At 64.8% G+C, this 57,333-nt stretch carries 49 protein-coding genes and 1 pseudogene (2 of these 50 cut by a window edge); 31 read left to right on the forward strand and 19 right to left on the reverse strand.

Features of this window, described 5'->3' with window-relative positions:
* Together IVB07_RS13200 and galE are read right to left on the reverse strand one after the other, a co-directional pair.
* A protein-coding gene (locus IVB07_RS13200) for an ABC transporter ATP-binding protein (protein WP_247361686.1) crosses the window boundary here: on the reverse strand, positions 1-1,647 show its 5' portion. The gene continues 156 nt to the left of window position 1, outside the view; only the first 1,647 of its 1,803 coding nucleotides appear in the window; its start codon is at positions 1,645-1,647; its stop codon lies off the left edge, out of view.
* 118 nt (positions 1,648-1,765) lie between these two features.
* Complete coding sequence (gene galE, locus IVB07_RS13205; RefSeq protein ID WP_247406821.1) at positions 1,766-2,779, reverse strand: UDP-glucose 4-epimerase GalE; 1,014 nt, start codon at positions 2,777-2,779, stop codon at positions 1,766-1,768.
* Positions 2,780-2,904: 125 nt separating this feature from the next.
* On the opposite strand from galE, the gene IVB07_RS13210 reads away from it, so the two are divergent.
* Positions 2,905-3,942, forward strand: a complete 1,038-nt coding sequence (locus IVB07_RS13210; RefSeq protein WP_247767718.1) for a glycosyltransferase family 4 protein — start codon at positions 2,905-2,907, stop codon at positions 3,940-3,942.
* Positions 3,943-4,164: 222 nt separating this feature from the next.
* Here the strand turns inward: IVB07_RS13210 and IVB07_RS13215 are convergent, their stop codons facing one another.
* Together IVB07_RS13215 and waaF are read right to left on the reverse strand one after the other, a co-directional pair.
* The gene (locus IVB07_RS13215; protein WP_247338255.1) at positions 4,165-4,695 is read right to left on the reverse strand and encodes an HAD family hydrolase; all 531 of its coding nucleotides are present in this window, start codon (positions 4,693-4,695) and stop codon (positions 4,165-4,167) included.
* Positions 4,688-5,758 (reverse strand): lipopolysaccharide heptosyltransferase II, encoded by a 1,071-nt coding sequence (gene waaF, locus IVB07_RS13220; RefSeq protein ID WP_247361692.1) that lies wholly within the window; start codon positions 5,756-5,758, stop codon positions 4,688-4,690. The genes IVB07_RS13215 and waaF overlap by 8 nt, the downstream gene beginning before the upstream one ends.
* Positions 5,759-5,929: 171 nt before the next feature.
* Here waaF and rfaD point away from each other — a divergent pair, with 171 nt between their 5' ends.
* From rfaD to IVB07_RS13240, 4 genes are all read left to right on the forward strand, one after another.
* A complete protein-coding gene (gene rfaD / locus IVB07_RS13225) occupies positions 5,930-6,910 on the forward strand; it encodes an ADP-glyceromanno-heptose 6-epimerase (RefSeq protein ID WP_247361695.1) in 981 nt (326 codons plus the stop codon).
* A gap of 23 nt (positions 6,911-6,933) precedes the next feature.
* Complete coding sequence (gene rfaE1, locus IVB07_RS13230) at positions 6,934-8,406, forward strand: D-glycero-beta-D-manno-heptose-7-phosphate kinase (protein WP_247364611.1); 1,473 nt, start codon at positions 6,934-6,936, stop codon at positions 8,404-8,406.
* Positions 8,403-9,689, forward strand: a complete 1,287-nt coding sequence (locus IVB07_RS13235; protein ID WP_085383337.1) for an O-antigen ligase family protein — start codon at positions 8,403-8,405, stop codon at positions 9,687-9,689. The genes rfaE1 and IVB07_RS13235 overlap by 4 nt, the downstream gene beginning before the upstream one ends.
* Before the next feature lie 83 nt (positions 9,690-9,772).
* Complete coding sequence (locus IVB07_RS13240) at positions 9,773-11,686, forward strand: SDR family NAD(P)-dependent oxidoreductase (RefSeq protein ID WP_247361697.1); 1,914 nt, start codon at positions 9,773-9,775, stop codon at positions 11,684-11,686.
* Between the two features lie 6 nt (positions 11,687-11,692).
* On the opposite strand, the gene IVB07_RS13245 is transcribed toward IVB07_RS13240, so the two are convergent.
* Positions 11,693-12,712, reverse strand: a complete 1,020-nt coding sequence (locus IVB07_RS13245) for a glycosyltransferase family 4 protein (protein WP_247361699.1) — start codon at positions 12,710-12,712, stop codon at positions 11,693-11,695.
* On the reverse strand, positions 12,709-13,668 hold the full coding sequence (locus tag IVB07_RS13250; protein WP_247297118.1) for a lysylphosphatidylglycerol synthase transmembrane domain-containing protein: 960 nt from the start codon (positions 13,666-13,668) through the stop codon (positions 12,709-12,711). The genes IVB07_RS13245 and IVB07_RS13250 overlap by 4 nt, the downstream gene beginning before the upstream one ends.
* Before the next feature lie 210 nt (positions 13,669-13,878).
* Between IVB07_RS13250 and IVB07_RS13255 the strand changes: the two are divergent.
* The 10 genes and pseudogenes from IVB07_RS13255 to IVB07_RS13300 form a co-directional block, all read left to right on the forward strand.
* Positions 13,879-14,139 (forward strand): annotated as a pseudogene (locus IVB07_RS13255) (UDP-glucuronate 5-epimerase); the annotation flags it as partial.
* A gap of 7 nt (positions 14,140-14,146) precedes the next feature.
* A complete protein-coding gene (locus tag IVB07_RS13260) occupies positions 14,147-15,559 on the forward strand; it encodes a mannose-1-phosphate guanylyltransferase/mannose-6-phosphate isomerase (protein WP_247406831.1) in 1,413 nt (470 codons plus the stop codon).
* Between the two features lie 184 nt (positions 15,560-15,743).
* Positions 15,744-16,748, forward strand: a complete 1,005-nt coding sequence (locus IVB07_RS13265) for a Gfo/Idh/MocA family oxidoreductase (protein WP_026233387.1) — start codon at positions 15,744-15,746, stop codon at positions 16,746-16,748.
* 39 nt (positions 16,749-16,787) lie between these two features.
* Positions 16,788-17,939: a DegT/DnrJ/EryC1/StrS family aminotransferase gene (locus IVB07_RS13270; RefSeq protein WP_247364614.1), complete on the forward strand. Its 1,152-nt coding sequence runs from the start codon at positions 16,788-16,790 to the stop codon at positions 17,937-17,939.
* 43 nt (positions 17,940-17,982) lie between these two features.
* Positions 17,983-19,509, forward strand: a complete 1,527-nt coding sequence (gene murJ / locus IVB07_RS13275) for a murein biosynthesis integral membrane protein MurJ (protein WP_247361704.1) — start codon at positions 17,983-17,985, stop codon at positions 19,507-19,509.
* A 163-nt stretch (positions 19,510-19,672) separates the two neighbouring features.
* Entirely contained in the window at positions 19,673-20,089 is a 417-nt protein-coding gene (locus IVB07_RS13280) for an SRPBCC family protein (RefSeq protein WP_085348818.1), read from the forward strand.
* Positions 20,090-20,375: 286 nt separating this feature from the next.
* Complete coding sequence (locus IVB07_RS13285) at positions 20,376-20,654, forward strand: DUF1127 domain-containing protein (protein ID WP_247338268.1); 279 nt, start codon at positions 20,376-20,378, stop codon at positions 20,652-20,654.
* Positions 20,655-20,932: 278 nt separating this feature from the next.
* Positions 20,933-23,242 carry a xanthine dehydrogenase family protein molybdopterin-binding subunit gene (locus IVB07_RS13290; RefSeq protein ID WP_247361706.1) on the forward strand — a complete coding sequence of 770 codons (2,310 nt, stop codon included), beginning with the start codon at positions 20,933-20,935 and terminating at the stop codon, positions 23,240-23,242.
* A gap of 91 nt (positions 23,243-23,333) precedes the next feature.
* Entirely contained in the window at positions 23,334-23,783 is a 450-nt protein-coding gene (locus IVB07_RS13295) for a cytochrome c (protein WP_247409817.1), read from the forward strand.
* Positions 23,784-24,033: 250 nt separating this feature from the next.
* The gene (locus IVB07_RS13300; protein WP_247361710.1) at positions 24,034-25,329 is read left to right on the forward strand and encodes a cystathionine gamma-synthase family protein; all 1,296 of its coding nucleotides are present in this window, start codon (positions 24,034-24,036) and stop codon (positions 25,327-25,329) included.
* A 77-nt stretch (positions 25,330-25,406) separates the two neighbouring features.
* Here the strand turns inward: IVB07_RS13300 and IVB07_RS13305 are convergent, their stop codons facing one another.
* Positions 25,407-25,823, reverse strand: coding sequence for a CHRD domain-containing protein (locus IVB07_RS13305; RefSeq protein ID WP_007602019.1), 417 nt, complete (start codon positions 25,821-25,823; stop codon positions 25,407-25,409).
* A 155-nt stretch (positions 25,824-25,978) separates the two neighbouring features.
* On the opposite strand from IVB07_RS13305, the gene IVB07_RS13310 reads away from it, so the two are divergent.
* Positions 25,979-26,908 (forward strand): cytochrome c, encoded by a 930-nt coding sequence (locus IVB07_RS13310; protein ID WP_247361712.1) that lies wholly within the window; start codon positions 25,979-25,981, stop codon positions 26,906-26,908.
* A gap of 24 nt (positions 26,909-26,932) precedes the next feature.
* Here the strand turns inward: IVB07_RS13310 and IVB07_RS13315 are convergent, their stop codons facing one another.
* Positions 26,933-27,178, reverse strand: coding sequence for an Lrp/AsnC family transcriptional regulator (locus IVB07_RS13315; RefSeq protein WP_007602021.1), 246 nt, complete (start codon positions 27,176-27,178; stop codon positions 26,933-26,935).
* 129 nt (positions 27,179-27,307) lie between these two features.
* Between IVB07_RS13315 and thiD the strand changes: the two genes are divergently transcribed.
* The 4 genes from thiD to IVB07_RS13335 all read left to right on the forward strand — a co-directional run bounded on the left by thiD (position 27,308) and on the right by IVB07_RS13335 (position 31,229).
* A complete protein-coding gene (gene thiD, locus IVB07_RS13320; RefSeq protein WP_247361715.1) occupies positions 27,308-28,108 on the forward strand; it encodes a bifunctional hydroxymethylpyrimidine kinase/phosphomethylpyrimidine kinase in 801 nt (266 codons plus the stop codon).
* Between the two features lie 206 nt (positions 28,109-28,314).
* Positions 28,315-29,127: a UDP-2,3-diacylglucosamine diphosphatase gene (locus IVB07_RS13325; RefSeq protein ID WP_247361719.1), complete on the forward strand. Its 813-nt coding sequence runs from the start codon at positions 28,315-28,317 to the stop codon at positions 29,125-29,127.
* An 11-nt stretch (positions 29,128-29,138) separates the two neighbouring features.
* On the forward strand, positions 29,139-30,182 hold the full coding sequence (locus IVB07_RS13330) for a glycosyltransferase family 1 protein (protein ID WP_247364618.1): 1,044 nt from the start codon (positions 29,139-29,141) through the stop codon (positions 30,180-30,182).
* A 63-nt stretch (positions 30,183-30,245) separates the two neighbouring features.
* The gene (locus IVB07_RS13335) at positions 30,246-31,229 is read left to right on the forward strand and encodes a threonine/serine dehydratase (protein ID WP_247361722.1); all 984 of its coding nucleotides are present in this window, start codon (positions 30,246-30,248) and stop codon (positions 31,227-31,229) included.
* Between the two features lie 73 nt (positions 31,230-31,302).
* On the opposite strand, the gene IVB07_RS13340 is transcribed toward IVB07_RS13335, so the two are convergent.
* A complete protein-coding gene (locus IVB07_RS13340) occupies positions 31,303-33,120 on the reverse strand; it encodes a caspase family protein (RefSeq protein ID WP_247767719.1) in 1,818 nt (605 codons plus the stop codon).
* Between the two features lie 164 nt (positions 33,121-33,284).
* Here IVB07_RS13340 and IVB07_RS13345 point away from each other — a divergent pair, with 164 nt between their 5' ends.
* Positions 33,285-33,728 carry an RbsD/FucU domain-containing protein gene (locus tag IVB07_RS13345; protein ID WP_018457525.1) on the forward strand — a complete coding sequence of 148 codons (444 nt, stop codon included), beginning with the start codon at positions 33,285-33,287 and terminating at the stop codon, positions 33,726-33,728.
* Between the two features lie 30 nt (positions 33,729-33,758).
* Here the strand turns inward: IVB07_RS13345 and IVB07_RS13350 are convergent, their stop codons facing one another.
* On the reverse strand, positions 33,759-34,076 hold the full coding sequence (locus IVB07_RS13350; RefSeq protein ID WP_247361730.1) for an antibiotic biosynthesis monooxygenase: 318 nt from the start codon (positions 34,074-34,076) through the stop codon (positions 33,759-33,761).
* 123 nt (positions 34,077-34,199) lie between these two features.
* Between IVB07_RS13350 and IVB07_RS13355 the strand changes: the two genes are divergently transcribed.
* Positions 34,200-34,559 (forward strand): hypothetical protein, encoded by a 360-nt coding sequence (locus IVB07_RS13355; protein WP_247368281.1) that lies wholly within the window; start codon positions 34,200-34,202, stop codon positions 34,557-34,559.
* Between the two features lie 263 nt (positions 34,560-34,822).
* Here IVB07_RS13355 and IVB07_RS13360 read toward each other — a convergent pair whose 3' ends face one another.
* A complete protein-coding gene (locus IVB07_RS13360) occupies positions 34,823-36,220 on the reverse strand; it encodes a hypothetical protein (RefSeq protein WP_247767720.1) in 1,398 nt (465 codons plus the stop codon).
* A 75-nt stretch (positions 36,221-36,295) separates the two neighbouring features.
* On the opposite strand from IVB07_RS13360, the gene IVB07_RS13365 reads away from it, so the two are divergent.
* Positions 36,296-37,492 (forward strand): major facilitator superfamily domain-containing protein 6, encoded by a 1,197-nt coding sequence (locus IVB07_RS13365; RefSeq protein WP_247361739.1) that lies wholly within the window; start codon positions 36,296-36,298, stop codon positions 37,490-37,492.
* Here the strand turns inward: IVB07_RS13365 and dgcA are convergent.
* Positions 37,462-38,457, reverse strand: coding sequence for an N-acetyl-D-Glu racemase DgcA (gene dgcA / locus IVB07_RS13370; protein ID WP_247361742.1), 996 nt, complete (start codon positions 38,455-38,457; stop codon positions 37,462-37,464). The two genes, IVB07_RS13365 and dgcA, sit on opposite strands and share 31 nt — an antisense overlap.
* A gap of 143 nt (positions 38,458-38,600) precedes the next feature.
* Between dgcA and IVB07_RS13375 the strand changes: the two genes are divergently transcribed.
* From IVB07_RS13375 to IVB07_RS13385, 3 genes are read left to right on the forward strand one after another with little or no spacing between them, the layout of a single operon-like run.
* Complete coding sequence (locus tag IVB07_RS13375) at positions 38,601-39,734, forward strand: ABC transporter permease (RefSeq protein WP_085394489.1); 1,134 nt, start codon at positions 38,601-38,603, stop codon at positions 39,732-39,734.
* A 2-nt stretch (positions 39,735-39,736) separates the two neighbouring features.
* Positions 39,737-40,507 carry an ABC transporter ATP-binding protein gene (locus IVB07_RS13380; RefSeq protein WP_247361744.1) on the forward strand — a complete coding sequence of 257 codons (771 nt, stop codon included), beginning with the start codon at positions 39,737-39,739 and terminating at the stop codon, positions 40,505-40,507.
* Between the two features lie 16 nt (positions 40,508-40,523).
* Positions 40,524-41,408, forward strand: coding sequence for an MlaD family protein (locus tag IVB07_RS13385; protein WP_247361746.1), 885 nt, complete (start codon positions 40,524-40,526; stop codon positions 41,406-41,408).
* A gap of 203 nt (positions 41,409-41,611) precedes the next feature.
* Here IVB07_RS13385 and IVB07_RS13390 read toward each other — a convergent pair whose 3' ends face one another.
* The gene (locus IVB07_RS13390) at positions 41,612-47,584 is read right to left on the reverse strand and encodes a negative regulator of septation ring formation (RefSeq protein ID WP_247767721.1); all 5,973 of its coding nucleotides are present in this window, start codon (positions 47,582-47,584) and stop codon (positions 41,612-41,614) included.
* Between the two features lie 396 nt (positions 47,585-47,980).
* Between IVB07_RS13390 and IVB07_RS13395 the strand changes: the two genes are divergently transcribed.
* Entirely contained in the window at positions 47,981-48,355 is a 375-nt protein-coding gene (locus IVB07_RS13395) for an Hpt domain-containing protein (RefSeq protein ID WP_247767722.1), read from the forward strand.
* 166 nt (positions 48,356-48,521) lie between these two features.
* The gene (locus IVB07_RS13400) at positions 48,522-48,842 is read left to right on the forward strand and encodes a 2Fe-2S iron-sulfur cluster-binding protein (protein ID WP_247361755.1); all 321 of its coding nucleotides are present in this window, start codon (positions 48,522-48,524) and stop codon (positions 48,840-48,842) included.
* Positions 48,843-48,854: 12 nt separating this feature from the next.
* Here IVB07_RS13400 and IVB07_RS13405 read toward each other — a convergent pair whose 3' ends face one another.
* The gene (locus tag IVB07_RS13405; protein ID WP_247297155.1) at positions 48,855-49,322 is read right to left on the reverse strand and encodes a thioesterase family protein; all 468 of its coding nucleotides are present in this window, start codon (positions 49,320-49,322) and stop codon (positions 48,855-48,857) included.
* Positions 49,323-49,501: 179 nt separating this feature from the next.
* Here IVB07_RS13405 and IVB07_RS13410 point away from each other — a divergent pair, with 179 nt between their 5' ends.
* The 3 genes from IVB07_RS13410 to IVB07_RS13420 all read left to right on the forward strand — a co-directional run bounded on the left by IVB07_RS13410 (position 49,502) and on the right by IVB07_RS13420 (position 51,977).
* Positions 49,502-50,530: an NAD(P)/FAD-dependent oxidoreductase gene (locus tag IVB07_RS13410; RefSeq protein WP_018457536.1), complete on the forward strand. Its 1,029-nt coding sequence runs from the start codon at positions 49,502-49,504 to the stop codon at positions 50,528-50,530.
* A gap of 115 nt (positions 50,531-50,645) precedes the next feature.
* Positions 50,646-51,248, forward strand: a complete 603-nt coding sequence (locus IVB07_RS13415) for a DUF2147 domain-containing protein (RefSeq protein WP_026233392.1) — start codon at positions 50,646-50,648, stop codon at positions 51,246-51,248.
* A gap of 372 nt (positions 51,249-51,620) precedes the next feature.
* A complete protein-coding gene (locus IVB07_RS13420; RefSeq protein WP_026233393.1) occupies positions 51,621-51,977 on the forward strand; it encodes a hypothetical protein in 357 nt (118 codons plus the stop codon).
* Positions 51,978-52,032: 55 nt separating this feature from the next.
* Here the strand turns inward: IVB07_RS13420 and IVB07_RS13425 are convergent, their stop codons facing one another.
* From IVB07_RS13425 to kdgD, 5 genes are all read right to left on the reverse strand, one after another.
* Positions 52,033-52,215 carry a hypothetical protein gene (locus IVB07_RS13425; RefSeq protein WP_247361757.1) on the reverse strand — a complete coding sequence of 61 codons (183 nt, stop codon included), beginning with the start codon at positions 52,213-52,215 and terminating at the stop codon, positions 52,033-52,035.
* A gap of 345 nt (positions 52,216-52,560) precedes the next feature.
* Positions 52,561-54,102, reverse strand: coding sequence for a galactarate dehydratase (gene garD / locus IVB07_RS13430; protein ID WP_247361759.1), 1,542 nt, complete (start codon positions 54,100-54,102; stop codon positions 52,561-52,563).
* 129 nt (positions 54,103-54,231) lie between these two features.
* Complete coding sequence (locus tag IVB07_RS13435; protein ID WP_247361762.1) at positions 54,232-55,680, reverse strand: aldehyde dehydrogenase family protein; 1,449 nt, start codon at positions 55,678-55,680, stop codon at positions 54,232-54,234.
* A 17-nt stretch (positions 55,681-55,697) separates the two neighbouring features.
* Positions 55,698-57,041 carry a glucarate dehydratase gene (gudD, locus tag IVB07_RS13440; protein ID WP_247361765.1) on the reverse strand — a complete coding sequence of 448 codons (1,344 nt, stop codon included), beginning with the start codon at positions 57,039-57,041 and terminating at the stop codon, positions 55,698-55,700.
* Between the two features lie 24 nt (positions 57,042-57,065).
* Positions 57,066-57,333 carry the final stretch of a 5-dehydro-4-deoxyglucarate dehydratase gene (kdgD, locus tag IVB07_RS13445; protein WP_247361767.1) on the reverse strand. Its footprint extends 677 nt past the window's final position, so the window shows 268 of its 945 coding nt (coding positions 678-945); the start codon falls outside the window, past its right edge; it ends in the stop codon at positions 57,066-57,068.

Consider the following 57,333-nt stretch of genomic DNA (forward strand, 5'->3'; position numbering starts at 1 on the left):
GATGGTGTGCAGGCGGTGCGCGATCACGATGGTGGTGCGGTTCTGGCAGAGATGCTCGATCGCCTCCTGCACCTGCCGCTCGGACTCCGAATCGAGCGCGGCGGTGGCTTCGTCGAGCAGGATGATCGGCGCGTTCTTGATCAGCGCGCGCGCAACCGCGATGCGCTGGCGCTGGCCGCCGGACAGCTGGGTGCCGTGCTCGCCGACGGGCGTGTCGTAGCCGAGCGGGAAGCCCATGATGAAATCATGCGCGCAGGCTGCTTTCGCAGCATCGATGATCTGGTCTTCAGTCGCGCCCGCGCGGCCGAACGCGATGTTGCTGCGGATGGTGTCGCGGAACAGATAGACGTCCTGACCGACATAGGCGGTCTGGGCCCGCAGCGATTTTCGCGAGACGGCGCCGATCGACTGGCCGTCGATCACGATGTGGCCTTGCGTCACCTCGTAGAAGCGCAGTAGCAATCCCAGCACGGTCGATTTGCCGCCGCCGGACGGGCCGACCAGCGCAGTGACCTTGCCGGGTTCGGCAACAAAGCTCATGCGGTTGAGGACGGTCTCACCGTTGCGATAGGAGAAGCTGACGTCGCGCAGCTCGATGCGGGCAGTCGACAGTTTCAGCGCCGGCTTGTCGTCGTCGGAATGCTCGCTCGCGGGGCTGTCGACGACTTCGAGCAGCATGCGGGCGCCGACGAGCTGGCTGTTGAGGTCGATGTTGAGCCGTGCCAGCCGCTTGGCCGGCTCGGTCGCCATCAGGAACGCGGTCATGAAGGAAAAGAACGCGCCGGGCGTGGCGTTGAGGGCGACTACGCTATAGCCGCCGTAAAGCAAACAGCCGGCGACCGCGAAGCCGCCGAGCATCTCCATCAGCGGATTGGAGCGGTTGGCGACGCGGGCCATCTTGTTGGCGTTGCGTTCGACGATCGCGATGTTCTCGTCGATGCGGGTCTGCATGGTGTCTTCGAGCGTGAACGCTTTCACCGTGCGGATGCCCTGCAGCGATTCCTGCATCGTCTCCAGGATGTCGGCGGTGCCGGTGAACTGGTTGTAGGCGAGGCCCTTGATGCGCTTCACCAGCTTGCGCAGCACCAGCATCGCCGGCGGCACGGCGACGAGGCCGATGAACGACATCACCGGGTCCTGCCACACCATCACGCCGATCATGGCGAGCAGCATCATGAGGTCGCGCCCGACCGCATTGACCAGCATATTGAGGACGTCGGTGATGGACTTTGCGCCGGCCGTCAGCCGCGCCAGAAATTCCGACGAATGCCGCTCGGAGAAGAATCCGACGCTCTCGCGCATCAGCTTGGCGAACAGCTGGCGCTGGTTGGTGGCGAGGATGGCGTTGGAGATCTTGGTCAGGATCACCATATGACCGTACGTCGCCACGCCCTTGATGAAGAGCAGGACCACGGTGATGCCCGAGAACATCGCGATGCCCGGGATGTTCTTGTCGACATAGGCCTGGTTGATGACCTGGCCGAGCACGTAGGTCGCGCCCGCGGTCGATCCGGCGGCAAGCGCCATCAGCGCGAAGGCGACGAGGTAGCGTCGCCAGTAGAGGATCCCCTGTTCCGTGACCAGGCGGCGAATCAGCACCGCTGCCGCATAGGGATCGTCGGTGATTTTCTTTGGAAACTGAGCCATCCGTAGTCCATTGACGGCACAGGAAAAAGCCTGCCCGCGCGTCAGGGATCGAACGGCCTCTGTGCCCGCTAAGCCAGCGCTTTTCAAGCCCAATTAAGGGCTTGCGCTGGAATGGAATCTAGGCCGAGGCGGCGTGGCGGAGCTCGCCGTGACGCTCGCGGAACAGTTTGTCCTCCCAGGCCAGCGCATGGGCTGCGATGGTCTCGAGGTCGTCGTATTGCGGCTTCCAGTCGAGCAGGCTGCGGATCCGGCTGGTGTCGGCGACCATGGTCATGATGTCGCCGGGCCGGCGCGGCGCGTATTGCACAGCGAAGCTGCGGCCCGAGACACGGCGCACCGCGTCGATGGTCTCCAGCACCGAATAGCCGCGGCCATAGCCGCAATTGAGCGTCGTCGAGGCACCGCCGTTGCGCAAATAAGCGAGGGCCGAGCGATGCGCCTGCGACAGGTCCGTGACGTGGATGAAGTCGCGAATGCAGCTGCCGTCCTGGGTCGGATAGTCGGTGCCGAACACGTCGATCTTGGCACGCTGGCCGGTGGCGGCTTCCACCGCGATCTTGAGCAAATGCGTGGCGCCGGCGGTGGCAAGGCCGATGCGGGCCTGCGGATCGGCACCCGCAACGTTGAAATAGCGCAGGGTCACGTATTGCATGCCGTAGGCGACGGCGACGTCGTGCAGCATGATCTCGGTCATCAGCTTCGACGAACCGTAGGGCGACAGCGGCCGTGTCGGCGCATGCTCGGGCACCGGCACCTGGTCCGGATCGCCATAGACCGCCGCGGTCGAGGAGAAGATGAAGCGGTCGATGCCGCGCTTGACCGCGACATTGAGCAGGTTGCGCGCGGTCGTGAAATTGTTGCGGTAATAGCCGAGCGGATCGCGCATCGAATCCGGCACGACCACCGAGCCCGCGAAATGGATGATGCTCTCGATGTTGTGCTGGGCGATCACGCCCTCGAGCAGGTTCTCGTCGCCGGCATCGCCAATGAACAGCGGCACGCCTTCGGGCAGATAGGCGGAGAAACCGGTGGAGAGATCGTCGATCACGACGACGTCCTCGCCGGCTTCCGCCAGCGCCAGAACCGTGTGGCTTCCGATATAGCCGGCACCGCCGGTGACAAGCACAGTCATGATCTCACCCGTCTTCGATCAACGCTCCAAGCTAACGTTTACGTGGTGAAGAGTGGGTATCGGCGCGGCTGAACTGGTCACTATGCTTAATGTTGCGTATAGGGACTTTCGAAACGGAGCGTGACGTGGCGAATTCCCCAGGCGATCTCGAAGTGATCGTGCCAAATCTGCACAGGCGCTATTCCGGGGTCACCGCGACCAACCGGATGGTGGCGCCGCGGCTGGCAAGGCTGTTTCGCGCCGCGTGGTTCGGCTCCGACGCGCCGGAGGGGGTCGCGCGCCTGAGCGGTGCCGATCTCCTGAGATTGTGGCGCCGCAAGGCGCCGGTGATCTGGCACGCGCGCCGCAACAACGAGATGATCGCGGGCGTGCTGTTGCGCGCGCTCGGCTGGCCGCTCAAGCTCGTCTTCACCTCGGCGGCACAGCGCCATCACAGCTGGATCACGCGCTGGCTGATTCGGCGCATGGACGCGATCATCGCGACATCAGATCTTTCGGGCTCGTTCCTGAAAGTGAAGGCGACCGTGATTCCGCACGGCGTCGACACCGGCGTCTATGCGCCGCCGCTCGACCGCACTGCCGCCTTCGCGGAAACTTCGCTGCCCGGCCGCTACGCGATCGGCTGCTTCGGCCGGGTGCGCGCGCAGAAGGGCACCGATGTGTTCGTCGATGCGATGTGCCGCTTGCTGCCGCGCTATCTGGATTTCACCGCAATCATCGTCGGCCAGGTCACACCCGAGCAAACCGCTTTTGCAAACGACCTGAAGAAGCGGATCGAGGCCGCCGGTCTGCAATCGCGCATCGTCATCACCGGCGAGCTGCCGATCGAAGAGGTGCAACGCTGGTATCAGCGGCTGACGATCTACGCCTTCACCTCGCGCAACGAAGGCTTTGGCCTGACGCTGATCGAGGCGATGGCGGCCGGGGCCGCGCTGGTCGCCGCGAGCGCCGGCGCGGCCGAACTCGTGGTCGAGGATGGCGTGACCGGCGTCCTGATCCCGACCGGTGATGCGGACGCGCTGGCTGCTGCGGTCGAACCGCTGATGCGTGACGTGGCCGCCGCGATCGCGATGGGCGAGCGCGGGCGGGCACGGGTGCTCGAACGATTCAGCCTCGATGCCGAGGCAGCCCGGATCGGTGAGGTTTATCGGCCACTGCTCTGAGCGAGCGGAGAAAATATATCCCCATGCACTAGCCGGGCAACGGAATCAATGGTTTGGCGGCCTGCGCAATGCAAATGCGGATTTACGAACTTGTTTTGAGCCGTCAGACGAGACACTGCAAGTAGACGGCATTGCAGATTATGCGCGACTCCAGGGATACACTCCGGCACGACACCCGTTGACGTCCTTTCTCGACTCGATGTCCCGCCGGATCGCCGCGGTCTACGGTCGTTTGGTCCGGGCGAGCACCTCGGTCACGAACGCGTCGAGGTCGCCGCCTGGAAAGAGAAAGCCCGGCAGTCCGAGCGCCTTGCCGGCCTCGATGTCCCGAGCCTGATCTCCGATTACGAAGCTGCCGTCGAATTGCACCGGCCAGTGCTGGACGAGATCGCGCAACATACCTGGTGCGGGCTTGCGCCAATCATGCTCTCCGATATAGCCGGCGACCGTTCCTTGCGGATGGTATGGACAGAAGCGGATGTCATCGATCCGCGCGCTGTCACGGGCGAGCTCGGCGCACATCCAGCCGTGCAGCCGGTTCACGTCGGCGTCAGTGAAGAGGCCGCGCGCGACGCCGGACTGGTTTGTGAAGACGAATACCCAATAGCCGGCCTCGTTGAGGCGGCGAATGGCCCTGGCAACGTTGGGCATCCAGCGGATGCGGTCTTGCGTGCCGATATAGCCATCGTCACGGTTGATGACGCCGTCGCGATCGAGGAATGCGGCGGGCTTCGCCGCGCGGCCATCAGACATTTCCAAGTCCCTGCGTCCTCGCCAGCACGTCTCTCGCGATCTCGACCACGTCCTGCGCCGCGATATCTCGCATGCAGCGGTGGTCGTTCATCTTGCAGATCGTGCTCTGGCAAGGTTGGCAGGAGAGCACGCTCTTGTCCTGCACCACGGTCGCGGCGAGGCCGTTGAGGGGGGCCCAGAGATAGGGGCTGGTCGGGCCGAAGATGCCCATGGTCGGCGTGCCCAGGGCGGCTGCGATGTGCATCAGGCCGGAATCGTTGGAGATCGCGACGCCGGCTGCAGCCATGGCCAGCACGCCGTTGCGCAGATCATTGCCGGTGAGGTCCCGGACCCCCGGGCCGCCGGCCGCGACGATCTCCTGGGCCAGGCCCTTTTCCCCGGGGCCGCCGACAACCCAGACCTCAAGGCCGCGCTCGGTGAGCAAGCGGGCGGCCTCGGGATAGTAGGTCCAACGTTTTGAGACGCCGACCGAGCCGGGGGCCAGGGCCACCGCGGCGCCTGTGCTGAGGCCATTGGCCTGCCGCCAGCGGACGATGTCCTCGGTCGGAACCCGCAATTGCGGCACCGGCCATTCCGCCGGCAACGAAGCGCCATAAGGCTGGGCGAGGGCGGCGTTCTTGTCGATGAAACGGGGCAGCTTGTTTTCGCCCCAGCGCCAGCGATTGAGCAGGCCGAACCGGAACTCGCCGACGAAGCCGACCCTTTCCGGAATCCCCGCCAAAGCGGGCGCAATGGCGGCCTTCCAGGTCCGGGGCAGCACCAGGGCGGTGCCGTAGTTCCGCTCGCGCAGGAGCTTCGCCAAGCCGAACTGGCGGCTCACGGCGAGCCGGCTGCGCGGTAGGTCCCACACAATCCCTTCGCGCACGCCGGGCATGTAATCGACCAAGGGGGCGCACAGGGACGTCGTGAGCAGATCGACCGGCCGGTTAGGCCAGCGCTCATTGAGGACCCGCACCACGGTGTGATTCCGGACGAAATCGCCGATCCACATGTAGGGGACGATCAGGATCGGGCGCGTGTCGCCCCGATCTGTCTCACCGCTAAGTTGCGAATCTTGGTTCATTCGTTAATAAGGCCGGTGCGCTTATGTGGCGGTTCGGTTAGCCGCTCCGGGCCGGCAGGTAAAGCCGGCTCAGCGGCCATCCCAAAACCGCTTACACTTTGGCGGATCATGCGCTAGGGCAGAACCGGGCCGCAAAACTTCGGGCAGGCAAAATCTGGCAGGGAAGTTGGAATGTTGCTGGTGACCGGCGGGGCCGGTTTTATCGGATCGAATGTCGTCGCCGCGCTGAACGAGGCTGGTCGCAGCGACGTCGTCGTCTGCGATTTCCTTGGCAACGAGGGCAAATGGCGCAACCTCGCCAAGCGGCAGCTTGTGGATATCGTGCCGCCGGCTGAGCTGCCGGACTGGCTGAAGGGCCGCAAGCTCGATGCGGTGATCCATCTCGGGGCGATTTCCGCGACCACCGCGACCGACGGCGACCTGGTGTTCGAGACCAACTTCCGCCTGTCGGTGCGCCTCCTGGACTGGTGCACGGCGAATGCGGTGCCGTTGATCTACGCCTCCTCGGCGGCGACCTATGGCGACGGCGAGGCAGGATTTGACGACGAGACCTCGGTCCCTGCGCTGAAGAAATTGCGGCCGATGAACCTCTACGGCTGGAGCAAGCACCTGTTCGATCTCGCGGTCGCCGAGCGCGCAGCGAACGGCGAGAAGCTGCCGCCGCAATGGGCCGGGCTGAAATTCTTCAACGTGTTCGGGCCCAACGAATACCACAAAGGCTCGATGATGAGCGTGCTGGCGCGCCGCTTCGACGACGTCAAGGGGGGCCGCGTCGTGCAATTGTTTAAGTCGCATCGCGAGGGCATCGCCGACGGCGATCAGCGCCGCGATTTCATCTATGTCGACGACGTCGTGCGCGTTGTCATGTGGCTGCTGGCGACGCCGTCGGTGTCCGGGCTGTTCAATGTCGGCACCGGCAAGGCGCGTAGCTTCAGGGATCTGATGCTGGCGGTTTATGCCGCGCTCGGCGCCAGCCCCAACATCGAATACATCGACATGCCCGAGCAGATCCGCGGCAGCTACCAGTACTTCACCCAGAGCGAGGTCGATCGCCTCCAGCGCGCCGGCTATAATGGCGGCTTCACGACGCTCGAGGACGCGGTGAAAGCCTATGTCGGGGATTATCTCGACCGGCCCGACCGCTTCCGCTGAGGCCCATCACCATGCCGGCGCCCATTCTCGATTTCGATGCTCTCGCGCAAGCCATCTCGGGCCGCACGGTACTGTGCATCGGCGACATCATGCTGGACGAGTTCGTCTATGGCGAGGTGTCGCGGATCTCGCCGGAAGCGCCGGCCCCGGTCATCGCGGCACAGCGCAGCGAGATCCATATCGGCGGTGCCGGCAATGTCGCGCGCAACGTCGCCGCGCTCGGCGCGCGCTGCATCTTCGTCGGCCTCGTTGGCGAGGACGAGGCGGGCAGGCAGCTGGCCTCGACGCTCGCGGAGCAGGGCGCAATCGAAAGCGTGCTGGTGTGCGATCCCTCGCGTCCGACCACGCGAAAAGTCCGTTTCGTCTCCGAGCATTTTTCCACGCACATGCTGCGTGCGGATTGGGAGCAGGCAAAGCCTGCTTGCGATACGATCGAGACCAAGCTCATCGAAGCCATCCTGCCGCAGATCGCGCGCGCCGACATCGTGCTGTTGTCCGACTACGCCAAGGGCGTGCTCACCGCCCGCGTCATCCGCCACACCATCGACGCCGCGCGAAAACTCGGCAAACCCGTGATCGTCGATCCCAAAAGCCTGAACTGGGCGATCTATCGCGGTGCGACACTGCTCACGCCCAACCGCAAGGAATTTTCGGAAGCGACGCGTAGCCGCGCCGACACGCCGCAGAGCATCGTCGATGCCAGCGAGGACCTGATGCGGCTCGCCGATTGCGAAGCGATCCTGGTCACCCAAGGCGAGCACGGCATGACGCTGGTGCCGCGCAGTGGCGCGGCCGTTCACGTTCCGGCGTTTCCAATCAAGGTGCGCGACGTCTCCGGCGCCGGCGATACCGTTGCGGCGGCGCTTGCGGTGTCGCTCGCCACGGGAGCGGACTGGGACACGGCGCTGCGCATGGCCAGCGCCGCCGCCGCCGTCGCCGTCGGCAAGCAAGGCACCGCCAGCGTCAGTGCGGCCGAGCTGCGCCGCAAGATCTTGCCGCATGCCAGTCTCGCCGCCGAAGAGAAGATCGTGCTCGAGCCGGCCGCACTCGACGCGCAGCTCGCCGAATGGAAGAGGCAGGGCCAGCGCGTCGGCTTCACCAATGGCTGCTTCGACATCCTACATCCCGGCCACGTCAAGGTGCTGACCGCGGCGCGTGCCGCCTGCGACCGCCTGATCGTGGGGCTCAACAGCGACGCCTCGGTGCGGCGGCTGAAGGGCGCCGATCGTCCCGTTCAGGACGAGCGCGCGCGTGCCGAGGTGCTGGCGGCGCTCGAAGCCGTTGATCTCGTCGTTATTTTCGATGAGGATACGCCGATCGACCTGATCACTCGCATCAAGCCGAGCGCGCTGATCAAAGGGGGCGAGTACACCCGCGAGCAGGTGATCGGCCATGAGGTCGTCGAGGCCGCGGGCGGAACGGTCGTGCTGGTCGACATCCTCCAGGGCTTCAGTACGACCGCGTTGGTGCATCGCGCGCGGGGAGGGGACAAGTGACGGCGCTCGCACGCGAGACGACGGGCGAGATTGTGCTTCGCCGGCTGCGCAGCCCCATCGCCTGGCGCGAGACCGTCGATATATTTGCGGTCCTGACCGCGGCTTCCCTGCCCTGGTCGACCTCGCTTGCGGGGATCTTCAACGCGCTGATGCTACTGTGCATGGTGCCGTTCCTCGACGTCCGCGCGTTCCTGCAATCGCTGAAGCGGCCGATCTGCATCGCGCCGATCGCGCTGGTGCTGCTCGCGCTGGTCGGGACGCTCTGGTCGGATGCGACCTGGGGCGCGCGATTCTATGCGGTCAATCCGACCATCAAGCTGCTGGTGCTGCCCGTCCTGCTCTACCATTTCGAGCGCTCGCCACGCGGGCACTGGATTTTCATCGCCTTCTTGGCATCCTGCGCCTTGTTGTCGATGATGTCTTGGCTGGTGGCGTTCTACCCGGACCTCGCGCTTAAGACCGATGCGCCCGAACGCGGCATCTTCGTCAAGAACTACATCGACCAGAGCCAGGAATTCACTCTCTGCGCGGTCGCGCTCGCCTATCCGATCGTGAGGCTGCTTCGCGAAAAGCGATACTGGTTAGCCGGGCTGCTCACGGCGGTTGCGCTGAGCTTCTTGGTCAATATGATCTTCGTGGTGGTGTCGCGCACCGCACTCGTCACCATTCCGATCATGTTCGGCGTGTTCTCGCTGGTTCATCTCAAATGGCGCAGCATTGCGATCGTCGCCGCTGCGCTGCTCGCCGGCGCCTTTTTAGCCTGGCAGGCTTCGCCGCATTTGCGCCAGACGGCTGAGAGGTTTACGGACGACTACACGCGCTATGTGGAAAGGGGCGAGCCCACCTCGCTGGGCCTGCGGCTCGAATTCTGGCGGAAGTCGCTCGGCTTCTTCGCGGAGGCGCCGATCAAAGGACACGGCACGGGCTCGACGCGCGGATTGTTCGAGCGGGTCGCAACGCCCAAAGGCCAGTACTTGGCATCCGCCGAGGTGATCGGGAATCCGCATAATCAGACGCTGAGCGTTGCCGTGCAATGGGGCGTCATCGGGATCGTCGTCCTCTACGCTATCTGGATCCTGCATCTGCGGCTGTTTCGCGGCAGCGGACTTGCCAACTGGATCGGATTGCTAGTCGTAGTGCAGAACGTCTTCACCTCGTTGTTCAACTCCCACCTGTTCGACTTCCACGAGGGCTGGATGTACGTCATTGGCGTCGGCGTAGCCGGCGGCATGGTGATCCGGGCACATCAGGTCGAGTCGAAAATGAGGGAGGCCGGTTCCTGAGCGTCGCGCGGCTGGCAAGTCTGGTCCAGATGGGCTATCAGCGCGCCAGATTGCAATCTAACTGGGTTTTCATTGGTCGGCGGATGACGCATCTTTCGCATCTCACCTCGCGCAATTTCCTGATCGCGCTCCACGACTTGCTAGCTACCGCGGCGGCGCTCTTTGCCGCCTTCTATCTGCGCTTCGAAGGTGGCGACGGCTTCTTCGAACGCTTGCCGCTATTGTTCCAGATGCTGCCCTACTTCCTCGCCTTCAGCGTGGTTGTGTTCTTCATCTTAAACCTGACCACGACGAAATGGCGCTTCATCTCGCTGCCGGATGCGCTGAACATCATCCGCGCCGCGACCGTGCTGACGGTCGCCCTGCTCGTGCTGGACTACGTCTTCGTTGCACCAAATGTCCGTGGCAGCTTCTTTGTCGGCAAGGTGACCATCGTCCTCTACTGGTTTCTGGAGATCGCCTTCCTCAGCGCGCTGCGGATGACCTACCGCTACTTCCGATACGCGCGGGTGCGGCGACACGCCCGCATCGATGACACCGCGCCGACGCTGCTGATCGGTCGGACCGCGGATGCCGAGGTTCTGCTCCGCGGCATCGAGAGCGGAGCGATCAAGCGGATCTGGCCGGTCGGCATATTGTCGCCGTCGCGTGCCGATCTGGGCCAGCTCATCCGCAACGTGCCGGTGCTGGGCAGCATCGATGACGTCGAAGACGTTATTAGTGATTTTGCCAAGCGCAATAAGGCGATCGCCCGTGTCGTGATGACGCCTTCGGCCTTCGAACCGGAAGCCCATCCGGAATCGATCCTGATGCGGGCACGCAAGCTAGGCGTGATCGTGAGCCGCATGCCATCGCTCGAAAGCGGCGAGGCGCCGCGGCTCACCGCCGTCGCGGTTGAGGACCTCCTGCTGCGGCCGAGCGAGGCGATCGACTATGCACGCCTTGAAGCGCTGATCAACGGAAAAGCAGTGATCGTCACCGGGGGCGGGGGTTCGATTGGTTCAGAGATCTGCGAGCGAGTCGTCGCGTTTGGCGCCGCGCGGCTCCTAATCGTGGAAAACTCGGAGCCGGCGCTGTACGCGATCACGGAAGCGCTTGCTGCGCAGGGTGCGGCAGCTGAGATCGAAGGCCGGATCGCCGACATTCGCGACCGCGAGCGCATCATGCGCCTCATGACGGAGTTCAAGCCGGACATGGTGTTCCACGCGGCGGCGCTCAAGCACGTTCCCATTCTCGAGCGCGATTGGAGCGAAGGCGTGAAGACCAACATCTTCGGCACGATCAACGTTGCGGATGCCGCCGTGGCGGCCGGTGCTGAGGAGATGGTGATGATCTCGACCGACAAGGCGATCGAACCGGTGTCAATGCTCGGCCTGACCAAGCGTTTTGCGGAAATGTACTGCCAGGCGCTCGATCACGACCTTGCCGCAGCCAGCGGCAGCGCCAAGCCGCCGATGCGGCTGATCTCGGTCCGGTTCGGCAATGTCCTGGCCTCGAACGGTTCAGTGGTTCCGAAGTTCAAGGCCCAGATTGAGGCAGGCGGCCCGGTGACTGTGACGCATCCCGACATGGTCCGCTACTTCATGACCATCCGGGAGGCCTGCGATCTCGTGATCACCGCGGCCACGCACGCGCTTGACGCGCAGCGTCCCGACGTTGCGGTCTACGTGCTCAACATGGGGCAGCCGGTGAAGATCGTCGATCTCGCCGAGCGCATGATCCGTCTGTCGGGCCTACAGCCCGGCTATGACATCGAGATCGTGTTCACGGGCATGCGACCGGGCGAGCGCCTTCACGAGATACTGTTCGCCTCCGAAGAACCGACTCGCGAGATCGGAGTTGCTGGGATCATGGCGGCGCAGCCGAACGAGCCGCCGATGCTGACGCTGCGCAAATGGATTGCCACGCTTGAACAAGCGATCGCGCGCGACGATCGTGCCACCATCCGAACCATCCTGAAGGATGCAGTTCCGGAATTTGGCTCGACCGCCGCTTGACGTCCTTCAAGACGCCGGACAGCGCGAGAAGCGTCGCAGCACGACGCCGGTCGCAATCATTCCCGCCACAAGCGCGAGCGCGGTGACGGCCATCGAAGCGGCCCGGACGGTTACAATGGCAAGCAATGCCAGCACGAGATTGAGCGCAAATGCCTCGCTGACCACCGTCTTGACCGTGAACCCGTTGCCGGTAGCTCGCTGATAGAAGTGGGTGCGGTGCGCCGACCAGAACGGTTCGCATCGAACCATGCGCCGAAACAGCGTGATGGTGGAATCCGCAAGGTAATAGGCCGGCAGCAACAGCGCCGCGGCGGGCTGCCCGCGCCAGGCGAGCTCGAGCAGGCACCAGCCGAGCAGAAGGCCAATCGGCAGGCTGCCGACATCGCCCAGGAAGACTTTTGCGACCGGCTTGTTGAACGGCGCAAAGCCAAGCATGGCGCCGCACAGCGCCGCGGCGATCAGCGCGGCCGGCCATGACAAATCGCCGAGCAGTCCCAGCAGCAGCAGCGCCGCGGTGACGGGCACCACTTCCGCCACCGTCATCAGGTCGAGCCCGTCCATGAAATTGACGAGGTTCACGAACCACACGCCCGCCAGCAGGATGAGTCCGCGCTCCAGTGCGAGCGGCAGCGCCGGCACGATGCGCGCGGTCTCGGGCGTGGTGAACACGACGGCGCCGACGGCTGCGGCCTGCAGCACGAGCCGTACCAGCACCGGCAGCGACTTGATGTCGTCGGCAAATCCGACCAGTGCGATCAGGACCGTCGCAGCGATCAGCGCCGGCGGAATCGCGATGTTCGCCCAGACTGCCCAGGCTGATGCGACCAGCAGCGTCGCTGATATCACGGCGATGCCCGCCCCCTGCGGGGTCGGGATACGGTGCGAGGACCGCGCGTTGGGCCGCGCCAATGCGTAACGCTGGAGCAGGGGGCGGCTGCTCCAGGTGATGACACCCGACACCAGCGCGGCAATCGCAACGGCAAGCAGCGAGGGTACGGCGCCGAGCGCATCGACGGCCGCGTTCACTGCGGCACCCCGAGCGGCGCCGATCCCTGCGCGGCTTTCTCGGCGCTGAGGATCCAGACCAGGCCGCCGATCGCGCCGACGATGAAGTACACGGCGCCGAACAGCAGCGAGACGTTGACCCCCTCGTTTGCGGCCAGCCCTGCGAAGCCGAACGCGAGGCCCATGGTGGCTTCCCGCACGCCCCAGCCGGCGATCGAGATCGGCATCATCGTGATCAGCATCACCGGCGGCACGAGCATAAAGACGTCGCTGAATCCGACCGGCGCGGCAATCGACTGCACGACGCACCAGGCGACCACGACGGCCAGCACATGCACGGCGAGCGACAGGATCACGACGGCCGGTCCGCGCGAGCGGCTGAAGATCACGCGGTTGGCGATCACGGCACAGGCGTGGATGTGATGCGTGGCCCACCAGGTTTTCAGCCAGTGCCATTTCAGCGCGCCGAAGACCAGAAAGCCGAGGCCACCCGCGAGCGCCGCGAGGTCGACGAGCAGCAGCGCCGAGCGCCCGTGCGGATCAGCGATGAGGCCGTAGCTCCAGGGCAGGCTCGCGACGATCATGATCGCGAGCGCGATCAAACCGATCGCGCGGTCGACGAAGATCGAGTAGGTCGCTGCACGCCAGCCAGCGCCGGCGCGCGCGACGAGCCACAGCCGGACCGCATCGCCGCCGATCGCCGAGGGCAGGGTCTGGTTGAAGAACGATCCGATCACGTTGTAGCGCATGGCCCGGCCGAGCTCGAGCGGAGCGCCGCATGCGGCGCTGATCTCGCGCCAACGCAACACGCCGACGAAGATTTGCAGGAACGTGACGGCGATCGCCAAGCCGATCCAGAACAGGCTGGTCACGGTGAAACGCGAAAACAGTTCGGACAGATCGACCTTGCGCAGCGCCAGGTACAGCAGCGCTCCGGAAATCAGGATCTTGGCCGTCGACAGCAGGATTCGGCGCATTTCGCCCGCATGAACAAGGGTTTTGAAGCAACCCGACGCAAGGCGCCGAATTCGGCCGCTTTGGTATGGTTTTGGCGCCGATCTTGCAATAGCGGTGATCAGGAGCCCGCATGCAGGGCGGCCGGCTATTGCGGCCCCGTCGATGCGGAGGCTAAAGAGGCGCAGCGGGCGAAAGATCGGGCGAAGCGGTCCTTGGGAACAGGATGAGGGATCACCGCAGATCGTCCGGCTGCCGCAAATGCGCCGTCTAAGGTCTACAATGTCGGCAACCACCCGGAAGAGCTGATGCACGTCATCGGAGTTCTGGAGCTGGGTCGGACGGCGATCAAAGAATTGCTGCCGAGAGACCTTTTGGAAACGTCCGCGGATGTCGAGGATCTGATGCGCGATACCGGCTTTGCACCGTCAACGCCGATCGCGCACGGAATTCGTAATTTTGTCACCTGGTATCGGAACGACCTCAAGGTTTGAAATGACGATGGACAAACGCATTATCCCCCTGATCATGTGCGGCGGTGCCGGAACGCGGCTGTGGCCGGCTTCGCGCGAGGTGCGCCCCAAGCAGTTCCTGCCGCTGTTCGGCACGCGCTCGACCTTCCAGGACACGCTGTTGCGCGTCTCCGAGGCCTCGCTGTTCGATCGCCCGATCGTCATCACTAATGCCTCCTACCGCTTCATGGTGCTGGAGCAGCTCGCGGAAATCGGCATTGAGGCCGACGTGATCCTCGAGCCGATGCGGCGCGATTCCGGGCCTGCGATCGCAGCTGGCGCGGTGTTCGCACAGAACCGCGCCAGTGAGGCGATCGTGCTCGCGCTCGCCGCCGACCATGTGGTGCAGGACAATGCGGCCTTCGTCGCGGCGTGTCGCCAGGGCCTCACCGCCGCGAGCGCCGGGCGCATCGTCACGTTCGGCGTCAAGCCGGAGCGGCCGGCGACCGAATACGGCTATATCAGCCCGGGCGAGATCATCTCAGGCGAGGTGCACGCGGTCGCGCGCTTTGTCGAGAAGCCGGATGCCGTGAAGGCGGCCGACTATGTCAGTTCCGGCTACCTCTGGAACAGCGGCAATTTCATGTTTCCGGCCAGCGTATTGCTGGACGAATACCGCAAGGTCGATGCGGCGAGCGTGGAGACCATCTCCAATGCCGTGACCAATGCCGGCCGCGATCTCGGCTTCGTGACGCTGGAGCCCGAGGCGTTCGGCGCGGCCAAGGCGATCTCGATCGACTATGCGGTGATGGAGAAGACCGCGCGCGCCGCGGTCGTGCCGGTGTCCTGCGGCTGGTCCGACGTCGGCTCCTGGCACGCGGTGTGGGAATTGTCGGACAAGGACGCGCAAGGCAATGCGTCGCATGGCGCCGCGGTGTTCGAGGATAGCCGCAACTGCAACGTCACCACCGACTCCGCGCTGGTCGCGCTCGAAGGTGTCGACGATCTCATCGTGGTCGCGACTGCGGATGCGGTTCTCGTCTCGCGCCAGAAGGATGCCAACGGGCTCAAGCGGCTGGTCACGAAACTCAAGGCGGTCGCGCCGAAGGTCACCGAGGAGCACCTCAAGGTGCATCGGCCCTGGGGCAGTTACCAGTCGGTCGACAATGGCGAGCGCCACCAGGTCAAGCGCATCGTGGTGAAGCCGGGCGGACGTCTGTCGCTGCAGAAGCACCATCATCGCGCCGAGCACTGGATCGTGGTCCGCGGCACCGCCCGCGTCACCGTCAACGAGACCGTCAAAAGCGTGCACGAGAACGAGTCGATCTACATCCCGATGGGCGCGGTGCACCGGATGGAGAACCCCGGTAAAATCATGCTGGAGCTGATCGAGGTCCAGACGGGAAGCTATCTCGGGGAAGACGACATCATCCGGATTGAAGACGACTATCAAAGGTCGTAACCAGCACCCTCCGAATCACGCGACCCGGGCCAAAAGAGTGGTCTCTTCCAGAGGCTTAAGGCCCGGGGAACGTGTAACTTTTTGAATCAAATCGTGTCCGGACCGCTAGCTCCGCATTCGCCACAAATGTGGCGTCCGTGCTAGAAGCGCCCCGGGGATTTGCGTTGAATCGGGGTTTGCTCAAATGAGTTCCACAGGATCTGCACCGGCAAAGGCCGGCTTGCGCGTCGGCGTCATTGGCGCCGGCGTGATGGGCAGCAACCACGCGCGCGTGCTCGCGGGTCTTCCCGGCGTCAGCCTCGTCGGCGTCGTCGATCCTTCGCCGGCACATCGCACGCGGGCGATGGAGCTTGCCAATTGCGCGAGCTTTGAGACGCTCGACCAGCTGCTGGCCGAAGGCGTCGATGCCGTCACCATTGCGGCGCCGACCCATCTGCATCATGAGGTCTCGCTCGCCTGCATCGCCAAGAACATCCACGTGATGGTCGAGAAGCCGATTGCGTCCACGGTCGCGGAAGGCCGCGAGATCGTCACGGCTGCGCAAAAGGCCGGCGTGACGCTGATGGTCGGCCATGTCGAGCGCTTCAATCCAGCCGTTGCCGCCGTCAAGCAGGCGATCGCGGGCGAGGATATTCTGTCGATCGCGATCACGCGCGTCGGCCCATTCCCGCCGCGCATGTCCAATGTCGGCGTCGTCATCGATCTTGCCGTGCACGACATCGATCTGATCCGCTGGTTCACCGAATCCGACATCGTCGAGGTGCAGCCGCAATTGTCGAGTGCGGTCGCCGAGCGCGAGGACATCGCGCTCTTGCAGTTCCGCACCGCCAACGGCGTGCTCGCGCACATCAACACCAACTGGCTGACGCCGTTCAAGGCGCGCAGCGTCACGGTCGCGACCCGCGGCAAATACGTGATGGGCGATCTCCTGACGCGCCAGGTCACCGAATGTTTCGGCTTCAAGCCTGACGGCAGCTATTCGATGCGGCATCTTCCGGTCGGCCATGACGAGCCGCTCCGCGCCGAACTGATCGCGTTCCTCAAGGCCGTGCGCAACGGCGAGACGCCGGCGGTCACCGGCGACGAGGGCGTCGCCAGCCTCGAGATCGCGACGCAGTGCCTGGAAACGCCGTCGCGGCCCGCCGCCAAGTCGTCCGCCCTCAAGGGCCCGCGCCGCGTCGCCGGCTGATCCCATTCCATGTTGACCGATCAAAACCCGCAAGGCGCCATGAACCAGCATCTGCGTTCGGAACCCATTCCCTTCATCGACGTCGCCTCGCAGCGCCGCCGGCTCGGCGACTCGCTCGATGCCGCCGTGAAGCGCGTTCTCGATCATTGTCAGTTCGTCAACGGCCCTGAAGTCGCCGAGCTCGAGAAGCAGCTTGCGGCCTATTGCGGCGCCAAACACGTCATCGGCTGCGCCAGCGGCACCGACGCGATCCTGATGGTGATGATGGCGAAGAATGTCGGGCCTGGCGACGCCGTGCTGTGTCCGTCCTTCACCTTCATCGCGACCGCTTCGCCGGTGGCGCGGACCGGCGCGACGCCGGTTTATGTCGATGTTGACGAAGCGACCTTCAACATGAGTCCGGAATCGCTCAAGCGCGGCATCGCGACCGCCCGCAAAGCCGGCCTCAAGCCGGTCGCGGTGATTCCGGTCGATTTGTTCGGCCAGCCCGCCGATCACGATGCCATCGCGGAGATCGCCAAGGCCGAAGGCCTGTTCGTGCTCGATGACGCAGCCCAAGGCTTTGGCGCGAGCTACAAGGGCCGCAAGCTCGGCACGTTGGCACTCGCCACCGCGACCAGCTTCTTCCCGGCAAAGCCGCTCGGCTGCTTCGGTGACGGCGGCGCGATCTTCACCGATGACGACGAGCTCGCGGCGACGCTGCGCAGCATCCGTGTGCACGGGCAGGGCGTCGACAAATACGACAACGTCCGCCTCGGCCTGACCGGCCGACTCGACACCATGCAGGCCGCGATCCTGATCGAGAAGCTGAAGATCTTCGACGACGAGATCGCCGCCCGCAACAAGGTCGCCGAGCGCTACGCGCGCGGTCTCGGTAATGTGGTCACCGTGCCGCGCGTGGCGCCCGGCAATACGTCGGTCTGGGCGCAGTACACGATCCGCCTTCCTGAGGGCACCGACCGCGACGGCTTTGCCGCCGCGCTGAAGGCCCAGGGCGTGCCGACGGCGATCTATTATGGCAAGTCCATGCATCAGCAGACGGCCTACAAGCAGTACCCGGTGGCAGAGGGCGGCCTGCCGGGCTGCGAGAGCCTGTCGCAGGACGTCATCAGCCTGCCGATGCATGCCTATTTGACCGAAGCCGATCAGGAGCGAATCATCGCGGCCGTGCGCGGCGCGCTTTCAACCTGAATTCGCCGTTTTGCTGCGCGAGCTCTTCCTTTAGAAGGGAACGATGCTCGGACGTATCTTCACGGTTGGTGGTTACACGCTGCTCTCGCGGCTGACGGGGTTTGCCCGCGACATCATGCTTGCGGCGATTCTCGGCGCCGGCCCCGTGGCCGACGCCTTTTTCGTGGCGCTGCGGCTGCCCAACCATTTCCGTGCCATTTTTGCCGAGGGCGCCTTCAACGCCGCCTGGGTGCCGGCCTATGCGCACGTGCACGGTGAGCGCGGGGAGGGGGCGGCAAGATTGTTCGCCGACCGCATCTTCACGCTGCTGCTGGCCTCGCAGGTGGTGCTGCTGATGGTCGCCTGGGTGTTCATGCCGCAGGCCATGAGCATTTTGGCGCCCGGCTTTTCCGAGGACGCCGAGCAGCGCAAGCTCGCGATCGAGCTGACCCGGATCACCTTTCCCTATCTACTGCTGATCACGCTGGTGACGCTCTATGGCGGCATGCTCAACGTGATGCAGCGCTTTGCGAGCGCCGCAGCCGCGTCGATCTTCCTCAACATCTCGATGATGATGACGCTGGCGCTCGCCGCATGGTTTCCCGGCGCGGGCCACGCTGCCGCCTGGGGTGTCCTGATCTCGGGTTTTTTGCAGTATTTCCTGCTCGCCGGCGATCTCGCCCGCCATGGCGGCCTGCCGCGCTTTGCGCCGCTCAAGCTCGACGAAGACGTCCGCGCATTCTTTAGGGCACTCGGACCGGCGACGCTGGGCTCGATGGGCACGCAGCTCGCGCTGTTTGCCGACACCATCATCGCGACTTTCCTGCCGGCGGGCGCGCTGTCGGCGCTGTATTACGCCGACCGTCTCAACCAGCTCCCGATCGGCGTGATCGGCATTGCCATCGGCACGGTGCTGCTGCCGGAGATGTCGCGGCGGATCACGGCCAACGACCATGACGGTGCGATGAAGGCGCAGCGCCGCGCGTTCGATTTCACGCTGCTGTTCTCGGTGCCGTTCGTCGCCGCCTTCCTCACCGTGCCCGACGCGATCATGCGCGCGCTGTTCGCCCGTGGTGCGTTCTCGAAAGCCGATGCCGCCGCTGCCGGCGCCACGCTCGCGGCCTATGCCATCGGCCTGATCCCCTTCGTACTGATCCGCAGCGCGGTCGCGACCTTCTACGCGCGCAAGGACACGGCGACGCCGGTGCGGGCGTCGCTGACCGGCATCGCGGTCAACGTCGCCTTGAAAATTGCCTTGATGGGATCGCTGGCCCAGATCGGGCTTGCGCTGGCCACTGCCGTCGGCGTCTGGACCAACCTGCTACTGGTGCTGTTCTTCGCGGTGCGGCGAGGCTTTCTCGTGCCGGACCGCGCCTGGCTGTTGTCGCTCGCCAAATTCCTGCTGACCGGGCTCATCCTGGCCGCCGCCTTCTGGCTCATCGCGCGCTTCAGCAGTCCTTCGTTGGGCTCGATGCACTTCCGGGACGAATTGACGCTGCTTCTGCTGGCCGTCGGAGGTACGATCGTCTATGCGCTCGCCATCCTTGCGCTGTTCGGGCGCCGCTGGCTGGTCTCACTGGTGCGGGGTTAACTTTTTCATATTTTCAACGCATTGACGGCTCGAGCTTGTCGGCACGGGCCAGTCTCGATCGTCCTTGGATGGACACATCTCGGAAGTGCGGCGGATGGACCCTGCACAATTGACGTGATGCCATCACCTCGAGCCGGCAAAATTCGAACCAGGAGCACTGTTTATGAGGATCACCGTCGAAACCAACGTAGCAGCCCCCATCGATCAGGTCTGGCGCGCTTATACGACGCCTGCCGACATCATGAAGTGGAACGCCGCGTCCGACGACTGGCATACGACCAAGGCGACCGTCGACCTGCGAGAAGGCGGAGTCTTCTCATCGCGCATGGAGGCCAAGGACGGCAGCATGGGCTTTGACTTCGCCGGTACCTACACGAAAATCGTCGAGCACAAGCGTATCGAATACGCGTTCGGCGAGCGAAATGCCGAAGTCGAGTTTGTGCCCGGCCCGAAGGGCATTCTGGTTCGCGTGGTCTTCGATGGCGAATCGACGCACTCGGTCGAGCAGCAGCAAGGCGGTTGGCAGGCAATCCTCGACAACTTCGCACGATACGTGGAAGCGAAGCAGACGAAGTCCTGAGGCGTGTGTAGAGGCAAGAAAGCGCCAGAATAAGGGGCTCGCTTCCAGGGTGCAACCGACCTCCACACATCTCTTGATTTTGCGCGATTGCTATGGTAATCGCAGCGCATGATCAAATCAGTGCGCAAACTCAACCGCAACCACATGACCCGCTTCGGCCGGGCCGTGGAAGGAGTCGCGCGCTAGAAATTCGACGACGACATCTTTTCACCAGGCCCCGCCGGCATCGGATGGGGCCTTTTGTTTTGGCCACGCTTCCCTGCCGGCACAACAGCAGGAGCGTCCGATGCCACCCCAACAGACGATCATGACATCCGAGACGGAGAGGCTCCCCCTCGAGCTTGCCTCGACGTGGAGCATCCCAGGCTTGCTCGCGCGATACTGGCGTGCGCTCCAGGACTGGCGCTGGCGGCACGGCCCACAAATCGCCTTGCGGGACCTGAGTGACCGGGAGCTGATGGATATCGGCCTGACGCGCGGCGAGATCGACTACTTTACGCCGGAACGGGCTATCGATGCGCTGAGAGATCGCGCGTCGCAGCCGTGGGGCCGTGGTGTGATGTAAATGATGAGCCATCCGAAGCGGACATGCGCTTTGTGAGCAAGCAGCCGTCAGCACGGCTGCTTGTTCTCAGGCGTGCACTGCGGGCGGGTTCGGCAACTATCATGCCATCAAGCGGACCGTTCCTCACGGCCAAATGACCGAGTTGCGGCGCTCCCGTTCCATCCTGCTCTGGCAGGTGAGGGCGCTGGACGGTTTTCGCATGCCTAAACCCGTTTGCCTTGCCAGTTTTTCCACGGCAATATGCCGGCAAAACAACCATGAGAAACGGGACGAGAAAAATGGCGGCTCCCATCAAGTTTGGCGTTGGCCAAAGCGTGTTGCGCAAGGAGGATGACGCGCTCATCCGCGGCAAGGGCCGCTATACCGACGATTATGCGCCGCAGGCCGTGCTTCACGCCCTGATGCTGCGCTCGCCGCATGCGCATGCCAAATACACCATCGATGCGAGCCGCGCCCGCACCCTTCCCGGCGTCGCGCTGATCCTGACCGCCGATGACGTTGGGGATCTCGGCAATCTGCCCTGCCTGTTCAATCTCGAGACCGATCCCTTCACCGGGCCGCCTTACCCGATCCTCGCCAAGGACGAAGTGCGCCATGTCGGCGATTCCATCGCCTTCGTGGTCGCCGAGACCATCGACCAGGCCCGCGACGCGATCGAGGCGATCGAGGTCAAATGGAGCCCGCTGCCGGCGGTGACCGGTGTCGTCAATGCCGTGAAGAAGGGCGCGCCGCAGGTCTGGCCGGACAAGCCCGGCAACGTGCTGTTCGACGTCTCGATCGGTGACAAGAAAGCGACCGAAGCTGCCTTTGCCAAAGCGCATGCGGTGGCCGAGATCTCGATCGTCAATCCGCGCGTGGTCGCGAACTTCATGGAGACGCGCGCGGCGGTGTGCGAATACGACGCCAAGCGCGACCATCTGACGCTGACGGTCGGCAGCCAGGGCAGCCATCGCCTGCGCGATATCCTCTGCCAGAACGTGCTCAACATTCCGACCGACAAGATGCGGGTGATCTGCCCCGACGTCGGCGGCGGCTTCGGCACCAAGCTGTTTCCCTATCGGGAATACGCCCTGTTGGCAGTCGCCGCGCGAAAGCTGAAGAAGGCGGTGAAATGGGCGGCCGACCGCACCGAGCATTTCATGGGCGACGCGCAGGGCCGCGACAACGTCACCACCGCGAAGATGGCGTTGGCCGAGGACGGCAAGTTCCTCGCGATGGATTGCGACCTGATGGGCGACATGGGCGCGTATCTGTCGACCTTCGGGCCCTATATCCCGCATGGCGGCGCCGGCATGCTGCCGGGCCTCTACGACATCCAGGCGTTCCACTGCCGGGTGCGCACCATCTTCACCAACAGCGTGCCGGTCGATGCCTATCGCGGCGCCGGGCGGCCTGAGGCTGCTTACGTCATCGAACGCCTCGTGGACGCCTGCGCGCGAAAACTCGACATGACGGTGGATGCCGTCCGCCGCAAGAATTTCATCCAGCCGAAGGCGCTGCCCTACAAGACCGCGACCGGCAAGGTCTACGATTCCGGCGACTTTGCCGCGCATCTGAAGCGCGCGATGGAGATCGCCGAGTGGAAGGATTTTGGCAAGCGTGCCAAGGCGGCCAAGAAGAACGGCCTGATCCGCGGCATCGGACTTGCGAGCTATGTCGAGGTCTGCGGCACCATGGGCGAGGAGACCGCCAATGTGCGGATGGACCCCAATGGCGATATCACGGTCCTGATCGGCACCCAGTCGAGCGGGCAGGGCCATCAGACGGCCTATGCGCAGATCGTTGCCGAGCAGTTCGGCGTGGCGCCCGAGCGCCTGCACGTCCACCAGGGCGACACCGAGATGATCGCCACGGGCCTCGGCACCGGCGGCTCGGCTTCGATCCCGTCGGGCGGTGTCAGCGTCGAGCGCGCGACCCGCGAGCTCGGGCAGAAGCTGAAGGAAATCGCGGCCCAGGCGCTGGAAGCCAGCGCCGGCGACCTCGAGATCACCGACGGCATTGTGCGCATCGCCGGCACCGACCGCTCGATCTCGTTCGCCGATCTCGCCAAGCGACCCGGCGCGGATCCCTCGAAGCTGAACGCGAGCGCGACCTTCGCCAGCGCCGACGGCACCTATCCCAACGGCACCCATGTCGCGGAGGTCGAGATCGATCCGGCCACCGGCATCATCAAAATCGTCAACTACGTGATCGTCGACGATTTCGGCATGACGCTCAATCCGCTGCTGCTGGCCGGCCAGGTCCATGGCGGCGCCATGCAGGGCATCGGCCAGGCGCTGATGGAGCAGGTGGTCTATGGCGCGGGCGACGGCCAGCTCGTCACCGCGACCTTCATGGACTACGCGCTGCCGCGCGCGGCGGACGGGCCGGCCTTCGTGTTCGAGACCGCCAACGTTCCCTGCAAGACCAATCCGCTGGGGGTGAAGGGGGCGGGCGAGGCCGGCGCGATCGGATCCTGCCCGGCCGTCGTCAACGCCATCGTCGACGGGCTCTGGCGCGAATACAAAATCGACCACATCGACATGCCGGCGACTCCGGAACGGGTGTGGATCGCCATCAACGAGCACCATCGCCGTCACAGCCTCTAAGCTGCGACCTCCCACGGCGGGAATAAACGCCCGTCGCCGGGTTCTATCCATGATGGCGCACCCCAAACTCTACGAGCGGAGAAACAAACCGATGAAACGGATGATGATTGTTGTGGGCATCCTCTCGCTGGGTGCGGGCGCCGTGATGGCGCAGCAGGAGATTGCCGTGCAGCAGGACAATCTCATGCGCTCGATCGCCAAGAACCAGTATGGCATCATCCAGAAGATGACGAAGGGCGATATCCCCTACGATCAGAAGGCCGTCGATCAGGCCATTGCCAGCATCGAGGCCGACGTCGCCAAGATCGCAAAGACCTTCGAGGTCAATCCCAAGCAGGACGTGGTGAACGCCACCTACGGTGCTTCAGCAAAAGTCTGGCAGAACAAGGCCGATTTCGACTCCAAGATTCCGCCGGTGCAGAAGGCGATCGCCGACGTCAAGGGCAAGATCAGCGATGTGGCGAGCCTGAAGGCCGCCTACACGGCTATCAACGAGCGCTGCAACGACTGCCATGAGACTTATCGGGTCAAGTTGAAGTAGCGGTCGGATTGCGCTTCGCTCCATCCGCGCTACTGTTGAGTCGAGAAAGGGCGGTTGCGAAAGCAGCCGCCTTTTCGGGAAATTCTATCCGCAAGGCCTGACGGATCGCTGCCGGAGCAGCTATCTTTGCTCCAGCCGCCGCGGCATTGGCGTGAGCTTTGACGCTGACGCATCTCGCTCCTGACTGCGTCACGACATCAGGAGTTCCAACCCACGGCGAGTGCCTCATTCAGCAACAGCGAGACAAGCCATGGTAAAACCGTTCCCGTCGAAGACGCACATCGGCAACCATATGCTGCATCCGGAAACGCTGATGCTGACCTATGGCTACGATCCGCAATTGTCGGAAGGCGCCGTCAAGCCGCCGGTGTTCCTGACCTCGACCTTCGTGTTCAAGACGGCCGAGGACGGACAGGACTTTTTCGATTTCGTCTCCGGCCGGCGCGAGCCGCCGGAAGGGATGGGCGCGGGCCTGGTCTATTCACGCTTCAATCACCCCAACAGCGAAATCGTCGAGGACAGGCTCGCGATCTATGAGCGCACCGAGAGCTGTGCGCTGTTCTCATCCGGCATGGCGGCCATCGCGACCACGATCCTGGCGTTCGTCCGCCCCGGCGACGTCATTCTGCACTCCCAGCCGCTCTACGGCGGCACGGAAACGCTGCTGACGAATACGCTTGCGCGTCTGTCGATCGGCGCCGTCGGCTTCGCCGATGGCGTCGATGAAGCCGTGGTCAGCCAGGCCGCGGAGGAGGCCATGCGCAAGGGCCGGGTTTCGATGATCCTGATCGAGACCCCGGCCAACCCGACCAACGGGCTGGTCGACATCGCGATGATGCGGCGTGTCGCTGAGAGCATCGGAAAGACTCAAGGACACGTTCCGATCATCGCCTGCGACAATACGCTGCTCGGACCGGTGTTTCAGCGACCGATCGAGCACGGCGCCGATATTTCCCTGTACTCGCTCACGAAATATGTCGGCGGTCATTCAGATCTGATCGCGGGCGCCGCGCTCGGCGCGAAGGCGGTGGTGAAAGGGATCAAGGCGCTGCGGGGCGCCATCGGCACCCAGCTCGATCCGCATTCCTGCTGGATGATCAACCGCTCGCTCGAGACGCTGAGCCTGCGCATGGAAAAGGCGGATGCGAATGCGCGCCTCGTGGCGGACTATCTGCGCGATCATCCCAAAGTGGCCAAGGTGCACTATCTCGGTCATCACGACGCGGCGTCGCCGGATGGACTTGTATTTGCGCGGCAATGCTCGGGGGCAGGGTCCACGTTCTCGTTCGACATCGTCGGCGGCAAGGCCGCGGCGATGAAGTTCCTCAACGCGCTGCAGATCCTCAAGCTGGCGGTGAGCCTTGGTGGAACGGAGTCGCTTGCGAGCCTGCCTGCCACCATGACTCATTCCGGCGTTCCCGCCGACATCCGCCGGAAGATCGGCGTGCTCGATTCCACGATCCGGCTGTCGATCGGCATCGAACACCCGTCGGATTTGATCGCCGACCTCGCGCAGGCGCTGAACGCAGCCGAACCTGAGGTGTGACGCCTGCGCCAGCGCTACGCGGAATCGAAAAGGGTGGCTGCGATGGCAGCCGCCCTTTTTGTTGGTCTGTGCGAAGCTTACTTCGTCACCTGACCGCGGATCTCGCCGCCCGGATTGGCCGCGGTGTGGATGTTGACGTAGAGCTTGCCGCCGAGCAGATCGGCGGCCTGCGCGTCGGTCAGTGTCGCCGAGCCCTCGGCCGGGCTGGTGGCAGCGCCTGGGATCGGGATCGCAACGCCGGCGTTCTTGCCGGGCTCGGCAGGTCCATGGAAATGGGCGGCGGTGGCGGGGCCGGACAGGCCGGAATAAGTGACCTTCCAGGACAGCTTCTTGCTGGCGGCGTCGTAATCCAGATCGGCCGTTCCGGTGCCGCTGCTGGTCGTTGCGGGGACCTCGGATTTGGCGTCGAGCGTTGCTTTCAGCTTTTCCGCGCTGGCCGAACCCGCAAAAGCAACGGCGCCAAGCACTGACATGGCGATGACGATCTTGTTCATGATTTTTCTCCCTGCTGAACCCGTTTGGGCTGCCAAACTTCCAACAGCCGGCATTGCAGTTTATTCCCGTTTCAAGCCGCGGTGGGCTAAATTCTTCGTGGCTGGAGCCGCGAGGACATCGGTCATAAGCTTCGCCGCGACGACGAAAGGACCGCATGTTGCGACGAACAATCCCCGTGGCGCTGCTCGCCGCACTCGCCGCGGCCGGCGTCTATTGGTGGCTCAGCGCGCCGGTGGGGGCGGCCGCCGGCACCGCGCCTGCCCGCGTCCCTGATCTTGCCAATGGCCAGGTGATGTTCAACGCCGGCGGCTGCGCCTCATGCCATGCCGTCCCCGACCAGCCCGATCGTCTCAGGCTTGGCGGCGGCGTCGCGATCAAGTCGCCGTTCGGAACGTTCTATGCGCCGAACATCTCGTCCGATCCGACCGATGGCATCGGCAAATGGAGCGAGGCCGAATTCGTCAACGCGGTGATGCACGGAGTCTCGCCCGACGGACAGCATTATTTTCCGGCCTTTCCTTACACGTCCTATCAGCACGCCAGGCGCGAGGACGTGCTCGATCTCTTTGCGTACCTGAAAACGCTGCCGGCCGTCGCAGGCAAGGTGCGCGACCACGACGTGCCCTTTCCGTTCAACATCCGGCGCAACGTCGGCATCTGGAAATTCTTATTTCTGGACGACAAGCCCTTCGTCCCCGACAGCGCGAAGTCACCGCAGTGGAATCGCGGCGCCTATCTCGTCGACAGTTTTGGCCATTGCGCGGAATGCCACAGCCCGCGCAACGCGCTTGGCGGCATCACCGCCGCACAACGCTTCGCTGGAGGCCCCAATCCGGAAGGCGAGGGATGGGTGCCCAACATCACCCAGAAGGGCCTTGGCGAGTGGAGCGCGAAGGATATTGCCTATTTCCTGAAGACCGGCGAATTGCCCGACGGCGACAGCGTCGGCGGCGCGATGACGCGGGTGATCAAGAACACCTCGCAACTGCCGGACGACGATCTCGCGGCGATGGCGGACTATCTCAAATCGCTGCCGCCGGTGGACGGTCCGCCGCGTCCCAAGCGCAAGGAGGGCGGCACCTGATCGGGCCTGCCCTTTTTCGGACGGTCAACTCGCGCCAAACGCCTTGAAGGTGATGATGGTGAGGGTGTCCTGGATGCCGGGCAGCACCTGCACCTTCTCGTTGACGAAGTGGCCGATATCGGTGTCGTTGTCGACGTAAAACTTCACCAGCAGGTCGTATTGCCCGGCCGTGGAATAGATCTCGGAGGCGATCTCGGCTTCGGCAAGCGCATTGGCGACCACATAGGATTGGCCGAGCTTGCATTTGATCTGGACGAAAAAGGGAACCATCGCGGTCACTCCGAAAGCATATCTGACGGCTAATAGGCCAAACCCGGCCGGATTTAGCAAGCGAACTTGCTGGGCTGGGAGAGGCGCGCTAGGACGGGCCATGGCTTCGAAAACGCTGAAGAGCGCCCCATGACGACACCCGTAGCGCTGACCATTGCCGGCTCCGATTCGAGCGGAGGCGCCGGCATCCAGGCCGACCTGAAGACCTTTGCCGCGCTCGGCGTTTTTGGCGCTTCCGCCATCACGGCGCTGACGGCGCAGAACACCCGCGGCGTCACCGGCATTCACGCCGTGCCCGCCGAATTCGTCACCGCGCAGATCGACGCGGTGTTTTCCGATCTCGAGGTCGGCGCGGTCAAGATCGGCATGGTGGCGCAAGCCGCCAGCATCGATGCGATCGCGGCCGCGCTGTCGCGCTGGGCGCCCGGGCATATCGTGCTCGATCCCGTGATGGTGGCGACGTCGGGCGATCGCCTGCTCGCGTCCGATGCCGTCGATGCCCTGCGCATCAAGCTGATGCCGCTGGCCTCGGTGATCACACCCAATCTGCCCGAGGCCGCGGCTCTGCTCGACGAGCCGGTCGCGGCCAGCGAGGCCGAGATCGAAAGCCAGGGGCGCCGGCTGCTGGCGCTCGGCAGTCGTGCGGTCCTGATCAAGGGCGGCCACGGCGAGGGCGCCGAGAGTATCGATTATCTCGTCGATGCCAGCACCACGATCGCGCTCGCCGCGCCGCGCGTTGCCACAAGCAACACCCATGGCACCGGCTGCTCGCTGTCCTCGGCGGTCGCCGCAGGGCTCGCCAGAGGCGAAGATCTCGAGCGCGCCGTGCGCAACGCCAAGACCTGGATCAGCGCGGCGATCGCCGCCGCCGACCGCTTCAGCGTCGGCCACGGACACGGCCCGATCCATCATTTCCATAAATTTTACTGAACGCCGGTCGCGAGCGCGCCACCGCTAGTCCCTCCCGCCATGCAGCTCCGGGTTCTTGCGGAGGCTGCCGCGACGCCATGTCGCCTGATTGTCGCATGCGACTGATATTCGCGGGGTGGGCGAGGCAAGCGCGATTCGTATCTGAGGGTGCCTCAAAGGTTCGATTGGTCATCCCCCTGTCACGGGACATTGTTACAGGCTGGCGCATGGGAAGTTACGATGTGAGTGACGAGAGCCCGGAGCGGCGCTTTCGCACGTTGTTCATCTCCGACGTTCATCTCGGAGCCCGCGGTTCTCAAGCCGATCTTCTGCTCGATTTCCTGCGTTTCCATGATGCCGACACGATCTATCTCGTCGGCGATATCGTCGACGGCTGGGCGCTGAAATCGAGCTGGCATTGGCCGCAATCGCATAACGACCTCGTCCAGAAGCTTTTGCGCAAGGCGCGCAAGGGCGCCAAGGTCATCTACATCCCCGGCAATCACGACGAGTTCCTGCGCAACTATTACGGCACGCATTTCGGCGGCATCGACGTGGTCGAGAACACCGTCCACACCGGCGCGGACGGCAAGCGGTATCTCGTCATCCATGGCGACATCTTCGACCTCGTGGTGCAGAACGCACGCTGGCTCGCCCATCTCGGCGACAAGGCCTACGATTTCGCGATTCAGCTCAATCGCTTCGTCAACTTCTTCCGGCGCATGTTCAAGGTGCCGTATTGGTCGCTGTCGCAATGGGCCAAGCAGAAGGTCAAGAACGCCGTCAACTATATTGGCGCGTTCGAGCAGGCGCTCGCCGCCGAGGCGCGACGCCACGATGCCGACGGGGTGATCTGCGGCCACATCCATTACGCGGTGATCCGCGACGAGGGCGGCATCCGCTACATGAATTGCGGCGACTGGGTCGAGAGCTGCACGGCGCTGGTCGAGCACGACGAGGGCCATTTCGAGATCATCACCTGGGCGGACCAGGCCGAGAAGCCGGCACAGGTCCCGCAGGTCGCAGCCAGAGCTGCATGAAAGGCAGCCTGATGCGCATCCTGGTCGCGACCGACGCCTGGCACCCGCAAGTCAACGGTGTGGTTCGGACGCTGACCAAGCTTGCCGACGCCGCGAAAAGTCTCGACGTCGAATTCTCGTTCCTGACGCCGCAATCGTTCCGCACCTTTGCGATGCCGAGCTATCGGGACGTGCGGGTGGCCATGCCGCGCCCGGGCAGAATCGCGAAGCTGATCGAAGAGGCGCGCCCGGACAGCATCCACATCGCGACGGAGGGGCCGATCGGCCTGATGGTCCGCCGCTATTGCCGGCAGCGCAAGCTGCCCTTCACGACCAGCTTCCACACCCGCTTTCCCGAATATGTCCGCGCCCGCGTGCCGGTGCCGGGCTCGCTGATCTGGCGGGCGCTGCGCCGATTCCATAGCCCCAGCCGCGCCGTGATGGCGGCGACGCCGGCGCTCGCCAGTGAGCTGACCGAGCGCGGCTTCGACAATGTCGTGCTGTGGCCGCGCGGCGTCGACCCCCATCTGTTCCATCCCCGCGCGATCGATCTCTGCCTGCCGGCGCCGGTGTTCCTCTCGGTCGGTCGGGTCGCGGTGGAGAAGAATCTCGAGGCGTTCCTCGACCTCGAGCTGCCCGGCACCAAGGTGATCGTCGGTGACGGCCCGGCGCGTGTCGCGCTGGAGGAGGCCTATCCGGACGCGATCTTCCTCGGCGAAAAGCATGGCGAGGAGCTGGCGGACATCTACGCGGCCGCCGATGTCTTCGTGTTTCCGAGCAAGACCGACACGTTCGGCCTCGTTCTGCTCGAAGCCTTGGCGAGCGGCCTGCCTGTCGCGGCGTTTCCGGTGAAGGGGCCCCGCGACGTGATCGGCGATGCGCCGGTCGGCGCGCTCGATCACGATCTGCGCAGCGCCTGCTTCGCCGCGCTGGATATCTGCCGGCAGGACTGCGTGGAATTCGCCGCCAACTACACCTGGGAGGCCTCGGCCCGGGCTTTTGTCGACAGCATTTTGGCCGTCGGCGCCGTGATGCCCGGCCGGAACGGGGCAGAACCGGCGCGATTCGTCGCCTGAGGGGAAGAAGCCCTCGCGCGGAGATGCCTTGCCCGCGCCTCATCCGGCGCGATAACATCAGGCATGACAGAACAGCTTCTCCCGATCGGCCCTGCCGATATCGACGCCGCAGCACGCGTGATCGCACCCTTCGCCGTCCGCACCCCGCTGTTGTCCTTTCCCGTGCTCAACGAGCGTGTCGGTGCAAAGGTCTATCTCAAGCCGGAGATGCTCCAGCGCACCGGGTCGTTCAAGTTTCGCGGTGCCTTCAACAAGGTCGCCTCGATCCCGCAGGACAAGCGCGCCGGCGGCGTGGTTGCGTTCTCCTCCGGCAACCATGCCCAGGGCGTGGCGGCGGCGGCAAAGATCCTCGACATGCAGGCGACCATCGTGATGCCCGCGGATGCGCCGTTGTCGAAGCGCGAGCGCACCAAATCCTACGGTGCCGAGGTCGTGCTGTACGACCGCGACCGCGACGACCGCGAGGCGATCTCGCGCGGCATCGCGGAGAAGCGCGGCGCGACGCTGGTCAGGCCCTATGACGATCCCTTCGTGATCGCCGGCCAAGGCACCGCCGGCCGCGAAATCGCCGAGGACATGGCGGCGCTCGGCCTCAGCCCCGACATCGTGGTGGCGCCAGCCTCCGGTGGCGGCCTGATCGCCGGCGTTGCAACGGCTGTGAAGGCGCGTTTTCCGCTGGCCGAGATCGTGGTGGCCGAGCCCGACGCGTTCGACGATCACGGCCTGTCGCTGACCGCGGGCCACCGCGAGCCGCACGCACCCGCCGGCCGCACCATATGCGATGCGCTGATGGCCCTGATCCCCGGCGAGATGACGTTTGCGATCAACAGCAAGCTGCTCGCGCGCGGCGTGACCGCCTCGGACAAGGAAGTCGGCGCGGCCGTCGCGTTTGCCTATCGCGAGCTGAAGCTCGTGGTCGAACCGGGCGGAGCGGTCGGCCTGGCCGCGCTGCTTGCGGGACGACTTGATGTTGCCGGCAAGAACGTCATCATCGTGCTCTCCGGCGGCAATGTCGACGCTGATCTGTTTGCCGAGCTGGTGGCCTGATATTCTAATCTTCTGACATCAAGAAGGGCAGAGCGTCTCCGCTCTGCCCTTTGTCGTGTGTGGCCGACCGCGATCAGTGCATGAAGCCGCGGTGGTTGTTGCCGCCATTGCCACCCTGGCTCAGGTTCATCGACTGCCGGAAGTTGTTGCTGCCACTGTTGACGTTCCGGTTGGTCTCATTGAACTGCGGGTGATTGTTGTTCTGCACCTGCACCTTGTTCACGGGGTTGTTGCTGATCTTCGCCCCGTTGTTGATGCGGATCGGGTTGTTCTGCGTCTGAACATTGACGGGCTTCGTATCGATGGTCGTGCCGCCCTTGCCGACATTGACCGGCATGCTCACGATCTTGCCGGGAGTGCCGTTGCTTGTGCCGTTGGCAGTGCCGGCATTGCTGCCGCCGTTCGGCGTCTTGTTGGTCGCAGGCAGCGTCACGATCTTGCCGATGCCGCCATTGTTGTTGGTGGTGTTGGTTGGCGCAGGCAGGGTCACGATCTTGCCCGGGGTCTGCGACGGCGTGCCGTTCTGCTGGTTGGGCTGGTTGTTGCCCGCGGGCAGGTTGACGATCTGGCCGCCATTGCCGAGCTTGCCGATGCCGTTATTGTCGCCCGACTTCTGCACGATCGGCAAATTGCTGTTCACTTGCGCACCGCCATTGCCCTGCTGCAGCGGCATGTATTTGGGCTGGCCGAGATTGCCGATCTTGAAGGTCGGGGCGATATTCTGCGGCGCCAGGAACTTGGTCGCCTGCATCAAGGGGATCTGCTTCGGCTGCATCTGGAGCTTCAGCGCGACCTGCGCATAGGGCGTGTTGCCGTAGCTGTCATAGAAGTTCTTGTAGCCGAGCGGCGAGTTCGCGAGCACCGCCTTGTGCCAGGCCTGCGTGAGCAGCAGATTGTTGAGCAGCCAGCGGACGTGATCGCACAGCGGATCGTGCGGATACATTGTGATGAATTCCTGATAGTACTCCGGCCGAGCCTCGGACACCACGTAGTCATAGGCCTGGCGGGTCGAGCGGCTCGGCAGATTGGAGGCCATCTGCACCACAGGCGTATTCACCGGCGTGCGGCTGGCGGCAACGGCGGTGTCGCCGAAGAAAGTGAAGTCAGACGTCAGCGACGAGCTCTCCCACGGGATCTGCGCGCCGCTGGTGGTCTGGTTCACCTCGAGGCGCACGCGCTTGAACAGCTGCTCGATTGGCACGTTGGGCTCGCGCGCGACGTTCAGGAAGGCCTGCGTGTAGGGGCTGTGGCCGCCGGTGCCGTCCTGCGCTTCGGCGCCCGGCGCGGTCGAGTAGCCGACGATCGAGCCGTTCGGGGCATCGACGATGGCCAGGCCGCGGCCGGCATCGTTCACGTTCGGGAACGGGTTATTGCGGCAGGCATCGAGGATGACGATGCGCATACGGCTCGGGATCGTCTCCAGCGTCGACATCACGTCGACCAGGCGGACGGAGTTGTTGACGAGTTCGGTCTGGCTCGAGACCTTGGCGTCGACAGGAACGAGGTAGTTCTCGCCGGCGAGCTGCACGCCGTGACCGGCATAGTAGACCATCGCCACCGTGTTCGGACCACGCGCCGACACTTTGGCGGAGAAGTCCTGGACGACGCGGAGCATGTCGTTCTGGGTCAGGTCGGTCGCGGCGACCACTTCGAACCCGGCGGAGTTCAGGAACTTCGCCATGGACTCCGCGTCGTTGTCCGGATTGGCGAGCTGCGGCGCGTTCTGATAGTTCGAATTGCCGATCACCAGCGCGACACGCTGTTCCGGGCCTTGCAGCGCGGTCGGGGCCGGCTCGACCGGGGCGACTTGCGCGGAAACTGGGCCGCAGGCAAAGCCGAACAGGCTCCCCAGCAGGCTAGCCGTCATCAGGAAAGGTTTTAGGCGGAACATGGCGTGCTCCCTTGGCACTGATCTCGATACGGTATTGGTTGCCGGCAAACTTGGCCGCGTTCGAGTTTGATGTCCGTGATCCCCATCACCATGGTAGGCTGCGTGATCTGAATCACGCTTGGAACCTGCCAAGGTGGGCGCCCAATGGGAGGACAGTCCGTCACATGCTGAAATCGATCGATCCGATCCTCACGCCCGACCTGCTTTGGCTACTGGCTTCCATGGGCCACGGCGACGATCTTGCTTTCGTCGATGCCAATCACCCCTCGGCGCGCATCGCGCAGAGCACGCATTCGCAGCGCCTGATCCAGTTGCCGGGCATGAGCATGGAGACCGCGATTCGCGCCATCATGTCGGTCTATCCGCTCGACGATTTCGATCCCGATCCGGTCCGCGTGATGATGCCGGTCGACGATCCCGACCGCGTCCCCGACGTGCAGCGCGCGGTGCTCGCGGAGATCGAGCGTGCCGCCGGCCGGCCCGTCACGCCCGGAAAACTCTCGCGGCCGGATTTTTATCGCGCGGCGGCGGCGAGCTTTGGCGTCGTACAGGTCGGCGACAGCAGCAGTTACGGATGCTTCCTGATCAGGAAGGGTGTGATCAGCTAGCAGCGCACGATCGAACGATGCGGGTCCGCGTCACGCGTGCTCGAATGGTCCGACCTCGCGGATCACCTTGCAGATCTGCAGGAAGCCGCTGGCGTAGAATTCGGCATGTCCCCGCTTCATCGTCTCGACATGTTCGGGATGGGTGCGCCAGGCTTCGAGCGCTTCCTCCGAGGCAAAGCGGAACACGGTGAGCTCCTCGCCGCCGTCGGCCTTGAACGACTTGACCGACACAAAGCCGGGAAGGCGGCTGACGATGTCGTACATGCGCGCGCCGAGCCGGTCGTGTTCGTCGACAGAGGCGCCGTTACGCAATTGCAGATCGCCAATGACAATCACTTCGCCAATCATATTTCTACACCTTAATCGATAGGATTCCTGCCGCTCGATCTGCTATTCGGTTTCGTGAGGGCTTTGTTACTTGGCACTCGAATTTGAATGGTCATTCCGCAAGCGGCCGTCTATCGTGCATCCATGTCACGCCTTTTATGTCTATCTGTCGCTATCGTCCTATCGCTGCTGCCGGCAGTCGCGCCGGCTGCTCCGATCCAAAAGCGTCCCAAGCAAGCCTGGCATGGTTACGGCTTCCTGCCGGGCTATCGCCAGCCGCTGAGCAACAGCATTCCCCTCTACAAGCAGAAGGAAGCGATGCGGCGGATATCGCCTAGCGACCGGCGCCATTGGTACATCGATCCAGTTCCCCAATATTACGGCTGGGATGGTGAGTGGCGCTATTTCGGCCGGCCCGGCTTCGGCGGCGGCCGCTACAATGGCGGCAGTTTTGGGCCGTGCTGGACGCGGACGCCGATCGGTGCGGTGTGGAATTGCGGGTGATCGCTGATCATCCGTCATTGCGAGCGTAGCGAACCAATCCAGAGTCTTTCCGCGGTGACAATCCGGATTGCTTCGCTGCGCTCGCAATGACGTTGAGGAGAGAGCGTTTTCCTCACGCGGCTCTCGTGCCCCCGACGTAGCGCAGCCTCTCTTCGATGGTGCGCTGCAGAGCCGGGGCCATGTGGCGACGGAAGCTGTGGCTCCTGGATCCCGGATCTGTGCTTCGCTTGTCCGGGACACGAGACGGAGCAGGCCGCATCCCCTTACGAGAAGAACGCGATCTTCTCGGCCTGGGTCATGCGGCGGATTGGCGCCATGGGATCGTTGGCGGCGGCGCGGGGCTTTTGCAGGTTGCCGCTGGCGAGGATGGTGGCGCCAAGCGAAGCTTCCGGAACCGGCGACGTCATCGGGAGCGTCGTGGCCTGCGCCGCGCCGAATGTCGCGGATGCTGCCATGACGGGCGCCGGCTGCTCCATCACTTCGGCGGCGGCTTCCGCAATGGCGTTGGTGAGGCGCGCCAGCGATTCCATCGCGATCGGCGCTTCCTCTACGGGCTCCTCCACGACCGCTGCGGCGGCGACTGGCTCGGCTGCGGCCGGCTCAGGTGTGATCGGCTCCGGTATCTCGGCTGCTATGGGCGCTGCGGCCTCCGCAACCACCGGCTCCGGAACCGTCGCTTCCATCTCGACCGGTTCGATGATCTCGTCGAATTCGGGGTCGGGCGCGGCCATCTCCAGCGCGATGGCCTCGAGGATGGCTTCGTCCTCGGCTTCGGCGGCGGCATCGAGCGAAAATTCGTCCGTCACCTCCGCGAAAGCCTCAGTGGCCGGCTCTTCAAAAGCGATGTCTTCAGGCGCGATCCGGCTCTCGGCGATGGTCTCCGGCTCGAGCGCGGCGTCCGTCGCCTGCTCGGCAACGGAGAAGGCCTCGGAGACGATTCCGGCCGCGTCCGTGGCGGCTTCGGGCTCGATCGCCTCTGCGATGTCCTGCGGCGCCTCCGTAAAAGCCACGGGTGCTTCGCTGGCCATCGCCGCAGGCGCGGCCTCCGCCAGCGGAGCTTCCGCAGCGGACGACGGTGTCTCCTGCACCGGAGCCGGCGAGGGGCGCGCGGCCTGCGGTGTTGCGTCAGCGTCGGTTTGGTCGATCCGGTCCTTGAGCAGATCGAATGCGGCCTTGAGGTCGGAGCGAGGGTCGATGGTCGAAACCTGCGCGCAGGCCGCCTCGATCGAGGCGAGCTGCGAATCAATCAGGTCGCAGATTCGGCCGTCGGCACCGATCTCGCGCCAGCGCCAGGAGATCTCCTTGATGATGCGCAGGCCGCGCGGGATCGGTGCGAGGCTCGCCTCGATCGCAGCAGGATCGAACGCCGCGATTGCGATCGTCTCGGCTTCACGAATCGCGTGCCGGATGGCGACCAAGGCTTCGGGGAGGCGGTCCTCGACGACGGGTTGGCGCTGTGCCGCAAGGGCTTCTTCGATTTTCGCGACCGCGTCGAGCACCATGCGGGTATCGGCATTGCGGTTGCGCTTGGCGTATTCGCCGAGGAACCAGCGGCCGCGCGCGGTCTCCATGAAGGCTTCGCGGATCGCGTCGTAATCCTGCTCGTTCGGCTCGGCCGCACGGGCAGACATAGGCGAGAGGGCGAATGCTTCGTTGGCCATGTCAATCTCGTCGCGCAAATCACCGCGCGTTACAGTAACGATCATCACGATATCGACCGAATCGCAATTGGTTTGATGGCAGGCGAATCACAAATCCCCATCGCAGCATCTCAGAAGCGGCGATTCGCCGTGAGCCTCGCGCTGTTCTACTCGGCCGTGTTCGCGGTGTCGGGAACGCATCTGCCGTTCTTTCCGGTCTGGCTGAAGGCGATCGGCATCGACGCGGCCTGGATCGGCCTCATCAACGCGCTGCCGGCGATCACACGCTTCACCACGCTGCCGCAGATCACCGCCTTTGCTGAAAAGAGACATGCGATTCGCGCCGGCATGATGATCTCCGTGCTGGCGACGGCGATCGGGTTCACGGCGGTCGGCTTGCAGCAGCAGCCGCTGGCGCTGTTCCTGATCTATGCGCTGACCTGCATGATGTGGACGCCGACCATGCCGCTGACCGACGCCTATGCGCTGCGTGGCGTCGCCCGCTACCGGCTCGATTACGGGCCGGTGCGACTGTGGGGTTCGGCAGCCTTCGCGGCCGGCTCGCTCGCCTGCGGCTATCTCGTAGACCACATCGCGGCGCGCGATCTGATCTGGGTCATCGTCGCCTGGGCCGTGGTTGCGGTCGCCGCCGGCATGCTGCTGCAGCCGCTTGACGATGTCAGGCGACGGACGACGGCGGTGCACGCCAGCAAGGCGCTGCTGCGCGATGCCGGCTTCAGGGCCATCATCGTTTCGGCCGCGCTGATCCAGGGCAGTCACGTCGCGTACTATACGTTCTCGGCCATCAACTGGCAGGCCCACGGTCTCGGCGGGCTGACGATCGCGGGCCTCTGGACGTTAGGGGTGATCGCGGAGATCGTCGTGTTCGCGCTGTCGCCGCGCTTCTCGCTGCACCCGTCTTCGCTCATGGCGATCGGGGGCGCGAGCGCGGTCGTGCGCTGGGTCGTCACCGCGTACGACCCGCCGCTCGCGCTGCTCGCGGTCGTGCAGCTCGGCCACGGCCTCACCTTCGGGATGACCATTCTCGGCACGATGAGTCTGCTGGTGCAGCGCGTGCCGTCGCATCAAATCGCGCGGGGGCAGGGCTATTACGCCGCGTGCAACGGGCTGCTGGGTGCGACCACCTCGATCGCGTCGGGCGCGATCTACGCCCGCATCGGCGACGGCCTGTATTACGTCATGGCCGCGATGGCCGGTGTGGGTGCGCTTGTGATCTGGTCGGCGCGGCACCGGCTGAAAGCTCATCCCCAGAGCGACGAGTCCGGCGGGTAGACCAGGCTGTCATCATAACGCAGGCCATGATCGCGGTCGCGCGTCAGCAGCAGCGGGCCGTCGAGATCGACGAAGCGCGCCTGCGGCGTCACCAGCATCGCAGGCGCCATCGACAGCGAGGTCGCGACCATGCAGCCGATCATGATCTCGAAGCCGAGCGCTTGCGCGGCGTCCGCCATGGCCAGCGCCTCGGTCAGGCCGCCGGTCTTGTCGAGCTTGATGTTCACGGCGTCGTAGCGCTCTCGGAGTGACGCCAGCGAAGTGCGGTCGTGCACGCTCTCGTCGGCGCAAACCACCAGCGGCCGCTTGATCCGCGCCAGCGCGTCGTCTTGGCCCGCGGGCAGCGGCTGCTCGACCAAGGTGACGCCGACGGCCTCGCAGGCCGCAAGATTCTGCTCCAGATTGGCTTCGGTCCAGGCTTCGTTGGCATCCACGATCAGCTCGGATTCGGGCGCCGCCTCGCGCACCGCCGTGATCCGCTCCGGATCGCCGTCGCCGCCGAGCTTGATCTTGAGCAGCGGCCGGTGCGCCGCCTTGGCGGTCGCCGCCGCCATGGCCTCGGGCGTGTCCAGCGAGATCGTGTAGGCCGTGGTGCGCTCGCCCGGCGCCGGGCGGTCGAGCAGGCTCCAGGCCCGCAATCCGGCCGCCTTGGCTTCCAGATCGATCAGGGCACAATCCAGGGCATTGCGGGCCGCCCCGGGCGGCATGGCGGCTTGCAGGGCCTGACGGGTGAGACCGCGGGCCACGGCGTCCTGCATGGCCTGGATGGCGGCAAGGGTCGCCTCCGGCGTCTCGCCATAGCGGGGATAGGGCACGCATTCGCCGCGGCCGGTCAGGCCCTTCCGGCGGACCTCGGCCACAACGGTGACGGCCTCGGTCTTGGCGCCCCGGCTGATGGTGAAACTGCCTGCGATGGGAAAGCGCTCGATTCGCGCGGCGAGGGCAGGAACTTTGCTGGAAGTCATTTTGAACTCTGGCGAAATCTGAACCTGCTGGTTACCTCTAGCAACTAAGGTTAACCAGTTGGGGATACCTTCTCCGGGTAAGGGCGCGTGCGCAACCATCTGATTTCAACCGTTTCTCGCGCCCCGGCACGGGAGCGGACATCTTGAACGGCGATCCGAAGCTGGAACGGATTGCGAAGGGCAATGCGCTGGCACTCTGCGCCACCGGAACCTGGACCGCGAGCTTCGCGCCGGTCCTGGAGCGGATGGTGGCTGACGCCGAGAAGCTCGCCGGCGGCCCACAAAGCATCTTCATCGACGTGTCCGAGGTCTCCAAGCTCGACACCTTTGGTGCCTGGCTGATCGAGCGGCTGCGCCGCAGCCTGACGCAGGGCGCCGTCGAGGCGCAGATCGCCGGCCTCTCCGCCAATTATTCGAGCCTCGTGGACGAGGTGCGGCGGGTCAGGGCAACGCCCGTCATCGACACCAGCACGATCACCATCACCGGCATGCTGGAGCAGATCGGCCAGACCGTGGCCGGCGTTGCCGGCACCGTGGCAGGCCTGATCGACATGCTCGGCGCGGTGCTCGCAGCGGGCGCGCGTACCCTGATTCATCCGCGCTCGTTCCGCCTGACCTCGACCGTGCATCATCTGGAGCAGGTCTGCTGGCGCGCGGTGCCGATCGTGGTGCTGATCACCTTCCTGATCGGCTGCATCATTGCCCAGCAGGGCATCTTCCATTTCCGCAGGTTCGGCGCCGACATCTTCGTCGTCGACATGCTCGGCGTGCTGGTGTTGCGCGAAATCGGCGTGCTGCTGGTCGCGATCATGGTCGCCGGCCGCTCGGGCAGCGCCTATACGGCCGAGCTCGGCTCGATGAAGATGCGCGAGGAGATCGACGCGCTGCGCACCATGGGCTTCGATCCGATCGAGGTGCTGGTGCTGCCGCGCATGCTGGCGCTGGTGCTGGCGCTGCCGATCCTGGCCTTCCTCGGCGCGATGGCCGCACTCTATGGCGGTGGTCTTGTCGCCTGGCTCTACGGCGGCGTCGATCCCGAAGCCTTCCTGCTGCGCCTGCGCGACGCCATCTCGATCGACCATTTCATCGTCGGCATCGTCAAGGCGCCGGTGATGGCTGCGGTGATCGGCATCGTTGCCTGCGTCGAGGGCCTCGCCGTGCAGGGCAGTGCGGAATCGCTCGGCCAGCACACGACCGCGTCGGTGGTGAAGGGCATCTTCTTCGTCATCGTCATGGACGGCGTGTTCGCCATCTTCTTCGCCTCGATCGGGATGTGAGGATGGCAGGCGAGATCCAGAACCCCATCATCCGCGTCCGCGACATCACCGTGCAGTTCGGCGCGACGCGCGTGCTCGACGGCCTCGACCTCGACGTCAAGCGCGGCGAGATTTTGGGCTTCGTTGGCCCTTCCGGCGCGGGCAAGTCCGTGCTGACACGCACGATCATCGGCCTCGTGCCGAAGCTCGCAGGGAGCATCGAGGTGTTCGGAGTCGATCTGGATGCCTCCAATACGTCGCAGCGTCGCAACGTGGAGCGGCGCTGGGGCGTGCTGTTCCAGCAGGGCGCGCTGTTCTCCTCGCTCACGGTGCGGCAGAACATCCAGTTTCCGATGCGCGAATATCTGCGGGTGTCGCAACGGCTGATGGACGAGATCACCATCGCCAAGCTCACCATGGTGGGTCTCAAGCCTGAAGTCGTCGATCGCTTTCCCTCGGAACTGTCGGGCGGCATGATCAAGCGCGTGGCGCTGGCGCGCGCGCTGTCGCTCGACCCGGATCTCGTCTTCCTGGACGAGCCGACCTCGGGCCTGGACCCGATCGGCGCCGGCGACTTCGACGAGCTGGTCAGGACCTTGCAGCGGACTTTGGGGCTGACCGTTTTCATGGTAACCCACGACCTCGATAGCCTTTACACAGCATGTGACCGCATCGCCGTTTTAGGCAACGGTAAGATCATTGCGGCAGGGTCGATCGCCGACATGCAGGCCTCGCAGCATCCCTGGCTGAGGCAATATTTCCATGGCAAGCGCGCTCGCGCGGTGATGGGCTGAGATGCCGGAGTAGCTGATGGAAACGCGCGCAAATTACGTGCTGATCGGGTCGTTCACGCTGGCGGTCATCGCCGCTGCGATCGGCTTCGTGCTGTGGTTTCAGTCGCTGCACACCACTAAGCAGCGCAGCCCTCTGCGCGTCGTGTTCGAGGGCCCGGCCGCGGGCCTGCGCAACGGTGGCAGCGTCAATTTCAACGGTATCCGGGTGGGCGAGGTGGTCTCGGTGAAGCTCGACAACCCGCGGCGGGTTGTCGCACTTGCCATGGTCGAGAACAACGCCCCGATCCGCAAGGACACCCTGGTCGGCCTCGAATTCCAGGGCCTGACCGGCGTCGCGGCGATTTCGCTCAAGGGCGGCGAGGAGGCGGCGCCTGCGCCGCCGCTCGACGAGGACGGCATTCCGACGCTGACGGCCGATCCCAACAAGCTCCAGGACGTCACCGAGGCGATCCGCGGCACGCTGCAGAACATCAACAAGATCGTCGCCGACAATCAGGAGTCGGTGAAGAACTCGCTGAAGAATCTCGAGACCTTCACCAACTCGCTCGCCCGCAACGCCGAGAAGATCGACGGCGTGATGGCCAAGGTCGACGGCGTCATGCTCAAGGCCGACAGCCTCATGCTCGGCCTCAACACGCTCGCCGGCGGCAAGGACGGCGGCGAGCTGTTTCTGGCGGTGAAGTCGATCCGTGAACTGGCCGACGATTTCGACAAGCGCTCCGGCGCATTGATGACCGACGGCCGCCGCACGCTCGGCGACATCAGCCGCGCCGTCAACAATTTCGACCGCAACCCGACCCGCGTCCTGTTCGGCGCCAGCAACAACGCACCGCCAGCCGCGCCGCCACCGCCGCCAGAGCCGCCGAAGCCAGCCGCGGCGCCCGAGCGCAGGCGGCAGTAGCGACGTTGCACGCGTCTCTCACCTCGTCATTGCGAGCGAAGCGAAGCAATCCAGACCGTCTCCGCATAAGCAGTCTGGATTGCGTCGTCGCAAGAGCTCCTCGCAATGACGAGTTTGTGGAGGCGCACAACAACCTCCCCAAAACAAAACGGAGGCCGTGAGGCCTCCGTTTTCATTCGTCATGCGTCTTGGCGATTGACCGCTTATCCCAGCCGGCCCGCTGCGTGAGCGAGCAGCGTGTACACCAGGCCCGTCTCCGAGGTCAGGTGGTTGCGCAGCTCCTGCGGGCCGCGGCCGTCGCGGGCGACTTCGTCGAGCAGGCGTTCGAACTCGGCGACATAGCGGTCGACCGTGGCCTTGAAGTTGCGGTCGGAGCGATACTTGCGGGCGACCTCGTCAAAGGCCTTCTGGCCGGCGGGCGTGTAGAGGCGCTTGGTGAAGGCCTTGTTCTCGCCGCGCTGGTAGCGGTCCCACATCTCGGAGGCGAGGTTGCGGTCCATCAGCCGGCCGATGTCGAGCGACAAGGATTCCAGCGGATTGCCGCCACCTTGCGGAGCCTGCGGCTGCGGAGCCGGTGCAGCCTGGCGGCCGCGCTGGGGCTCACGTCCGGTGGGCGCGCCCTGGTTGGCGTCCGTGCGGCTCAGCAGGTCGGACAACCAGCCGTCACGGCCCTGGTCATTGACGGCCGGCGCCACCGGGGGAGCTTCGGTGCGGCGCGAGGAGGCCGGCATGCCGAGGTCCGGCGGCGGCAGCGTCGAGGCGCTGGCGCTCTCGCGCATGCGCGTTTCGGTGCTGCGCGCGCCGACGGCCGCCAGCATCGGCTCTTCCTGGCGTTGCACGCTGGCGCGGCCCGTCGTGGAGACGTCGAGGCCGCGGCCGTGCTGGGCCACGATGCGGTTGAGCTCGGCGAGGGCCTCGATCTGGTCGACGATCACCTTGCGCATCTGCGCAGTGCTCTCGGCGGCCTCCTGCGGCATCTCGAGCACTCCGCGGCGCAGCTCGTTGCGGGTGGCTTCGAGCTCGTTGTGCATCTCGAAGGCCATCTGCTTCATGCTGGAGACGAGGTTGGTGAACTTCTCGGTCGACTGCTTGAACATCGCATCCGCCTCGTCGGTGGTCTGGCGGTAGATGTCGTGCATGGCCTCGACGGTCTGCCGGTGCTCCTCTTCGGAGGCCGACCGCACCGCCTCGAACTGGCGGGTGATCGCGGCGGAACCGGCGCCGGCGGTCTCCGCGACGACGCGGGCGATGTCGCGGGCACGCTCTTCGGCGGCCGCCAGCGATTCATCGAGCAGGCCGGTGAAGCGCGACAGGCGCTGGTCGAGATCGGCCGTGCGCAGGTCGATCGTGGTGACGAGCGATTCCAGCGCCTCCTTGCGTTCGGCGAGCGAGGCGGTGGTGTTCTTGTTGCTCTGCTCGACGACCTGCGCGGCCTCGACCAGTGCCTTGCCGTGCGCGTCGAACTGGGTCGACAGCTCGCCGAGATCCTGGAGCGCCCGCGTGGTCTTGCTGTTGAAGACGTTGAGCTGGTCTTCCAGGTTCTGCGTCGCAGCGCCGTTGCGCGAGGTGACGTCGTTCATCGCCGAGACGAAGTCGGCGACGCGCGTCACCAGCGCCCGCTCGAGCGAGTTGAGGTTATCGTGCGCACCGGTCAGCACCTCCTGGAGCAGGATGTTGCCTTCGCGCAGGCGCTCGAACAGCGCGACCGTGTCGGTGCGCAGGATCTTGCTGGTCTCCTGCATCTCGGTGACGGCCGCGATCGAGACCTGGCGCGACTGGTCGATTGCCGCGCGGGAGGCCTGCTCGAGGTCCTTGAGCGACTTGTTGACGGCACCCGTCGCCATCTCGCTCGCCGAGTTGATGGTTCGCGCCACCTCGGAGCCGTTGCCCATCATGGTCTGCGAGAACGCATGTCCGCGCGTCTCGATCGACTTCAGCGCGTCGGATGTGACGCGGTCGATGTCGAGCGTGAGCTGGCTGGCCTTGGAGCCGATCGCGTCCACGAGCGAGCCGCGCTTGGCGTCGATCATGTTGGCGAGACGGTCGGACTGCTGCTGCACGTAGGTGACGATCTCGTCGGTCTTGCCGGTCATGGCCTGGCCGAAGCTGCTGCTGGCGGCGAGCACCGAGCGCTCGACGTCGGCCGAACTCGACTTGACCCGCGAGCTCGCCTCGTTGGAGGCGTTGATCATCGCGTTCTGGGCGTTGAGCGCGCTGGTCTGGATGTCGTTGGTCGCGTTCGCGGTGGCCGTGCTCAGCGTACGCTCGATCTCGCTCGAGATCGTGCGGATCTGGCTTGCGGCATCCGCCGAGGTCGAGGTCAGCGAGGTCTGCGCCTCACGCGCGCTGTTGAGGATGGTCGAGGCGGTGTCGGCGCCGACCGAGGTCAGCGTGCGCTCGATGTCCGTAGTCAGCGACTTGATCTGGCTCGCAGCGTCCGTCGAGGCGGAGATCAGCGTGCCCTGGGCCTCGCGTACGCCGCTGGTGAGCGCCTCGATGGTGGCCCCGCCGGCGGTCGCCAGCGCGCGCTGCATCTCGGCCGCCAGCGAACGAACCTGGCCGGTCTGTTCGGCGGAGACCGCCAGCAGGGTGCTCTGGGCATCGCGGGCGCTGGTCGTGATCGTCTCGGCGGTCGACTGGCCGACCTGCGAGAGCGACCGATGCACTTCGGTGGCGAGAGACTTGACCTGGTTAGCCGCCTCGGAAGATGCGGTGACCAACATGTTCTGGGCTTCGCGGGCGCCAGCCGTGATGGTTTCAGCGGTGGTGGTTCCGGCCATTGAAAGCGAGCGCTGCACATCGGCCGCGAGCGATTTGACCTGGGCCGCCGCATCCGAGGATCCGGCAACGAGCGTGTTCTGAGCCTCCCGAGCGCCGGTCATGATGGTCTCGGCCGTCGCCGTGCCCGCCATCGAGAGCGAGCGCTGCACGTCCGAGGACAGCGCCTTGATCTGGTTGGCGGTCTCGCTCGACGCCGCGATCAGCGCGCTCTGCGCATCGCGAGCGCCGGCGGTGATCGATTCCGCCGTTGTGGTGCCGGCCATCGACAGCGAGCGCTGCACGTCGGCGGTGAGGGTCTTGACGTGGTTGGCGGCGTCCGAGGACGCCGTGACGAGCGTGGTCTGTACCTCGCGGGCACCGGCCAGGATCGAGGCGGCGGTCGCCGAGCCTGCTGACGACAGCGTGCGTTCGACGTCGGCGGTGAGAGTCTTGACGTGGTTGGCCGCGTCCGAGGACGCCGTGACGAGCGTGGTCTGCACCTCGCGGGCACCGGCCAGGATCGAGGCGGCGGTCGCCGAACCTGCCGAGGACAGGGTGCGTTCGACGTCGGCCGCGAGCCCCTTGATCTGGTTGGACGCATCGCCCGACGCGGCGACCAGCGTCGATTGGGCTTCGCGGGCGCTGGTCAGGATCGAGTTCGCGGCACCGGTGCCGACGGCCGTCAGCGCGCGCTCGACCTCGGCTGAGGTCATCTTGAGCTGGGCATTGACGTCGGAGGAAACTGTCATCAGCGACTGCTGCGCGGTGCGCGCACCGGTCTGGATGGTCTCGCTGGTGTTGACCACGAGGTTGGTGAGCGAGCGCTCGGCGTCCTCGACATGCGAGCGGATCGCGGTCGAGATCATCTCGGCGCGGGACATCATGTCCTCGCTGGCCTGGCGTCCGCTGCTCTCGATGCGGCCGGCGACGGCCTCGACGCGCGAGCCGAGCAGGTCCTCGAACTGTGCCACGCGCACGTCGATGTCGCTGGCGACGGCACCGACCTTGGTCTCGATGGCCTGCTGGATGTCCTGGAAGCGCGCCGTGACCGTGTCGGTCAGGTGCATGCTGCGGCCATCGATGATCTCGGCGACGCCGGTGATGCGGCGATCGACCGCCTCGATCGCCTGCGCGGTGCCGTCCGTAAGTGTCGAGGTCAGCAGGGTGAGGCGGGAATCGATCGACTGCACGGCCTGCGAGGCGCCGTTCGTCACCGCGCTGGTCAGGTAGGTGAGGCGCGTGTCGATGGATTCGAGCGCCTGCGACGCGCCGCCGGTGAGGGTGGTCGTCAGATGCGTGAGGCGCGTGTCGATCGTCTGGATGGTCTGCGATGCGCCATCCGTCAGCGAGCTCGCGAGATGGTTGAGGCGGTTGTCGATGGTCTCGACAGCCTGAGACGCGCCGTCGGTCAGCGACGTCGTGAGGTGGGTGAGGCGGGAGTCGATCGACTGGATCGCCTGCGCGGCGCCGTCGGTCAGCGACGAGGCGAGGTTGTTGAGCCGTCCGTCGATTGTCTCGGTGACCGACTTCGCACGGGTATCGAACGACTGTTCGAGCGCGGCGACGCGGCCGACGAGCTGCTCGTCGAAGGTCTTGATGTGACCGTCGATCGTGGAGTCGAGGCTGGAGATTTTGCCGTTCAGCGAGGCATCGAGATTGCTGACACGTTCGCCGATCGTGGTCTCGAATTGCACCAGGCGCTGGTCGAGCACAGCCGTGATCGCGCCGCCATTGGCGGTGAAGCGGGTGTCGAAATTGTCGACATAGGTCTTCAGCGACTCATGGATGTCCTGCGTGCGCTGGCCCATCCGATCGACGATCTCGCCGCCGAAGGTTTTCACGGTGCGGTCGAACTCGGAGATGTGGCGGGTGATCAGCGCGCCCAGCGTGCCGGAGTCGCGGGCGAATTTCTCGACCAGCTCGGTGCCCTGGTTCTTCACCAGCTCGTCGAAGGCGCTCATCTGGAGCGACAGCGAGTCGTGCGCGGTCTCGGTCTGGCTGACGACCTTGGCGACCAGCGTGTTGACGGTGGCGTCGAGTGCTTCGCTGGCCTTGTCGCCGGAGGTCATGATCTGGCCGGCGAGGCGGTTGCCGGCGTCGTCGATCTTGGCGGAGAGGTCGTTGGAGCGCAGCTCGAGCTCGAGCAGCAGCGAGTCCGACGAATTCTTCAGGCTGTCGTGGACCTGCTCGGTGCGCTCGGAGATGCCGTCGACGATCGCGGCGGAGCGCTGTTCGAACTCGCCGGTGATGCGGTCGATGCGCTCGTTCAGCATCTCGTGGACGCGGTCGGCGAGGTCGACGAACTCGTCGTGAACGTGGCCGGTCTTGAAATTGAGGCTGGTGGTCAGCCGCTCGCTGGCGTCGAGCACGGCGCGGGTGGTCTCGTTGCTGGCCTCCTCGAGGCGGTCGAGCAGGTCGCCGCCGCGCTCGCCGAGCGCGAGGATCATGTTGTCGCCGGCGTTGCTGAGCGCACCGGTGATGTGGGCGCCGCGCTCTTCGAGGGCGCCGGTGATGGACTTGGCGACCTCGTCGACGCGCGAGGCAATCGCGTCCGAGATCAGTGCGATGTCATGGCGCAAATCGATCTGCACGCCGGAGATGGCGCTGCGGACCTGCTCGGCCTGGCCGACCAGATTGTCGCGCTGATGCGCGATGTCCTGGAGCAGGGCGCGGATGCGCACTTCGTTGTCGGAATAGGCGCGTTCGAGCGCCGCGACCTCGTTGGCGACCAGCGTCTCGAGTTCGCCGGCGCGCGCGATGGCGCGCTCGATGCCGTCGCCCATCGCCGCAACCTCGCGGCGGATGGCCTGGCCGACGGTCACCATGGAATCGGAAGCCGAGCCTTCCGGCTCGGAGAAGCGGATCGCAACCTGGGCCATCGCCTGCGCGACCGAGCTCATTTGCTGGCCGCGCCAGACGAGGCTCGCCAGGAAGAAGAACAGCATGATCGGCGCAAAGAACATCGTGACGAGGCCGGCAATGGCCAAGACGCCGCCGCTCTGGCCCATCGCCGCCTGGATCGAAGGCAGGAAGCCGACCGTCAGCGCGGCGCAGGCGGCCAGCCAGATGACGGTGAAGATTGTCGCGCCGGTGTAGATGTTGCGGGTCGGGCGTCCCGTCTGCAACGTCTGCAAGAGCTGGCCGATGGTCGCACGGTCGTCATTGGCGGCGCGGCGCGAGGAGCGCGGCTCCTCGATCTGGTCGAACATCGCGCGTTCGTTCGCGGCAGGGCGCGCGTCGAAGCTCGGTTCGTCGAACATCGGGGGAGCCGGTGGCGCGACGGGGGGCGACGTTTCGTTGCGCATCGAGGCGTTGCGGCTGGTGTCCGCGGCCGTGTCGCTGATGTTCAGGGCTTCCTGGATTGCAGAAAGCGCATCTTCTGTGGGGTCTTTGACCTTCTTCGGAGTGTTCGCCATGTTCAGTCCGAGCCCTCGTTACTTGTACGCGTCCCCCCGCGAGCTCTGCGCGCTACGCAAGCCCACAGTCCGGATCATGCCGCTTGCGCGGATCTCCGAGCCATCCCCACCCGGACGGCTTGTCCGCCAATTTCTCCAACATCCTATTGGCAGAGCGTCGCGAATGAAATGCCCGCGATTAAGACAATCTTAATCATCGTTAACAGGATCGTGCCGTAACGCCTTAGCAATAAATGCAATTCTCCACCGGACTCGCCGGATTGCGGCAACTTTTCGTCAATAAGCAGGCAGATTTGCGCAAAACGGCCAGAACATTTCGTTAACCATTTCCGTGCTTGGGTGGAGGGAACTTGACCGCCGGACCGGCGGACATCGCGCGATGCCGGGGCCTGCGCCATGACGCCTGAACTGCAACGGATGGACTGGATGCCCTCGCCCCCGCTTGCACCCATCGACAGCCCGCTCGACCTCGATCATCTCTCCCGCATGACGCTCGGCGATTCAGAGCTGGAGCAGGAAGTGCTGGCGATGTTTGCGGAGCAGGCGGTCCGCCTGATCGCGGCGATGGCAGCGCTGCCGGCCGAAGCCGGCGCACTCGCCCACAAGCTCAAGGGCTCGGCGCGCGGGATCGGCGCCTTTGCTGTGGCAGACGCCGCAGCCAGCCTGGAGACCGCGATCCAGACCGGCCAGGGCCGGCCTCACGCCCTCGCCGCACTGAAAGAGGCGGTGACCGAGGCTCGCGCCGCCATCGAGGCGATCCTGAATCCTTAGGCCGACAGGGACAGAACCGTACTGTAGTCTTTTGTTTTGACGGGTCTTCTTCCCGCGAAGCGGTATTCGCGACTTCATCAAAACGCTATGGCGCCGGGCTGACCGACCCGTTATAGGACAGCCCGGACCCTCCTTCATTCCCTAGATCGCGGCAGCACGAGCACACATGGCGAAAATCCACTTTGTCGATCACAAGGGCGAAACCCGTACGGTGGACGTCGAGAACGGCGCGACTGTGATGGAAGGCGCCATCCGCAACAGCATTCCCGGCATCGAGGCCGAATGCGGCGGCGCCTGCGCCTGCGCCACCTGTCATGTCTATGTCGACGAAGCGTGGCGCGAGAAGGTCGGTAGCCCGACGCCGATGGAAGAGGACATGCTCGACTTCGGCTTCGACGTGCGCCCGAACTCGCGCCTGTCCTGCCAAATCAAGGTCTCCGACGATCTCGACGGCCTCGTGGTGGCGACGCCGGAACGGCAGGCCTAACTCTCTTAGCTATCATGTGCTGGGCTGCGCGACCTGGATGCCGCGCTTATGCCAGGGGCTGAGCTTCTCGAGCACTTCCGCAGTCAGCGGCGTTGGCCGGCGCGACGTTTCGTCGATCATCACGGCGACCGATGTCGCCGATGCAATGCACTTCCCTTCCGAAAACACCACCTGCTCGAACGTCACCGACGTTCGCCCCAGTTTCACCACGCCGAGACCGAGCTCGATCGTATTCGGCCAGTGCAGCTCCGCGCGAAAATGGATGTCGAGCCGCACCATGATCCAGGCAAGCCCCGGCGGCGTCAGGCCGTATTCCGGGAGCTTCATCAGCGTGACGCGGCCGGTCTCGAAATAGGTGGCGTAAACCGCGTTGTTGACGTGCTGGTTAGGGTCGAGATCGCCGAAGCGGACGTTGTCGCTGAGGCGAAAAGGATAGTCCTCCAGGCGCGGCGTCGTATCGAGGCGGCTTGGTGCGTTCACCGATTGATCTCCGTCATATCGTTCCTCGTTACAGCCCAGTTATCCTGACCCGGCAAGTGGGCCCGGCTGCGGGGCGCTCCCGCTTTTATTCCTTCCCTGATCCATCCCCGTTGGCTAGACAGGCAGGGTCACCTCGGCCCAAAGGGCGCCGTCCCACGAACGACCGATAAAGAGACGACATGAGCGACGCGATCAAAACCGATGTGCTGATTATTGGTGCCGGCCCCTGCGGTCTGTTCGCCGCCTTCGAGCTGGGCCTTCTCGACATGAAGACGCATTTCGTCGACATCCTCGACAAGGTCGGCGGCCAGTGCGCAGAACTCTATCCGGAAAAGCCGATCTACGACATTCCCGGCATTCCGCAGGTTTCTGGGCAGGGCCTCACCGACGCGCTGATGGAGCAGATCAAGCCGTTCCATCCGACCTTCCATCTCGGCGAGATGATCGAGACCGTCGAGAAAATCGGCGATCCGCTGTTCCGCTGCACCACGGACGCCGGCAAGGTGTTCGAATGCAAGGTGCTGGTGATCGCTGCCGGCGGCGGCTCGTTCCAGCCCAAGCGTCCACCGGTGCCGGGGATCGAAGCCTATGAAGGAAGCTCGGTGCACTACGCCGTGCGCAAGATGGAGACGTTCCGCGACAAGAACGTGCTGATCGTGGGCGGCGGCGATTCCGCGCTCGATTGGACGCTCAATCTGCATCCGATCGCCAAGCGCATCACGCTTCTGCACCGTCGCGACGATTTTCGCGCCGCGCCCCACAGCGTCGAGCAGATGCGCGCGCTGGTCGCGGCCGGCAAGATGGATCTGCGGCTCGGCCAGGTCACTGCGCTGTCAGGCAATGAGGGCAAGCTGAGCGGCGCCACCGTGAAGGGCAACGACAACAGCGTGAACGAAATTGCCTGTGACACCATGCTGCCGTTCTTCGGGCTGACCATGAAGCTCGGTCCGGTCGCGAACTGGGGCATCGCGCTGGAGAACAATCTGGTGCCGGTCGAGACATCCGCGTTCGAGACCAACGTGCCAGGCATCTTCGCGATCGGCGACATCAACACCTATCCCGGCAAGATCAAGCTGATCCTGTGCGGCTTCCACGAAGGCGCGCTGATGTCGCAAAAAGCCCATCGCTACGTCTATCCGGGGAAGCGGCTCGTGTTCCAGTACACGACGTCGTCCTCCAGCCTGCAAAAGAAGCTCGGCGTCAACTGATGGCGGGGGCGATGCCTCATGTTTCTGGTGCTGGAACAGTTCGCGAAATCGCCGTAGTCTGCGGCCATTGCAGTTGGCGGCTTAGCAAGGCGATTGGCTCAGCAAGGTGATGAAAATGCGGACTCTCTTTTTCAGCTTTCGGCTGTTCTCGCTTCTCGCGCTCGCGATGACGCTCGGTGCGGTGAGCCCGGTTGTGGCGCAAGTGCAGCAGCCGACCGCCGCAGGCCTCTGGCAGAAGGTCGAAGACGGCAAGACGGTGGGATGGTTTCTCTTCATCGACCACAACGGTGTGTTCGAAGGCGTCATCGCAAAAACCTTCCCGCGGCCCGGCGACGACCCGAACGAGATCTGCGCCAAATGCACGGACGATCGCAAGAACGCGCCGGTGCTCGGGCTCTCCTTCATCCGTGACATGAAGCGCGACGGCTTGAAGTATGACGGAGGCAACGTGGTCAATCCTCGCGACGGCAACATCTGGAAGGCCAAGATGACGGTCAGCCCGGACGGACAGACCCTGACGATGCGCGGTTTCCTCGGCATCTCCCTGTTCGGCAAGGACGAGACCTGGACGCGTCTTCCCGACGCCAACATCGCGCAGGTCGATCCCGCCATCGTCGCGAAATATCTTCCGGCGCAAGCGACCGCCGCGACCAAGCCGGTGCCTGTGGCACCGGCGAAGAAGGGCGGCGCAATGATGGCGCCGGTGCCGAAGCAGTAGGTCTACGTCGCGCGCTGTGGCACCTGAACTTCGGTAGCTCCACACACCGCCGTCATTGCTCGCGAAGGCGGGGATCCAGTACGCCGCAGCCTGCCCGCGTTCTTGCGCGGTGTCCCCCCGTGCGCAATCGCGCATGCGGCCAGCTATGACAGCGGAGATCTTGGCCCGCGAGCAGCGGTCATACCCGTCGAAAGACCAATGCGTGCCGGACTTGCGCCAGTAGTTCCCCGGAATGCGCGGTGGCGCCGGATTTGCATAGCTATCCGCAAAGCTGTTGGGGGATGAGTCGCCGTCCTTGACGCCTTCGCCGAGTCGCGGAAGGCGGACGGCAGTTATCGCCCCGCGGCGATGATCTCGATCCGCGGAGACGATATGAGACGTGCAATATCGTGTGCCGCCATGCTGCTGGTCCTGACGGTGCTGCTGACGGCCCCGATGATGGCGCGCGACGACGGGCGCTACGCCAACTCGCCATTAAAACCCTGGTTCGAGAGCCTGCACAGCGAATACGGCCAATGCTGCTCGGATGCCGACGGCTATATGGTCGCCGACGTCGACTGGGAATCCGACAAGGGCCGTTATCGCGTGCATCTCGAGGGCGAATGGGTGGTCGTGCCCGACGGCGCCGTCATTACCGAGCCGAACAAGATCGGCCGCACCATGGTGTGGAAGCACTATATCGACGGCCATCCGCGGGTGCGCTGCTTCATGCCGGGCAGCATGACGTAGAGTGAAACGTCATCCCGGGCGACGCGCAGCGTCGAACCCGGAATGGCGTCAAGGCTTAGCGCGCCTCGTTGTTCGCGCTGACGCTCGCAAGCCGCTTCACGCGTGGCGACAGCACCGACATCTGTGCGGGCGAGGCGGGCATACCGGCGACGATTATCGCGGGCGCAGCCGACTGCTCCTCGATGCCTGGGCCGCCGAGCACCTGGACTTGCGTCGCCGAGATCGGAAACGACGTCACTTCGTAGAGGGAAGCTCGCCGGCGAACGCGCCTGACGAGTTGGCAATCATCGCTGCGGCAACGGCAATCATCGAAAGAACGCGCATTGGAAAAATCCGTGAGAAGTGGCAATCGGAGGTTAGGTCGCGGCAATGCGCCGACAGGTTCGCCTGTGTGCGAACATTAGTTCGCGGTCGCTGATCTATTTGATTGCGTGATGTCGAAGCGACGAAGCGCGAACGAAGTTTTCCGCGCCAATGTTTCCGGGCGGTTTCGCGGAAGTGGTCGCGCGGTGACGTGTCGGTGCCCTACGTCCCGAAACGGCACCAAACATCCGCGCGGCGAGGAAGCGTCCGCGCGCGGCGCTCAGGTCACTGGCGCCGGATTGAACAGCGTCAGATCGTTGTGGATGCCCCAGCGATCCGACCAGGGTTGCGTGCGGCCGCTGGCGACGTCGAGGATCAGGCGGAACAGGTCCCAGCCGGTCTCCTCGATGGTCTTCTCGCCGGTGGCGATGCCGCCCGCGTCGAAATCGATCAGGTCCTTCCAGCGTCGCGCGAGCTCGGTCCGGGTCGCGACCTTGATCACGGGTGCAGCCGCAAGACCATAAGGCGTGCCGCGGCCGGTGGTGAACACCTGCAGCGTCATGCCGGAGGCGAGCTGGAGCGTGCCGCAGATGAAGTCGGACGCCGGCGTTGCCGCAAAGAGCATGCCCTTCTGCGTCGCCTTCTCGCCGGGCGAGAGGACGCCGGTGATGGCGCTTGATCCGGACTTGACGATCGAGCCGAGCGACTTCTCGACGATATTCGCCAACCCGCCTTTCTTGTTGCCGGGCGTGGTGTTGGCGCTGCGGTCGGCGCCGCCGCGGGCGAGATAGGAATCATACCAGGCCATCTCGCGGACCAGCGCGCGGCCGACGTCCTCGTTGATGGCGCGCCGCGTGAGCAACTGGATCGCGTCGCGCACTTCGGTGACTTCCGAGAACATCACGGTGGCGCCGGCGCGCACCAGCAGGTCGGCGGCGAAGCCGACCGCAGGGTTCGCGGTGACGCCGGAGAACGCGTCGCTGCCCCCGCATTGCAGGCCGATGACGAGATCGGCGGCCGGGCAGGTCTCGCGGGTGCGCTTGTTGAGGATCTTGAGGCGGGCCTCTGCCTGGGTCATGATTGCCTCGACGATGGCGCCAAAGCCGTCGAAGGCTTCATCCTGCATGCGCACGATGGCATTGCTGACGCCTTCCGGCACCAGACGCTCGGGCGCAAGCTTCTCGCAGCCGAGGCTGATGACCAGTATCTCGCCGCCGAAATTCGGGTTCTGTGCGATGTTTTGCAGCGTGCGGATCGGAATCACGGCATCAGGCGCGTTGATGGCGACGCCACAGCCATAGGCATGCGTCAGCGGCACGACGTCGTCGACATTCGGATATTTCGGCAGCAGCTCGGCGCGGATGCGCTTCACCGCATATTCCATCGTGCCCTTGACGCATTGCACCGAGGAGGAGATGCCGAGGATGTTCTTGGTGCCGACCGAGCCGTCGGAATTGCGAAAGCCTTCGAACGTGAAACCTTCGAGCGGCGGCAGCGGCGCGGGAACGGCGGTGGAGATTTCCAGCTTGTCGAGGGCAGGGGCCTCCGGCATGCGGATGCGCGCTTCGTCCACCCATTCGCCGGCCAGGATCGGCGCGAGCGCATGGCCGATCACCTCGCCATAGCGGATGATCGGGGCGTCCTGCGGGATGTCGACCAGCGCCGTCTTGTGTCCCTGCGGCACGAAGGCGCGCAGCGTCAGCCCGCTGGCGAAGCGGGAGCCGGCGGGAAGCCCGAAATCATTGACAACGATCGCGACGTTGTCGCGCTCGTTGAGCTTGATGTAGCGAGGCTGCTCTTTCGCTGCGACTGACTGGTCCATCTGCTTTACCTCGGAAACTCAAGTCGTAGGGTGGGCAAAGGCGCAAAGCGCCGTGCCCACCATGCTTCGTGCCGAACGTAAGCGGTGGGCGCGCCTCGCTTTGCCCACCCTACGATATCTTGCCCGTGGTTAGCCGGGATAGGTATAGGCGGTCTTCACCGTCGTGTAGAACTCGCGGGCATAGGAGCCCTGTTCGCGGGCGCCGTAGCTCGAACCCTTCCGGCCACCGAACGGCACGTGATAGTCGACGCCGGCCGTCGGCAGATTGACCATCACCATGCCGGACTCGCTGTTGCGCTTGTAGTGCGAGGCGTATTTCAGGCTGCTGGTGCAGATGCCGGAGGCGAGGCCGAACTCGGTGTCGTTGGAGATCGCGAGCGCCTCCTCGTAGTTCTTGGCGCGAATGACGGCGGCGACCGGGCCGAAGACCTCCTCGCGCGAAATGCGCATGCTGTTGTTGGCCTCGGTGAACAGCGCCGGCTGGAGGTAGTGGCCGGGCGTTTCGCGCTTGAGCAACTCGCCGCCCCAGGCGAGCTTGGCACCCTCGTCCTGGCCGATCTTTATGTAGCGCAGGTCCTGGTCGAGCTGGCTCTGGTCGACCACCGGGCCGATATGCACGCCGGCCTTGAGCGCGTCGTCCACCGTGAGGCCTTTCAGGCGCTCGGTCACCGCCGCAACGAAACGGTCGTGAATACCTTCGGTGACGATCAGGCGCGAGGACGCCGTGCAGCGCTGGCCGGTGGAGAAATAGGCGCCGTTGACGGCGACTTCGACGGCGGTCTTGAGATCGGCGTCGTCGAGCACGACCAGCGGGTTCTTGCCGCCCATCTCGAGCTGGAATTTCTTCATGTTGCTCGAGGTCACGCAGGCCTGCGCGATCTTGCGGCCGGTCTGCACCGAGCCGGTGAAGGTGATCGCGGCGACGTCGGGATGCTCGATCAGGGTCTGGCCGACCACGGAGCCCGAGCCGACAACGAGGTTGAACACGCCGGCCGGGATGCCGGAGCGGGTGATGATCTCGGACAGCGCATGCGCCGAGCCCGGCACCAGTTCGGCAGGTTTGAACACCACGGTGTTGCCGTAGCAGAGCGCCGGCGCGATCTTCCAGGCCGGGATCGCGATCGGGAAATTCCAGGGCGTGATCATGCCGACGACGCCCATCGGCTCACGGGTGAGCTCGACGTCGATGCCGGGACGGACGGAAGCGCCCTTCTCGCCGATCATGCGCAGCGCCTCGCCGGCGAAGAATGCGAAGATCTGGCCGGCGCGCGCGACCTCGCCAATTCCTTCCGGCAGCGTCTTGCCTTCCTCGCGGGCGAGCAGTCGGCCGAGCTCTTCCTTGCGGGCGATGATTTCGAGAGAGATCTTGTTCAGCGCGTCATAACGCGCCTGGGGTGTCGACTGCGCCCAAGCGGGGAAGGCGGCCTTGGCGGCTGCGATCGCCTTCTCGGTCTGGGCCTTGTCGGCCTTGGCGTATTCGCCGACGACGTCGTTGGTGTTGGAGGGGTTGATGTTCTTGGTGACGGCGGAGCCACCGACCCATTCGCCGCCGATGAAGTTCTTCAGGATCGCAGTCATAGCTTCCTCCAGAGTTTTTAACGAACCAGGCAAGGACGCTTGTCGTCGAAGGTCCAGCCGGGGATCAGGTCCTGCATGGCAATAGCGTCATCGCGGGCGCCGAGTCCATGCTGCTTGTAGAGGTCATGCGCGGCGTCGATGGCGGCCCTGTCGATTTCGATACCCAGGCCGGGCCGTTCGGGCACGGCGATCTTGCCGGCCTTGATCTGGAGCGGCTCCTTGGTCAAGGCCTGACCGTCCTGCCAGATCCAGTGTGTGTCGATCGCGGTGACCTTGCCGGGGGCGGCGGCGCCGACATGGGTGAACATGGCGAGCGAGATGTCGAAATGGTTGTTGGAGTGCGAACCCCAGGTCAGGCCGTTGTCGCGGCAGGTCTGGGCCACGCGCACCGAGCCTTGCATGGTCCAGAAATGGGGATCGGCCAGCGGAATGTCCACCGCGCCGAGGCGCAGCGCATGGGACAATTGCCGCCAATCGGTCGCGATCATGTTGGTCGCGGTGGGCAGGCCCGTTGCGCGGCGGAACTCGGCCATGATCTCACGGCCGGAGAAGCCGCCTTCGGCGCCGCAGGGGTCCTCGGCATAGGCGAGGATGCCGTGCATGTCCTTGCAGAGGCTGACGGCCTCGTCGAGCGACCAAGCGCCGTTCGGATCCAAGGTCACGCGCGCATTCGGAAAGCGCTTGGCGATCGCGGTGACGGCCTCGATCTCCTGCTCGCCGCGCAGCACGCCGCCCTTGAGCTTGAAATCGGCGAAGCCGTAATGGTCGTGGGTGGCTTCCGCGAGCCGCACCACGGTCTCCGGCGTCATCGCCTCCTGATGGCGGAGGTTGAACCATTCCGCCTTGCCGGTCTCGCCGCCGACATAGTCGAGCTTGGATTTGCGGCCGTCGCCGACGAAGAAGAGATAGCCCAGCGTCTCGACGCTGGTGCGCTGCTGGCCCTCGCCGAGCAGGGCTGCGACCGGCAGGTTGAGATGCTGGCCGAGCAAATCGAGCAGCGCGGACTCCACGGCCGTGACCGCGTGGATCATGACGCGGAGATCGAAAGTCTGCTTGCCGCGGCCGCCGGCATCGCGATCGGCGAAGGCGGTCCTGATATCGGCGAGGATGTTGTTCATCGCGCCGACGGTCTTGCCGATCACGAGATCGCGGGCGTCCTGCAGTGTCTGCCAGATCTTCTGCCCGCCAGGCACCTCGCCGACGCCGGTGTGACCGGCATTGTCGGTGAGGATGACGATGTTACGGGTGAAGAACGGCGCATGCGCGCCGCTCAGATTGAGGAGCATGCTGTCACGGCCTGCGACCGGGATCACCTGCATCGCGGTGACGACCGGTGCGCCAGTGATCTCGGACTTGGCCATCGCAGGCTCCTCCCTGTGTTGTTGTTATTCTGCAGCCTGTTGTGACGATCGGATGGCGGGCAGATTCTTCACGAGCACCGCGACTTCCGCGATCTCCTGCTCGGTGAGATCGGTCAGCGGCGGGCGGACCGGGCCGGAATCGCGGCCGATCACCTTCATGCCGGCCTTGATGATCGAGACGGCGTAGCCCTTCTTGCGGTTGCGGATCGCGATGAGGGGCAGGATGAAGTCCTTCAGGCCGGCGTGGATCATCGCGTGGTCGCGCTTGCGCACGGCGGCGTAGAAGTTGGTG

The organism is Bradyrhizobium sp. 172 (assembly GCF_023101065.1).
GTDB classification, from domain to species: Bacteria; Pseudomonadota; Alphaproteobacteria; order Rhizobiales; family Xanthobacteraceae; genus Bradyrhizobium; species Bradyrhizobium canariense_D.

Bases quoted from the DNA above. Each gene is read 5' to 3' on its own strand.
- galE (WP_247406821.1), bottom strand. From the start codon at position 2,779: ATGACTGTGCTTGTCACCGGCGGTGCCGGCTATATCGGAAGCCACACG.
- IVB07_RS13215 (WP_247338255.1), bottom strand. From the start codon at position 4,695: ATGTCTGATGGCCGCGCGGCGAAGCCCGCCGCATTCCTCGATCGCGAC.
- waaF (WP_247361692.1), bottom strand. From the start codon at position 5,758: ATGAACCAAGATTCGCAACTTAGCGGTGAGACAGATCGGGGCGACACG.
- rfaD (WP_247361695.1), top strand. From the start codon at position 5,930: ATGTTGCTGGTGACCGGCGGGGCCGGTTTTATCGGATCGAATGTCGTC.
- IVB07_RS13240 (WP_247361697.1), top strand. From the start codon at position 9,773: ATGACGCATCTTTCGCATCTCACCTCGCGCAATTTCCTGATCGCGCTC.
- IVB07_RS13250 (WP_247297118.1), bottom strand. From the start codon at position 13,668: ATGCGCCGAATCCTGCTGTCGACGGCCAAGATCCTGATTTCCGGAGCG.
- IVB07_RS13260 (WP_247406831.1), top strand. From the start codon at position 14,147: ATGGACAAACGCATTATCCCCCTGATCATGTGCGGCGGTGCCGGAACG.
- IVB07_RS13265 (WP_026233387.1), top strand. From the start codon at position 15,744: ATGAGTTCCACAGGATCTGCACCGGCAAAGGCCGGCTTGCGCGTCGGC.
- IVB07_RS13270 (WP_247364614.1), top strand. From the start codon at position 16,788: ATGAACCAGCATCTGCGTTCGGAACCCATTCCCTTCATCGACGTCGCC.
- murJ (WP_247361704.1), top strand. From the start codon at position 17,983: ATGCTCGGACGTATCTTCACGGTTGGTGGTTACACGCTGCTCTCGCGG.
- IVB07_RS13280 (WP_085348818.1), top strand. From the start codon at position 19,673: ATGAGGATCACCGTCGAAACCAACGTAGCAGCCCCCATCGATCAGGTC.
- IVB07_RS13285 (WP_247338268.1), top strand. From the start codon at position 20,376: ATGCCACCCCAACAGACGATCATGACATCCGAGACGGAGAGGCTCCCC.
- IVB07_RS13290 (WP_247361706.1), top strand. From the start codon at position 20,933: ATGGCGGCTCCCATCAAGTTTGGCGTTGGCCAAAGCGTGTTGCGCAAG.
- IVB07_RS13295 (WP_247409817.1), top strand. From the start codon at position 23,334: ATGAAACGGATGATGATTGTTGTGGGCATCCTCTCGCTGGGTGCGGGC.
- IVB07_RS13300 (WP_247361710.1), top strand. From the start codon at position 24,034: ATGGTAAAACCGTTCCCGTCGAAGACGCACATCGGCAACCATATGCTG.
- IVB07_RS13305 (WP_007602019.1), bottom strand. From the start codon at position 25,823: ATGAACAAGATCGTCATCGCCATGTCAGTGCTTGGCGCCGTTGCTTTT.
- IVB07_RS13310 (WP_247361712.1), top strand. From the start codon at position 25,979: ATGTTGCGACGAACAATCCCCGTGGCGCTGCTCGCCGCACTCGCCGCG.
- IVB07_RS13315 (WP_007602021.1), bottom strand. From the start codon at position 27,178: ATGGTTCCCTTTTTCGTCCAGATCAAATGCAAGCTCGGCCAATCCTAT.
- thiD (WP_247361715.1), top strand. From the start codon at position 27,308: ATGACGACACCCGTAGCGCTGACCATTGCCGGCTCCGATTCGAGCGGA.
- IVB07_RS13325 (WP_247361719.1), top strand. From the start codon at position 28,315: ATGGGAAGTTACGATGTGAGTGACGAGAGCCCGGAGCGGCGCTTTCGC.
- IVB07_RS13330 (WP_247364618.1), top strand. From the start codon at position 29,139: ATGCGCATCCTGGTCGCGACCGACGCCTGGCACCCGCAAGTCAACGGT.
- IVB07_RS13335 (WP_247361722.1), top strand. From the start codon at position 30,246: ATGACAGAACAGCTTCTCCCGATCGGCCCTGCCGATATCGACGCCGCA.
- IVB07_RS13340 (WP_247767719.1), bottom strand. From the start codon at position 33,120: ATGTTCCGCCTAAAACCTTTCCTGATGACGGCTAGCCTGCTGGGGAGC.
- IVB07_RS13345 (WP_018457525.1), top strand. From the start codon at position 33,285: ATGCTGAAATCGATCGATCCGATCCTCACGCCCGACCTGCTTTGGCTA.
- IVB07_RS13350 (WP_247361730.1), bottom strand. From the start codon at position 34,076: ATGATTGGCGAAGTGATTGTCATTGGCGATCTGCAATTGCGTAACGGC.
- IVB07_RS13355 (WP_247368281.1), top strand. From the start codon at position 34,200: ATGTCACGCCTTTTATGTCTATCTGTCGCTATCGTCCTATCGCTGCTG.
- IVB07_RS13360 (WP_247767720.1), bottom strand. From the start codon at position 36,220: ATGGCCAACGAAGCATTCGCCCTCTCGCCTATGTCTGCCCGTGCGGCC.
- IVB07_RS13365 (WP_247361739.1), top strand. From the start codon at position 36,296: ATGGCAGGCGAATCACAAATCCCCATCGCAGCATCTCAGAAGCGGCGA.
- dgcA (WP_247361742.1), bottom strand. From the start codon at position 38,457: ATGACTTCCAGCAAAGTTCCTGCCCTCGCCGCGCGAATCGAGCGCTTT.
- IVB07_RS13380 (WP_247361744.1), top strand. From the start codon at position 39,737: ATGGCAGGCGAGATCCAGAACCCCATCATCCGCGTCCGCGACATCACC.
- IVB07_RS13385 (WP_247361746.1), top strand. From the start codon at position 40,524: ATGGAAACGCGCGCAAATTACGTGCTGATCGGGTCGTTCACGCTGGCG.
- IVB07_RS13390 (WP_247767721.1), bottom strand. From the start codon at position 47,584: ATGGCGAACACTCCGAAGAAGGTCAAAGACCCCACAGAAGATGCGCTT.
- IVB07_RS13395 (WP_247767722.1), top strand. From the start codon at position 47,981: ATGACGCCTGAACTGCAACGGATGGACTGGATGCCCTCGCCCCCGCTT.
- IVB07_RS13400 (WP_247361755.1), top strand. From the start codon at position 48,522: ATGGCGAAAATCCACTTTGTCGATCACAAGGGCGAAACCCGTACGGTG.
- IVB07_RS13410 (WP_018457536.1), top strand. From the start codon at position 49,502: ATGAGCGACGCGATCAAAACCGATGTGCTGATTATTGGTGCCGGCCCC.
- IVB07_RS13415 (WP_026233392.1), top strand. From the start codon at position 50,646: ATGCGGACTCTCTTTTTCAGCTTTCGGCTGTTCTCGCTTCTCGCGCTC.
- IVB07_RS13420 (WP_026233393.1), top strand. From the start codon at position 51,621: ATGAGACGTGCAATATCGTGTGCCGCCATGCTGCTGGTCCTGACGGTG.
- garD (WP_247361759.1), bottom strand. From the start codon at position 54,102: ATGGACCAGTCAGTCGCAGCGAAAGAGCAGCCTCGCTACATCAAGCTC.
- IVB07_RS13435 (WP_247361762.1), bottom strand. From the start codon at position 55,680: ATGACTGCGATCCTGAAGAACTTCATCGGCGGCGAATGGGTCGGTGGC.
- gudD (WP_247361765.1), bottom strand. From the start codon at position 57,041: ATGGCCAAGTCCGAGATCACTGGCGCACCGGTCGTCACCGCGATGCAG.